The sequence below is a fragment of the Salinimicrobium sp. WS361 genome (genome assembly GCF_050750585.1).
Classification (GTDB): domain Bacteria; phylum Bacteroidota; class Bacteroidia; order Flavobacteriales; family Flavobacteriaceae; genus Salinimicrobium.
This window is the reverse complement of record NZ_JBOJLM010000005.1, coordinates 57672-113804: the sequence shown is the minus strand read 5'-3', so window position 1 is coordinate 113804 and position 56133 is coordinate 57672. Positions and strand designations below refer to the sequence as shown.

The window sequence follows — 56133 nt, the reverse complement described above, 5'->3', positions numbered from 1 at the left end:
CCCGCCGGCATCATGTGTAGAGAGGGAAATTTCGAGTTCGTTGTAGACGTTTGTCCACTGTGGGTGATGTTGTTGGGCTTCGGCTTCAAAAGCGATTCTCACCATTACCGAAAATGCTTCTTTAAAGTTCTCGAACTGAAAAGTGGTGTGAATAGCATCATCTTTATATTCCCAGCCTTCAAGTTCTTCAAGCTTTGATTTGATCTCTTTTTCATCTAAAATCTGCATATCTCCGAAGTTTTATTTTTTTAAAGTTAAGCAACCTCGTAGCGCAGAAAGATGAATTAGTAGAATATTAACACTAGGATACCAGTGTGCTGGCCACCACCTGCTGAATAGAAATTTGTAAATTCTTTGGAAGCAGATTGTCCTTGGGAATGACGGCTAGAAAACGATCAAAGTTTGAATCGTAGACGTTTTTTAAAAGCGGCTTTTTCTCTCCAAGGGTTTCGCAAATCTCTGCTACCAGGTCATTGTGGTGAATGAGGTCGTTGCTGCCAAGGTGAAATACTCCCTGCCTGTTCCTGTTAATGATGTAATGCAGTTGCTGGGTCATTTTTGCTTCGTAGGTAGCATTTACCACCACATTCGAAAAAACTTCAATGGCTTCCTGTTCTTGCAGCTGCCTTTTTATTTCGGTAACACGCGGTGAATTTGCTCCAAAGACCATGGGCAACCGGGCGATGACATACTTGTTGTTGGGCAATCGCAAGAGCGCATTTTCGATCTTTATTTTAAACCTTCCGTAGACACTTTGAGACAGCGTTTTGTCATATTCGTATGACGGATAGTTGGTAAAAGCATCAAAGACATTGGCAGAAGACAGAAAAATGAGCTTTGAATTCTTGTTTTTCAACAGGTAATCTATAATCTCAAAGTGGGTGTGTACCTGTGCCAAAAAGTTTCCGCGCAGGGCAGACACAATGACATTGGGTTGCAGGTTCTCCAGCAAAATGCTAATGCTTTCCCGCTCCAGGTCAAACTGGTGGAACTTCTGGTTCTTTTCGAAAAACGCATTGTCGGTATGGTAGGTGGCGTGCGTATCAAAATAGGGGTAAAGCTCTTTATACAGGGCATTCCCGATAAAGCCGCTTCCCCCTAAAATCAAAATTCTCTTCAAAAACTATCCTTTATAAAATGGCATTTTTACCACTGTGGCAGGAAGAGCTTTTTTGCGTATCTGAATATTTATTTTGCTTCCCGGTGTGGCTAACTCTACAGGAACATATCCCATTCCAATTCCCTTTTCGAGCGATGGAGACATGGTTCCTGAAGTTACATTGCCAATAACCTTGCCACTATCATCTACAATCTCGTAACCCTGACGCGGAATTCCGCGCTCATCAATTTCAAAACCTACAAGCTTGCGCTTTGGCCCATTTTCTTTCTGTTCCTTAAGAGCTTCAGAATTAACGAAATCTTTGGTGAACTTAGTGATCCAACCAAGACCTGCTTCGATTGGGGAAGTGGTATCGTCAATATCATTTCCGTAGAGACAGAAGCCCATCTCCAGGCGCAGGGTATCTCTTGCTGCAAGACCAATTGGTTTGATGCCATAATCTGCACCTGCTTCAAAAACACGGTCCCACACACGCTGTGCATCATCATTTTTCACATAGATCTCAAAACCGCCACTGCCGGTGTACCCGGTGGCCGAAATAATCACGTTTTCGGCTCCTGCAAAAGGTGCCACCTGAAAAGTGTAGAATTTTATTGTTGAAAGATCTACATCGGTAAGAGACTGCATAGCTTCGGCAGCTTTTGGCCCCTGGATGGCGAGCAGCGAATATTCATCTGATAGATCGCGAATGGTAGCATCCATAGTATTGTACTGGGAGATCCAGTTCCAGTCTTTCTCAATGTTTGATGCGTTAACTACAAGAAGATATTTCTCCTCATTGAAACGGTAGATAATTAGATCATCTACAACTCCGCCATCGGCATTTGGTATGCAGCTGTATTGCGCCTTTCCGTCGGTAAGTTTTGAGGCGTCGTTAGAGCTTATTTTCTGGATCAAAGCCAGGGCATTCTCTCCTGTGATAAGGAACTCTCCCATGTGGGAAACGTCAAATACACCTACCGCTTTTCTCACGGTCTCGTGTTCAATGTTTACACCTTCATAGGAAACGGGCATGTTGTAGCCTGCAAAAGGAACCATTTTAGCTCCAAGTTCTATATGAGTAGAGGTAAGTGCTGTATTCTTCATTTAAAAATTATTTTCCGCAAATTTATTAAATTCCGAAAGGAATGGGCGGTTAATACAGAAATTTTCAATAGAAATAGATAAGGCAAAGGCTGGGCACAAAGGAAATTTTATATTTGTATAACTTTTCAAAATAAATGAATTCATGAAGATCCTTAGTGCCAAACAAATAAAGCAGGCTGATAAACTGACTATTGAAAAGCAGGGGATTTCTTCCACCGAATTAATGGAGAGAGCTGCCACGCTGGTTTTTGATGAAATTCATAAGCGCCTGCAAGGGGCACCGATTCCTGTAAAGATCTTCTGCGGAATTGGGAACAATGGCGGGGATGGCCTTGTAGTGGGGCGGCAGTTGATAGAAGCGGGCTATGATGTCACCATATGTATAGTAAACTACAGCGATCAACGGTCGCCGGATTTTCTGGTGAATTACGATCGGGTAAAGAACCTCTCAAAAAACTGGCCTGTACTTCTTAAAGCCGAAGACGACCTTCCCGAAATAAAGTATGGCGATTTTGTAGTTGATGCCATCTTTGGAGTAGGCCTAAACCGGCCGCTACCTGGCTGGGTCGCTGAGTTGGTACAGCACATCAATGCCTCGGGAGCCTTTGTTCTGGCTATAGATATACCTTCGGGCCTTATGGCCGATGCTGCGGTAGCAGATATGGAATCTATTATTAAAGCGAGCTATACAATCAGTTTCCAGGTGCCAAAAATGGCATTTTACCTGCCCGATACTGCGCCTTTTGTTGGCGACCTGCAAATCCTCGACATTGGGCTCGATCCCGGATTCCTCAAAGATGCCCCTGCAGCAGCCGAATTGATTGGCAAAGCCGAAGCAAGGGCCCTTTACACCCCACGCCAAAGATTTACCCATAAAGGAACTTATGGCCATGCCCTGATCATTGGAGGGAGCTACGGTAAAATAGGCAGTGTGTGTCTCAGCGCTACTGCTGCTTTGCGTGCAGGTGCTGGTTTGGTGACGATTTATGCGCCAAAATGCGGATATGATATCCTGCAAACGGCACTTCCCGAAGCTATGGTAATTACCGATCCGCATAAAGAGATACTTACCAATATAGACTTTGACCTTGATCCCGATGTGATAGCATTCGGAGTAGGAGTGGGCACTAAAGAAGAAACTATTGAAGCTTTTGAACAACTGCTGAAGAAAAATAAAAAGCCGATGGTCATAGATGCCGATGGACTTAATATACTTTCCAAAAAAAACGATTTACTCGGGCTTTTACCCGAAGGCAGTATCCTAACGCCTCATCCCAAAGAACTGGAAAGGCTGATAGGTTCATGGGAAGATGATTATGAAAAACTGGAGAAGGCGAGGACTTTCACTAAAAAACATAAAGTTGTTCTGCTTATTAAAGGCACCTATACCTTTACAGTAACTCCAAACGATCTTTTTATTAACACCACCGGCAATCCCGGGATGGCCACAGCCGGCAGCGGAGATGTGTTGACCGGTGTGCTAGCTGCACTTGTTGGCCAGGGATACGAATCCCTTCGCGCCACCATCCTTGGAGTATACCTGCATGGTAAAGCCGGAGATATTGCAGCCGAAAGATTCAGTTATGAAGGAGTGGTTGCAGGAGATATTGCAAAGAACACAGGAGCCGCGATTTTTGACCTTTTTGAAACCGAAAAAACCAACATTTCCTAATGAGAGATTGTCATTATATAAGTTCTTCTGTCCTCGACATTGAAGAAATAAGGGAGATTATTCAGAATAATAAAAGCCTTGCCCTTAGTGAAGAGGCTGTTTACCAGATTGAGAAGGCGAGAAGGTATCTCGACCAAAAAATGAAGGAGAACAAGAGCCCCATTTACGGGATCAATACCGGTTTTGGCTCTTTGTGCAATGTGAAGATCTCAACAGAAAATCTTACCAAACTACAGGAAAACCTGGTAATGTCTCACGCCTGCGGAACAGGTGAAAAAGTATCAAAACCTATCATCAGGTTGATGTTACTGTTAAAAATACAATCCTTGAGCTACGGGCATTCCGGGGTTTCACTCGAAACTGTGAACAGGCTTATAGATTTCTTCAATGAAGATGTGCTGCCGGTGATTTATTCTCAGGGATCTTTGGGAGCTTCAGGAGATCTTGCACCCCTTGCTCACTTGTCACTTCCGTTGATTGGGAAAGGAGAGGTTTATCTTAATGGCGAAATTATTCCTTCGGAAGAAATGCTGAAGAAATTTGGGTGGAAGCCTATCACTTTGCAGTCTAAAGAAGGTCTTGCCCTGCTTAACGGAACCCAGTTTATGAGCGCCCATGGTGTATATGCGTTACTTCAGTCTAACCGGCTTTCTATTTGGGCCGATGTCATTGGAGCCTTATCTGTAGATGCTTTTGATTGTAACACTTCTCCTTTTGATGAGCTGGTACATCTGGTACGGCCACATCGCGGGCAGGTGAAAACAGCCGAGAGAATCAGGAAGATCCTTGCAGGAAGTGAAATAGCCAAACAGGTAAAGCAAAACGTACAGGATCCTTACTCCTTCAGGTGTATACCGCAGGTGCATGGTGCCAGCAAGGATACGCTCGATTTTGTGTACAAATGTTTTAAGACCGAAATAAATTCGGTTACCGATAATCCTAATATTTTTGCAGATGCCAATAAGATCATTTCGGGAGGGAATTTTCACGGGCAACCGTTAGCTTTGTCCTTAGATTACCTGGCTATTGCTATGGCCGAGCTGGGTAGTATTTCCGAAAGAAGGATCTATCAGCTGGTATCTGGTTTGCGTGGGCCTGCATTTTTGGTTGATGCACCGGGACTTAACAGCGGATTCATGATTCCGCAGTACACCGCCGCCAGTATTGTGAGTCAGAACAAGCAACTTTGCACCCCTGCGAGTATAGATTCTATTGTATCTTCAAACGGGCAGGAAGATCATGTGAGCATGGGGGCTAATGCCGCCACAAAAGCAGTAAAAGTTGTAGAAAATGTAAACAGCATTTTGGCCATAGAACTCTACAACGCGTCACAGGCATTGTCGTACAGAGGTGCTTATAAGACTTCTCCTGTTCTTCAGAAATTAATAGAAGAATTCAGGAAAGAAGTTCCTTTGGTAAAAGAGGATGTTGTTATGGCACCTTTTATTCAGAAGGCAAAAAAATTCCTTCAGAATTACCCTTTAAGCGATTTTACCTTTGAATAAGCATTTATTTGCTCCATCATCCAGACTTTAGCTTCCTCAAGGGAGCTAAAGATCTCAAAGGAATTTTTATTGGTGTAAAACTGCCGTTCTACACGGGCGGTTTGGCGGGTTAACGCATTTTCAGAAACCACGGCAATGGCTTTTAGGCGTGGGTGCTCGGCAGACTCGCGGTACACCATGGGATTCACTGCGTAAGAGTGTATTCTATGGGAAATATATCCGAAGTAATCGTGGCCAAAGCTCTCGCTGCCAATTTGCAGGATTTTTCTGTTCGTTTCTACATCAAGTAAAGCACCTTCGTTCATTTCATTGATCAGTATCCTGTCTTGGACCCAGATCACGCCGCAGTCCAACTCAACTTTTCTTGTCATTATATGTTTGGAATAGGCCGTGAAATTATCATTTTTATTTTGAAGTTAATGAAGCAGCCAGTGAGATTGGATGAAAAAAAATAAGGTCTTCAAAAATGGCATTTTTGAAGACCTTATTTTTTAAGGAGTTAGGTGATTATTTTAAACTGCCAACCATATCCTGGGGTCTTACCCATTCATCAAATTCCTCGGCAGTGACATACCCAAGGTTAACGGCCTCCTCTTTTAAGGTAGTGCCGTTTTTATGTGCGGTATTGGCAATTTCGGCTGCCTTGTAATATCCAATCTTAGTGTTAAGGGCCGTAACCAGCATCAAAGAGTTATTGAGTAGCTCCTGTATCCTTGGCTTGTTTGGTTCAATACCGGTCGCACAATGTTCGTCAAAAGAAGCGCAGGCATCACCTAGCAACTGTGCACTTTGAAGGATATTTGCTGCCATCACCGGTTTAAATACATTCAGTTCAAACTGTCCCTGCATGCCTCCCACGTTAATAGTAACGTCATTTCCAATCACCTGTGCACAAACCATGGTTAGGGCTTCTACCTGGGTTGGGTTTACTTTACCGGGCATAATAGAAGATCCTGGTTCATTGGCAGGAATAAGGATCTCACCAATTCCACTTCTTGGGCCAGAGGCCAGCATTCTTACATCATTGGCAATTTTATTAAGAGACACTGCCAGTGTTTTTAATGCACCACTTGTTTCTACAAAAGCATCGTGAGCTGCTAAGGCTTCAAACTTATTAGGAGCAGAGGTAAAAGGAAGCTCAGTGAATTTTGCAATAAACTCAGCTACGCGTTTTGAATAGCCTTTTGGGGTATTCAATCCGGTTCCTACTGCTGTTCCGCCCAGGGCGAGTTCAGAAAGGTGTGGCAGCGTGTTCTCAAGGGCGTTAAGGCCGTGGTCAAGTTGAGAAACATATCCGCTGAATTCCTGTCCTAAAGTAAGGGGAGTGGCATCCATAAAGTGGGTGCGGCCAATCTTTACCACATCCTTGAATTCTTCCGACTTCTTTTTAAGGGTGTTGCGGAGTTTCTTTACTCCGGGAATGGTTACTTCTACAATCTTCTTGTACACTGCGATGTGCATTCCTGTAGGGAAAGTGTCATTTGAAGATTGAGATTTGTTCACATCGTCGTTAGGAGATAGCACTTTTTCACCTTCTCCAACAGTTCTTCCGGCAATTTGCTGGGCACGATTGGCAATTACCTCGTTGAGGTTCATGTTGCTTTGCGTTCCGCTGCCTGTTTGCCAAATCACCAGGGGAAACTGGTCATCGTGTTTCCCTTCAAGTATCTCTTCACAAACTTTTGAGATGTAATCTCTTTTGTCTACTGAAAGAACCCCAAGTTCACAGTTAGTGAAGGCTGCAGCCTTCTTAAGATATGCGAAACCGTAAATGATCTCCAGGGGCATTGAGCCCGGAGCGCCGATTTTAAAGTTGTTCCTGGAGCGTTCGGTTTGTGCTCCCCAAAGTTTATCTGAAGGGACTTTTACTTCCCCCATGGTATCCTTTTCTATTCTGTATTCCATGATTTAATTGGTTTACTACAAATTTACATCTTCGATGAATTATAAGCACTTAAAACGAGACAAAATTAGGGTGGAAAGAGGAAAAAAATCGGCTGCTTTTTTAAACCCGAAATCAACATAAAAAATAAAATAAAAACTTTTGCGATAACTTCTTAGAGTTTCTATCTTTGGCAAAGATTCAATAAAATACTACGCATGTTTGAATTTGATCAATATTTAGGCTTTCTGGCTTTCCTTATTATACTACTCATCGGGTTTTGGGTAATGCTATTCTTAACCGCCATTATTCCTTATTGGATAGGAGGCGCAGTTAAAGAGATGCTCGACGAAAAGAAAGAAAAGAAACGCCTGGAAAGGGAAAAAGCTTAAAAAGGACTTCAAGTCCTTTTTTTTTTTGTGGCACTTTTTAGAGTCAGCACAGAATACAGAAAAGCCGTCAAATTTGACGGCTTTTCTGTATTCTGTGCTATTTTGTTACTCTAGAAGTCTCCTCCTTCATCGCCCATACCGCCATTCATGTCACGACCTTCTCTATTCTGTCTTTCCTGGTCGCGGCGCTGTTGGTTGAACCTGTAAGTGAACGAAAGAATGATACTGCGTTGCCTCCATTGAAACTCACTTTCTCTCTCAAATCTTTCAGTTACTGTAAATGACTCTCTTTTTCGGGAATTCAGTAGATCCTGGATGTTAAGGGTGAGCGAGGCTTTTTCGTTGAACAATTCTTTACTCAAAGCCATATCTACCATAAATAAACCGTCGGTTTCTGTTTGGGCTCCTTCCGAAGCACCTCTGTAAAAAGCATTTGTTTGCCAGTCTATCTTGGCAGGAAGTGAAACTTTAGAGCTAAACCTTCCATACCAGCTGGTGTTTTTAGCGCTGTAGTCAACCCCGTTATAATCTCCGTCGGTATCAAACTGGAAGAAGTTTACACTTCCATTCAGCCGCAGCCATCTCGTAGGATTGTATAACACTCCGGCTTCGGCACCAATTCGTGCTGTGGTAGCTAAGTTGATAGGAATAGTTCTTATAACCTGCGTGCTATCTGTGGCTGTAGAAATTTGTTCTACCCTTTCAAATGAATCGGTTTCATATTGGTAGTAAACCGAAGAGGTAAGGGTGAGCTTGTCCCATCTTTTAAGGTAACCAAGGTCGAACGCATCTGAATAAGCCGGTTCAAGGTTTGGATTTCCCTGAAAGATGTTTGTTCTACTGGCTCTTGAAGGGAAAGGATTAATAAACCAGCCACGGGGCCTGTTTATCCTTCTGTTGTATCCAAGCGTGATATTTTCCTGCTCGTTTAATTCATAAATAAGGTTCACAGTAGGGAATAGGCCCAGGTAATTGTTGTCAAAATCTGTATCAATAGGGATCTTAAATTCTTCTCTTAATTCTTCCTCGGTAAGATCGGAATCAATTTTCCCTTTCAGCTGAGTGTTTTCAAGGCGTAATCCCAAAAGGAAAGAGAAATCTCCAAACTTATTTCCGTATTGTGAATAAAGAGAGTTCACATTTTCGGTGTAAGTGAATACGTTGGTAAGCGGACTCAATTCTAATACCCCGTTCTCCCTATTTTCGAGCAGGAGTTGGTAATCGGTAACTTCTTCTTCAAAGCTTCCGCGGTATCCTGCCTCAAATTGAGCATTCTCTCCAATTGGCCTCACGTAATCGGCCTGCAGAAGGAATTCATTCTGTGTTTCTTCAGTGAAAGTTTGTTCCAGTGGATAAAAAGGATCAAGCTTAGTGGTATTTGAAACAATACTTTCGTTAATGTCTCCCGTTTGCGTTTCCTCATCCCGTTCGTATTGGATGTCGGCCGTTAACTGGTGCCCGCTGTCATTAAATTTATTGATGTAATTCAGGGCAAACTGGTAACTGTTGTCGTCTTCAATCTGGTTTTCTGTACGCAGCGTCTTTAATATCCCTTCTTCGGTATATTCGGTGCTGCGGTTGTTGGTAATATCCTCATCTTCGCCATACCTGTAGAATCCGGTTGCTGTAATCGATGACATATCGGTTATGTAATATTCCATCCCAAGGCTGGTGTAGAAATTTCGGTTGAGACGATCCATTCTTCGATCTTCAACAAGCCTTTCAGAAGTAGGATCTATAAGCTCTCCTTCTTCATTTGTGTACTCCAAATAACGAGTGTCTGAAAATGCTTTTCCGGGGGCATCAAAATATCTGAATCCGGTAGTGTTGAAAATATTAAATTTATCTTTTCTAAGGTTCACATTAGCTGAAAGTCCCACCTGATCGGGGTCTCCAACTCTTGCAGAAACTGATCCGTTAAGACCAAGTGTCTTTTCTTTTTTGAGGATAATATTCAGGATCCCTGCTGTACCTTCGGCATCATATCTTGCTGAAGGAGAAGTGATCACCTCCACGCGCTCAATAGCATCTGCCGGAAGTTGGGATAGCACATCGGTATTTCCAAATCCTGCCATGGCCGAAGGTTTGCCATTAATAAGGATACGCACATTCTCGTTTCCTCTAAGACTTATTCCGCCTTCAATATCTACTGAAACCGATGGTACATTATTAAGAGCATCGGCTACTGTACCGCCTGCAGTGGTAAGGTCTTTACCTATATTGTATATCTTTTTATCGAGCCGTACTTCTACCTGTGTGGTTTCAGCAGTTACCACGACCTCTTCCAGTTCCCCGGCTGCCATTCCAAGCTTTACAGCACCCATGTTGAGGTCTTTATTTACCTGGCGATTTTTAAAAGTTTTAGGTTCAAAAGAAATGAATTCTATAGTGATATTATAGGTTCCCTGGCGTACGTCAATATTGAAATTTCCCTGCCCATCTGTAATGCCTCCCGTAACGTTTGATGGGTCGCCGGTGCTTTGAAAAGAAATGGTGGCATACTCCAGCGGAGTACCCTGCTCATCGGTCACTTTTCCCGAAACTTCATACTGGGGTGCCTGTGCAAAGGCTGAAAGAGAAAGTAATAAAAAGAAAGAAAAAATTAAGGCACTGGTTCGGTGCCGGGTGATGCTCGTAATCATACTTGGTTTTATTTCTTTGACAGGTAAAAACCGAAATGGTTTAATTTTTTACTTAAAAAAGCAGTTTTTTATTATAAATGACTGGTTATTAGGTGAAAAATAAGCGCTAAAGAGAGAAAAAAGAAGTGGCGGCTCATTTATAAAAAGTTGTATTTGACTATTCTGAAAAACTGAATAAAGCGGTAATGCTTTTCATCTGAAGACAAATCTTCCCTTTTGGACGATGCTGTAAAAAACAAAACCGGAACGCAAGTCCCGGTGTGTCAAAAATGCCTTTTTAGAAGCCTCTTGTTTTATCCTATCAGCTCTTCAATATTGGAAGCCGGTCTTCCTATTACCGCTTGATGTTCTGTCTCAACAATAGGTCGCTGAATGAGTTTTGGGTTTTCAGCCATCACTCTAATGAGTTCTTTATCGCTTAAATCGCGGTCCCGATAATCTTCTTTCCAGATTTTTTCTTCTGTACGCACCAGTTCAATAGGCGCCATATTTAATTTCTGAAGTAGATCTGCAATTTCTTTTTCGCTCAGGGTGTCCTTCAAATATTCGCGCACTTCAAAATCTTTGCCCGATTCTTCCAGAACCTGTAATCCTTCGCGAGATTTTTTGCATCGGGTATTGTGGTAGATCTTTAGCATAGTTAAGAGTTAGTAGTCAATAGTTAATAGTAAGTAGTTAAGAGTTATGAATTCAATTTATTTGAGCTGGTTGCGAGTTGCAGGTTTCTTAATTTTAAACCTTAAACCTTAAACCTTAAACCTTAAACCTTAAACCTTAAACCTTATTCCGCCTTCTGTCCCATCATCATGAGAAAGGCTTTTAGGAACTGGTCAATATCTCCATCCATCACCGAGTCAACATTTCCTGTTTCTTCGCCGGTGCGAACGTCTTTTACAAGCTTGTAGGGGTGCATCACATAATTCCTTATTTGTGATCCCCATTCAATCTTCATTTTGGAATCTTCAATTTCCCTGCGCTGCGCCTGTTGCTTCTGAAGTTCAATTTCATAAAGCTGACTCTTCAGTAACTGCATGGCTTTGGTCTTGTTGTCAAGCTGGGAACGGGTTTCAGAATTCTCTATCACAATGCCCGAAGGTGCGTGGCGCAGCCTTACGGCAGTTTCCACCTTGTTCACATTTTGACCTCCTGCACCCGATGACCTCATGGTTTCCCACGAAATATCTGAAGGATTGATATCAATTTCAATAGTTTCATCGGCCAGAGGATAAACATAAATACTGGCAAACGAGGTATGCCTTTTCGCGTTACTGTCAAAAGGGGAGATTCTCACCAGGCGGTGCACTCCATTTTCTCCTTTTAGCCAGCCAAAGGCAAACTCACCTTCTATTTCTATGGTCACTGTTTTCACTCCTGCAACCTCGCCGGCCTGGTAGTTGAGTTCCCGTACAGAGTAGCCCCTGTCTTCGGCCCAGCGCAAATACATGCGCATCAACATTTCGGCCCAGTCACAACTTTCGGTACCACCGGCACCGGCAGTTACCTGCAGTACTGCACTTAAATTATCTCCCTCTTCAGAAAGCATATTTTTAAACTCCAGGTCTTCAATAAGACTTTTGGATTTTTCATGCCTTTCTTCAACATCTTCAGCTGTAGCTTCTCCTTCTTTGTAGAATTCATAGATCACTTCGAGATCGTCCACAAGAGTGACAGCCTCTTCGTAATCGTCTACCCATTTCTTTTGAGAATTGAGCTCTTTTACAAGAAGTTCCGCTTTTTTGGGATCATTCCAGAAATCGGGAGCCAGGGTTTTTTCCTGGAGATTGGATATTTCTATGTTTTTGGCATCAACGTCAAAGATACCTCCTTAACGCAACCAGGCGATCTTTGAGATCTTTTATTGTCTCTATTGTAAGCATACTTGAATTTTGAACAAAAATAGAATTAATGAGGTTTCCGGAAAACTATTTTACCAATATTTTATAGTTTTATACACCTTCAAAAATGTCATTTTTAAAGATCATTTCTGAAGGTCAAACGTTTAATATTTTATGATGAAAGAAATAGATCTTAGAAGTGATACGGTCACAAAACCTACCGAAGGTATGATGCAGGCTATTATTAACGCCGAAGTGGGAGATGATGTTTATAAGGAAGATCCCACGGTGAACAAACTCGAGAGGAAGCTCGCTGATATGTTTGGAATGGATGAAGCCCTGTTTTTTCCTACCGGAAGTATGGCCAACCAGGCAGCAATTAAATTACACACCCAGCCGGCCGATCAATTGATTTGCGACAAGTGGGCTCATGTGTACAACTACGAAGGCGGCGGAGCGTCCTTTAACAGCGGAGTGTCCTGTAAATTGGTTGATGGTGACCGCGGGATGATCACTGCAGCCCAGGTAGAGGAGAATATTAATCCGCCCGACTTTTATCACAGTCCACTTACCACACTTGTTTGTCTGGAAAACACCACTAACAAAGGGGGCGGAGCCTGTTACGACCTTGAAGAGATAAAAAAGATAAGAAAGGTGTGCGATGAACATAATCTCGGCCTGCACCTTGACGGCGCCCGACTCTTCAATGCCCTGGTAGCTAAAAATGAAGACCCGAAAGACTATGGGAAGATCTTTGATACTATTTCTGTATGTCTTTCTAAAGGTTTGGGTACGCCAATGGGCACTGTGCTTATAGGAAATAAGAAGGTGATGAAAAATGCCATGCGCCTGAGAAAAGTTCTGGGTGGCGGCATGCGCCAGGTAGGATTTATGGCCGCCGCGGGTATATATGCCCTCGATAACCAGGTGGAACGCCTGGCTGAAGACCATAGAAGAGCTTCAGAAATTGGTAAAACCTTAAACTCCCAAAGTTATGTTGGCGAAGTTGAGCCAGTAGAAACAAATATTGTGATCTTCTATCTCAAAAATGCTTCAGATGAAGCAGCTTTTATGAAATCCCTTCAGCAGGAGAACATCAGGATAAGTAATATGGGGCAGGGGAAGCTAAGGATCGTTACCCACCACGATTATTCCGAAGAAAAGCATCAAAGGTTTCTGAAAGTGCTGGAAAAAATAAAGCTGTAAAAAAAAGATACCCGTCAAAAATGCCATATTTGACGGGTATCTTTTTTTTAGTCGTTAGACTGTAGTGGGGAGACGGTAGAATTAAAGATTATCTCAAATCTCCCGTCTCATATCTCAAGTCTAATATCTCATATCTATTTGCCCAGCATATCATTCATTCCGGGAATATCGGGCATACCTTCTTTGGCAACGGCGGCAAGTTCGGCTTCGTTTACTTCGGTTGCACGGGCAACAGCTTTATTGATGGTAAGCACCAGGTAATCTTCCAGCTGTTCTTTGTCTTCAAGAAGTTCATCGGCAATTTCGATGTTTTTGATCTCGCGGCTTGCAGTAATAGTAACTTTTAAAAGTCCGTCGGCCGATTGTTCATCGAGCAAAACAGTTTTAAGCCTTTCTTTTGTTTCTTCAACTTTTTTTTGGGTCTCTTTGATTTTATTCATCATGCCCATCATATCTCCAAACATAGTTTCATTTTTTCTGTTAATACAAAATTACCTAAAAAGTCTAATAAGAGAACTAATAGACACAGTTTTAAGTTTTCTTTATTAGAAAGCTTAACTTTGCAGCCGGTAAAAATAAAATGGAAAGATGAAAGTGGTTGCTCAAGAAATTAAGACTCCGCGGGCGAAAAAGATTCCCGTACAACTTGAAAAACACGGAGATGTTCGTATAGATGATTACTTCTGGCTGCGAGAGCGCGAAAACCCTGAAGTACTTGATTACCTCACCCGAGAAAATGACTATAATGAGCAAATGACGGCTCATACAAAACAGCTGCAGGAAGACCTTTTTCAGGAGGTGAAGAAAAGGATCAAGGAAGATGATTCTTCTGTTCCTTATAAACTGAATGGTTACTGGTATGTTACCCGCTTTGAAAAAGGCAAGGATTATCCAATCTATTCCCGGAAAAAAGAAACGCTCGATGCGCCTGAAGAAATCCTTTTCGACGTGAACGAGATGGCTAAAGGACACGACTACTACAGGCTTAGCGGCTTAAGTGTGAGCCCAAACAATAAGCTTATTTCTTATGCGGTAGATACGGTGAGCCGTAGAAAATATACGCTCTACATTAAAAACCTGGAGACGGGCGAAGTATATCCTGAAAAGATCAAGAATACTACGGGTGGCGCTACCTGGGCAAATGATAATAAAACGCTTTTCTATGCCCGAAAGGACGAGGAAACCTTGCGTAGCAACAAGATTTTCAAGCATCGGCTGGGAACAAAGGCCAAAGAGGATGAGCTTGTTTTCTTTGAGGAAGACGAGACCTTTCATACTTATGTTTATAAATCTAAATCTCAGCGTTATATAATAATAGGATCAGACAGTACTTTAACTTCAGAATACAGGTTTATTGCCGCCGATGATCCTCATGGGGAATTACAAATTGTACAGCCCAGAATTAGGGGTGTGGAGTATGGAATTGCCCACTACCGTGACAGTTTTTATATCCTCACAAATAAAGACGGAGCTACCAATTTCAAGCTGATGAAAGCACCGGTACACAATCCGGGGATAGAAAACTGGGAAGAAGTAATTCCGCACCGCGAGCATGTGTTGCTTGAAGATATTGACTTATTTAGAGATTACCTGGTAGTAAGTGAAAGGAGTGACGGTCTTAATAAGATCCATATTCGCAGGTGGGACGGCACCGATTCTTATTTCTTGCCGTTCGACAATGAAACTTACACCGCTTTTACGGGTACCAACCCCGATTTTGATACCGAAATATTAAGGTATACATACAACTCCCTTACTACTCCAACCCAGGTGGTAGATTTCAACATGCGCACCAGGGAAAAGGATGTGAAAAAGGAACTGGAAGTACTGGGAGGGAAATTTCAGAAAGAAAATTATGTGTCTGATCGTATTTGGGCTACAGCGCGAGATGGTGCTAAAATCCCAATGACACTGGTACACCGGAAGGAGTTGAAGAGAGACGGGAAAAATCCGGTGCTGCAGTATGCTTACGGCTCGTACGGTTCAACCATAGATCCATATTTCTCCAATGTGCGGCTCAGCCTGCTTGACAGGGGTTTTATCTTTGTTATTGCACACGTAAGAGGAGGGGAGTACCTGGGGAGACAGTGGTATGAAGATGGAAAGCTGCTAAAAAAGAAAAATACTTTTACCGATTTTATTGACTGTACCAGGCACCTTATAAATGAAAATTATACTTCTGCGGAACATATGTACGCCAGTGGAGGTTCTGCAGGGGGATTACTTATGGGGGCAGTAGCCAACATGGCACCACAACTTTATAAAGGCATTATTGCCTCGGTGCCTTTTGTTGATGTAGTGACTACCATGCTAGATGAAAGTATTCCTTTGACCACGGGTGAGTATGATGAGTGGGGAAATCCTAATGATGCTGAATACTACACCTATATGAAATCATATTCCCCATACGACAATGTTACGGCACAAAATTACCCGAACATGCTCGTCACCACGGGTCTTCATGATTCACAGGTGCAGTATTGGGAGCCGGCGAAGTGGGTGGCAAAATTGAGAGAACTCAAAACTGACACCAACAAGTTGCTTTTCCATACAAACATGGAAGCCGGGCATGGAGGAGCATCAGGCCGATTTGAAGCCTTGCGGGAAGTCGCTGAAGAATACGCTTTTCTTCTCGATTTAGAGGGAATGGACCAATAATTAAAATATTTGACTTAAATTTGCTTCGTTTGTGATCGTTCTAAGGATACTAATTTCCAAAGACGATTATTGTAAATAACTTCAATTTATGAGAGAAGATTTACAGGTTTTCGATAATGTATTACAACTAGTAGGTAATACCCCTCTAATTCACTTAAACCGCGTTACCCAGGACCTTAAAGGTGACTTTTTTGCAAAAGTAGAAGCTTTTAACCCGGGCCACTCAACCAAGGATAGAATAGCATTACATATAATAGAAGAAGCCGAAAGAAAAGGTATCCTCAAACCGGGAGATACCATTATTGAGACTACTTCAGGGAATACCGGGTTTAGTATTGCCATGGTTAGTGTGATCAAAGGCTATGAATGTATACTGGCGGTAAGCTCGAAGTCTTCCAGAGATAAGATCGATATGCTGCGCTCTATGGGCGCTAAGGTATATGTTTGTCCGGCAAACGTAACTGCCGATGATCCGAGGTCTTATTATCAGGTGGCTAAGAGAATGCACGATGAGATAAAGGGTTCGGTGTATATTAACCAGTATTTCAATGAACTCAATATAGAAGCTCATTACCTCACTACCGGTCCCGAAATCTGGAAACAAACTGAAGGAAAGATCACCCATTTGGTGGCTTGTAGTGGTACAGGCGGAACGATCTCTGGAACAGCCAGGTTCCTGAAAGAACAAAATCCGGGCATCAGGATCATGGGAATTGATGCTTATGGTTCGGTGCTTAAAAAATATCACGAGACCAAAGAATTTGACTCTTCTGAAATCTATCCGTATCGCATCGAAGGATTGGGGAAAAACCTGATTCCTACAGCTACAGATTTTGAGATTATTGACAAATTCATGAAAGTAAGCGATGAAGACAGTGCCCATACCGCACGGGAACTTGCCCGTACCGAAGGGCTTTTCGTTGGTTATACCAGTGGTGCAGCCTTGCAGGGAGTGCGCCAGCTTGCCGAAGAAGGAGAGTTTGATGAGTCCAGTAAGGTCGTTATAATTTTTCCCGATCACGGTTCTCGCTATATGAGCAAAGTCTATAGCGACGACTGGATGAACGAACAGGGTTTCTTCGACAGCAAGAACGAAAAAGCTGAAAATCAGATAGAATTCATAAAATAACTACAGCATATTTTTGTTCTGTAGTATATATAACCTCTCTCTTATTTTTTAAATAGCGGCAGAAGGAGCAGGTGCTGCCGAAGAATTTGCGTTGTAAGGTGCATGTTTTTCAGTGCATTTGAGCGACTGAAATTCTGAAGTTGCTATTTATTTGTTACTTTTGCAGAAGTGAAAAATACACAAAATGGCAGATTTATTTAATAAAATATATAAGGATAAAGGACCTTTAGGAAAGTGGAGTGAAGTGGCCGAAGGTTACTTTGTTTTTCCAAAACTGGAAGGGCCTATATCCAACAGGATGAAATTCCAGGGGAAAGATGTGATTACCTGGAGTGTGAATGACTATCTGGGGCTTGCAAACCATCCCGAAGTGCGAAAGGTAGATGCAGAAGCGGCTGCCGAATGGGGTTCTGCGTATCCCATGGGAGCCAGGATGATGAGTGGTCACACGTCCTTACATGAAAAGTTGCAGGATGAACTGGCCTCTTTTGTAGATAAAGAAGCTGCATACCTGCTAAATTTTGGTTATCAGGGTATGGTTTCTACCATTGATGCCCTTGTTTCTAAAAAAGACGTTATTGTTTATGACGTTGATGCTCATGCCTGTATTATTGACGGGGTGCGCTTGCACCTGGGTCAGCGCTTTACTTATAAGCACAACGACCTGGAGAGCATTGAAAAGAACCTGCAACGTGCCGAAAAGATCACCGAACAAACTGGCGGCGGAATTCTTGTTATTTCTGAAGGTGTCTTCGGAATGAGAGGAGAGCAGGGGAAACTTAAGGAAATTATAGCCCTTAAAGAAAAATATAATTTCAGATTACTTGTTGATGATGCACATGGCTTCGGAACTCTTGGGAAGACAGGAGCAGGAGCAGGTGAAGAGCAGGGAGTACAGGATGGTATAGATGTATATTTTGCCACCTTTGCCAAGGCCCTTGCCAGTACAGGTGCTTTTATAGCAGCCGATCGTGAAATTATAGACTACCTGAAGTATAATCTTCGTTCTCAAATGTTTGCCAAATCCCTGCAAATGCAGTTGGTAATTGGTGCTCTTAAGCGTCTTGAAATGCTAAAGACCATGCCCGAACTAAAAGAAAAGCTTTGGGAGAACGTGAACGCTCTTCAAAATGGTTTAAAAAGCCGTGGATTTGACATAGGAACTACGCAAAGTTGTGTTACACCTGTGTATCTACAGGGGAGTATCCCCGAAGCAATGGCTTTGGTGAATGACCTTAGGGAAAACCATGGAATCTTCTGTTCTATTGTAGTGTACCCGGTAATTCCGAAAGGTCTTATCCTGCTAAGATTAATTCCTACAGCAGCGCACACTTTAGAAGATGTAGAAGCTACGCTTACCGCCTTCTCTGCAATTAGAGAACGTCTGGAAAATGGAACTTACAGAAGATTGTCGGCAGGTGTTGCTGCCACAATGGAAAAGTAATTTCTCCAAAATATCTTAAAAAGAATCCCCTCAAAAAGGGGATTTTTTTATGCCCTTATTTCAGTTTTATAATTTGTTTAGCAGATAGATCATGAATTTAGACTTATATTCTTCAGAAGTGATTTAAAAATTATAAAATAATAGAAGATTATGAAAGATATGAAGCTAGCCGTGATCTATTACAGTTCCACCGGAACGAATTATCAACTGGCAAAATGGGCAGAAGAAACCGCAAGAGAAGGTGGTGCCGAGGTAAGGCTAAGAAAAGTGAAGGAACTGGCCCCAAAAGAAGCTATTGAGGCCAATGAAGACTGGAAGAAGCACCTGGAGGCCACGCAAGATGTAAAGGAAGCTTCAATGGATGATTTGGAGTGGGCCGATTGCTACATTTTTAGTGCACCAACCCGTTATGGAAATCTTCCTTCCCAGCTAAAACAATTTCTTGATACTACCGGTGGATTGTGGTTTAATGGTAAACTCGCCAATAAAGTAGTGAGTGGTATGACCAGTGCAAGTAATGTGCACGGCGGGCAGGAGTCAACCTTGCTTTCTCTATATAAGACCATGTTTCACTGGGGCGCCATAGTGGCTGCACCCGGCTATACCGATGAAGCCATCTTTAATGCCGGCGGTAATCCTTATGGAGTGAGTATCACAGCAGGGAAAGAGGAGCTGGGAGAAAAAGTGAAAAAAGCCGTAGCGCACCAGGTAAAGAGAACGATGACCATGGGGCAGTGGGTTAAAAAAGGAAGCCAATAAATGCCTTTTTTGGAAGCCCTGTAAATTAACTCCCTCACAAAATTAAAGTACGAGTTCGGCGAAGAGGCGCTGCAGGGTTAGATCGAGATCAGAAGACAAGCCGGGATGTGGCCGGGAAGTCTGGATTACCGAACTCCGCACTGCGGTGAGCCATCTAAAGCGCGAGGGAATGTCCATCACGGCTATAGGCCCGCCATTCTTTGAACCTTCACATATCAGTCCAAATGACTTTAGGTTCTTCTCAAGCTGTTCAAGGTCAAGGTCTGGGCACAGGCAAAGCAATTTTGTACTGTCCAGCTTATACCTCACCTGCAGGTATTTTTGATTTTTGCAAAACACCACGACCCCCACATTGAGAAACTCTTCGCGTTCTACCCGTGGTACTACCCGTAAAGTGGCATATTCATACAAGTGCTTGTCTGGCATTTTGTGCTTCTTTTATAAATGTATCTGAATTCTGGAGGCGAATCTCCAGAAAGTTTATGTAGGCTTCTCTCAGCTCTTCAGCAGAAAGTTCGCTGTCTCTCCATTCCAGCCAATCCTGTGGTAATCCTTCAACTATTTCCTTGATTTTTTCTTTGGTGAGCAGTTGTTTTATCTGTTGGTCAGCTTCCCAAAGCTGGGTTGCCTGTGGTAGTAATACGTGATCTTTAATTAAACTGAAGGGGCTTAGGGCATGCTTCTCAAGGTTATTCCAGGAATGGTGAAAGTAAAAGGAGGCACCATGATCAATAAGCCAAAGCTCCCGGTGCCAAATGAGCATATTCGTATTTCGGAAGGTGCGATCTACATTGGTGATAAAAGCATCCAGCCATACAATTTTGGAGGCCATAGCTTCATCTACAGTAGTTACTGCAGGATCAAAATTTATAGCGCCCGAGAGAAAATGTAGGGCGAGGTTAAGGCCCTGGCTGCCCCGCAATAGATCCTGTATTTCTTCATCTCCTTCGGTTCGTCCAAAGGCTTCATCGAGATTGGCGAAGACCAGCTCGGGTACTTTTAAACCTATTGTTCGGGCAATCTCACCTCCTAAAAATTCAGAAATTAGTGCTTTCACACCGTGACCGGCCCCTCTAAATTTTAGAACGTACTTAAAATCGTCATCTGCCTCGGCCAATGCAGGGAGGGAGCCACCTTCCCGCAGCGGAGCAATGTAACGGCAAACAGTTACAGTACGTATATCTTTTATGTCTCCCATAGAAGTTTCAAAAATAGCATTTCTGAAGCAAACTTATGCTTCCTGCATGTAGCTCCCGCATATTTCTAAAAATTTGACCTGATTTTGCCATTTTTGACACTTCAGGTTGAACTTCAGCATAGAGATAAAAACTTCAGAAGATAACATCTTCAGGCTATAATTTTTGCTGAAGGTTTTAACGTTAGGTACTAAATAATATGGATGATGTGAAGAATCATCAACAGGCATACCACAATTTCCGAAGTAATTTAGATGAGCCGGAAATAATTGCTACCTCTATAAAAAAGGAAAGTCTGCACCAGATGGTGATGCAGACTTATAAGATTTTTCAGCGGTTATGACCAGAGATTAGGCCAGTAACCTTTTTTGTTTTTGTTGCTTAATAGCTTTGCCTACAACTTCAAAAATATCCCGTTTAAGCCGTTTGTACTGTCTTGAATAATGAATAAAATCATTGAGGATCTCCTTGTGCTCTTTGCGGTATTCCCGTCCTTCTCTTTGTTCATCGAGATTTTCAAGAAGTTCTCGCAACTTATTTATGTGCTGGGCAACCCGGTTTTCCAGCAGTTTTAAGTCTTTTCTGGAGAGGTTTAACTGTTCAATGAGCTCTTTTACGCGAGAAAACAGCTGAGATTCAAGAATGGGTAAAGTGTATTCTTTAAGCATATCTTCAAAAAAACGGTGTTCATCTTTAATGAAGTTTAGTTCAGATTTCCACTGTAGGGAGGAGAAATGCATTTCATCGGGTGTTTTCCACTCAATGTACCGGTAGTTGTGTGTCTTTTTTTCCATGTCAAAAAGATTTAGACTTATTAAGGCTCGTTACTTGTGCGTCTTAGCAGAGGGCCGGTGTAGGAGTAAATTTCGGACTTAAATTTTCTGAATTTTTTAGCAAAATCCAGTACTTTCTGTTTCAATTTTAAATGCTCCTGGTGGTAGAAGACCTCACAGCTTATATCTTCACATTCCAGAATTCCTTCAATATCATAGCGATGATTATGAACTTCGGTGGTGAGATCCAGACATTCCAGTTTGAAGTTTTGCAGGTCATCGTAGAATAGTTGAAGCCTTTCGTACAGGTTGGGTACATCTTTTTGAAAAATCTCTGCACTAAGATAGAGGTTCAAAAATGTTATTTCCCCTTTAAAAAAAGTGAGTCTTTCTTTCCACCTCCTGTTTTCTTTGAGCAGGCGTTCTATTTCTTTTTCGTTGGCAGAGAAAGTTTTGGATGTGTTCCGGTTCATAATCTGCTGTATTTAAGTTATTAAGGTAAGCATAAAAACCATTGGTCAAGATGATATATGTCATATAAAATGAATTATGAAGAAGAAAATAGCGGCTGAAATCCCGGCAAAAAGCATCAAAAACTTTAACTAAAATATTTTTCCATCAGTATGTTTTGAGTGTCAAAAAATAATATACATTTGGCGCCTCAAACAATTAATAATTCATTTAAAATGAAAAAATCCTTTTTGACTTTTGCTGCTATCGCATTAGTATTCTCTTTTACTTCTTGTAAAGAAACAGCTACTGAAACTACTGAAGAAAGTGCAGTAGAAGTGATCGAAACTCCTGAGACTTCTGTTGAGGTTGAGGCTGTTGAGACTGAAGAAGTTGTTGATACTACCAGCACTGGCGGTGACGTAGTAGAAGACATTACAGATACTAACTCTGTAGAATAATTTATTATTTTTCAGATCCCGGCATTTTATTATGTCTAAACACAATCCGTGGCGAGAGCTACGGATTTTTTTTGTTCATACTTTTACTTTAATTACATCTCCCAGATGAGGGGTTTTGGCAAGCCATCTGTACTGGTCTTTTATTTTTACCCTTAGTACATCTGCAGCTTTTTTTTCTCCATGAACCAGGAATATTTGCTGTGGCATGTTTTGCAGTTCATTTAACCACTGAAGTAACCCAGGCTGGTCTGCATGTGCAGAGAGGCTGTTAATGGTTTTAATTTCTGCTTTGACGGGGTAGTATTTTCCAAAGATCTTTACATCGGGCACACCTTCCTGTAATTGCCTGCCTCTTGTGCCTTCTGCCTGAAAACCTACTAGTATAACAGTAGTTTCGGGTTTTTCGAGATAAAACCTTAAGTAGGTGAGCACTCTTCCGCCTGTCACCATTCCGCTACCGGCAATCACCACTTTGGGTTGAGGATCTTCAATGGTTTTCCAGGTATCTTTATACCGGGTAATGATTCTGAAGAACTTCTTCATTTTTTTGAATTCTTCAGTATTTAATTTGTGCCAGGACATATACCTGCCAAAGATCTTAAGTACCTCATTACCCATGGGGCTATCTATGTAAACCGGGATTCTGGGAATCTTATTCTCCTGGTAACACCTGTAAATTGCATACATAAGGGTTTGCAACCGCTCTACTGCAAAACTCGGAATAATAAGTGTACCCCTGTTTGTAATAGTTTTATTGATAGCTTTGGCAAGTATCTCGTTTACATCTTCTTGTGGATGGATCCTGTCACCATAAGTGCTTTCCAGGAATAAATAATCGGCATATTGAGGTTGTAATGGCTGTTCCAGAAGTAAATCGGACTTTCTTCCTACATCTCCGGAAAAGACAAAGATCTTACCATTAAGATTTAATTCTATAAAGGTAGATCCCAGAATATGTCCGTTTTTACGAAACCTGATCTTCACTTTTTCTGAAATTTCTATCCATTCCTCTGTTCTTACAGATTTGAACAATTTGATGGTTTGTGCAACATCCTCTTCATTATAAAGGGGTAGTGCGGGCTCATGTATAGAGTAATGCTCTTCGTTGGCCCTATCTGCGTCTTCTTGCTGAATTTTAGCGCTGTCGGTAAGAATAACTTCAGCAATAGCCAGGGTAGGAGAGGTTCCTAAAATGTCATTTTTGAAGCCTTCTTTTATCAGCTTTGGCAGGTAACCGGTATGATCTAAATGTCCATGGGTAAGCAGTATGAGGTCAATTTTTTCTGGGGGAAAGGGAAATGCTTTCCAGTTAAGCTCTCTCAATTCTTTAAGCCCCTGAAACAATCCGCAGTCTACAAGTATATTCATCCACGGAGTCTCCAGGAGAAATTTTGATCCTGTTACAGTGCCTGCAGCACCTAAAAAATGAATATTAACTAAGTTTTCCATGTTTTTTAGCAGATGCTATTAATTCCTGCATTTCTTTTAATATTCTTTTCTTTCTGTTCTTGCTTATTTGAAGTTGGTCCAGAAGAAAATCGTCCTTTAATAGTTGCCGGCACAATACGTTATCCCTGCTCAAAAGAAATTGCTTTTCCCTTGTAGATAATAAGGTAGACACGGTGATAGGATATAGTCCTAAATTATCTATTCTTTCTTTTAGACCTTCACCTTTTGGAAAATCCCAACCCAACAATTTTAGGCCTACACATTGCCCATAGGCAATAGCATCTTTTGTGAATCGTGTATTGGTTATTACCCATCCTTCATGCCTTACTTCTTCTTTATTATGGTTCTTTAGCTGAAAGCTTTCAAGGTCAACAAACCTTGAATTGATATAAAGAGGGATTTTTACATCGCATTTCTTACCTTGTTCACTATGAAATTTACATTCCATGAACATTTTTAAACCTTCAGTTTCAGCAATAACATCTACTTCATGGCTTACACAGGTTCCCTGGAGAATCTTTCCTACCTGTACATGATATCCGCTATTTTCGAACAGTGCTCCAATAAATTTTTCAAAAGGAAAACCTGTAGGGCCAAGTTCATAAATTGCTTTTTTTAGTTTATACCTTGAAGCTGTAAGTCCGTCCTGATGCTGTAGAAGATCAAAGGCGATTTTGTAAATTTTCTTTGTAGAAATATTGGGGTGAATATGAGCCCGAAGGTTGTGAAGAATATCAGCGATCACATGCTCCTGCGCGCCAGATCTTCTAAGAGAGGAAGCAATTTTTGCTTCTGAATATTCAGATATTTCTCCAGAAGCTGTGGTGATCTTCATCTTTTAATATTTAGTTCTAATTCTTTTCCGGCTGATGCAATACCAATACCGGAACTTTTGAAAAATGCGCCAGATTCTTATACACCGGGTTTAGGAGCAGGTTTTCTAAAAAACTGTGCTTTTTGTTGACAAAGGCTATCATACCACTACCACGGCTTTCTGTAAACGAATATATTCCCAGGGGTACACTTAAATATTCCAGGAAGTGGAACGAATGCTTCACATCAGAGAGGTAATCTTTCAGCTGTTTTCTATTTTGGTGCTGGGTTTTGTTGAGTCCGCCTTCTTCTGAAATATGTAAGATTCGTAAAGCCGCTTTAAATTTGTGCACAAGAGAGATTAGATAATCAAGATCCTGAGGAGTGAGTCCTACTTTAAAGCTGTTGGCCAGTACAATTTCATTAGGTACAATAAAATCTACATGTGCAGGTACGCTTAATACAGGGCAATTTTCAATTTCCTCAATAATATTCAGGGAGTTGCTACCGTACATCACTTCTTTGTTTTCGGTATGGCCCTGGCTTCCTATCACCACCACATCAGTTCTTCTTTTGCGCAGTTCTTTCTTTACTGCATCAGGTAGAGGGAGGTTATGGAGTTTGCATTCAAAAGTATGAGCTTTGCCTTTGTTGCTTTCCAGTTCCTGTCTTACTTCTTCTATTTTCTTTAGAGCTTCTTCCTTCGCATTTGCAATGGCCGCTTCACCGGGTTTTGCCACTAAGTGACTGTTTTCGTAATAATTGAAAACTTTGTAAGCGTGCAGTAAAACAAAATGTGCTTTTTCATTCCTGTACATATCAATTACATACCTACAGGCATTTTTTGCATTTGCCGAAAAATCTGTGGGTAAGAGTACAGTTTTCATTTTATTTTCTTTTTTTTGAAGGAATTACCAAAAATGGCACTTTCACATTAAAACCTATTTCGTTGACTACAGGGGTAAAGAGTAAATTTTCAAAGAATGAATGTTTGTTGTTAACCATAGTAAGCATATCTATTTCATTCTCTTCCTGAAAATCATATATGGCGCGGGTAACACTTTTGCCGTTAATATTGTAAAAGTGATGGGCAAGGTCCTTAAAGGTTATTGATAATGCCTTTTTCCTGCTGGCCTGGCTTGATGTAAGATCTACTCCAAAATACACATGGAGAATATGTATTGTAGAAGAATGAGCAGTTGCCAGCTCTTTCATAATATTAAGAAGTGCAGGTATTTCTCCCTCATAATCTGTAGGGAAAAGAATTTCTTTGGGTGGCTTATACTCATAATGTGCCGGAATGGCCAGCAGTGGGCAGCGTGCTCTCTTTATGGCGTGAACGGTATGGGTGCCAAAAAGAATTTCTTCAGCGCCCGTAGCACCTTTTGTACCCATAACAATGAGATCTATTTCTTTTTCGGCAACTATATCTTTCATTTCATCATTCAGGAGATTGAATGAAGAGATCTTCTCAAAATGATGTTTTTCATTTTTAAAATTTCGTTTTATTCGTCTTAGCACCCTTTCAAGCCCTTTTTTTGATTTATCCTGGTAAATTTCTGTGAGGGTAGGATAATTGGAGTTGTATACCAGATATTCATTATCGTAAAGTACAGGAGTGTAGGTGTTTAGCAGGAAAAAGGTGCATTCTTCACTACTAAATAGCTGCACAGCATATTTGGCAGCATTATATGCGTTTTCGGAAAAGTCGGTAGGTAGCAGGATATTTTTCATGAGTTAAGGGTTTTGACTTTTAATACCGGTTGAAATTCTGGAGTACCAAAAATGGTATTTTTGGATGTAGTCCTATTTTATCTATTGTTGAACTGTAAAGTATATTTTCCAGATAACTGTGACGCGAGTTGACCAGCACCAGTAGATCAATGTTGAGATCGTCTATCATCTTTTTGATTGCTTCGGTTTTTTCGAGCTCTTCTTCCTGGTGTTGCTGCACATTCACATCGTACAAATGTTCCAGGATAGCCTGTTTGTTGTCTTCCTGCCTCAAAGTTATTTCTGAAAATTTTGAAGCATACAACATGTGAATCTCTGAACAGAAGGAGCGGGCGATTCCTCCAACCAGTTTTAATTCGCGGCGTTGGTAAGGAAGCAGGTAGTTGGTAGGAAAAAGAATTCGTTTGGGATCTGAAAATTCGTAATCTTCAGGAATGCTCAACACCGGGCATTGCACGTATTTTATAATTTGAAGGGTGTTGCTTCCAAAAGTCAGTTGCCTGTCATTGGTAACACCCCGGGTGGAAGTAATAATAAGATCGGCGTTTTCTTTTTCGGCTAAATCATTCACCTCATCTATCAACAGTCCAAATGCTGAAATTGCATGGAATGTGTGTTTAGGATTAGCGTAAAGGTCTTTTATCTGCTTCAGGATAACTGCAAGTTCTCTATCACTTTTTTCTTTAATGTTCTGTTTATATTCTTCGAGAAGATTAGATGTTATTACGCCCTCAAAACTGTAAACTTCATCGGCATATGCGTGAAGCACGTAAAATTCACTTCTTTCATACTTGAAGAGTTCTGCGGAATACTTTAGTGCCTGGAACGCATTTTCCGAAAAATCTGTGGGAACAATAATCTTTCTCATTTTATTGCATTTTCATTAAAGTTAGAGAAAGTTTCAGTAAAAAAGTATGACTGCGATCATGCAGGAGAAGAGACTACCACTTATGCAGCGGGTGAATTTCAAATGTTCCAATCATTTTACTTCCCTGCCTGCAACTTTAGGAATAATCGCTTTGAATCGCAGGGCAGTCTCTTCTTAAAGGTCAGGAAACTTTAATGGTTTTTGGTTTTTTAGTTTCTATGCCTTCTTTCTTGTGTAATTTTAATTTTAGAACTCCATCTTCATATCGGGCCGAGACATCTTTGTCTTCATCAATAGATTCGGGAATACTTACAGATCTTGAGAAGGAATTATAACTAAATTCTCTACTCACAAAACCTTCTTTTTCATCTTCTTTCTTTTCTTCTTTTTCAGCAGAGATAGTGAGAAGACCATTGTCAAGAGTGATGGTGAAATCCTCTTTTTTGAGGCCGGGGACGGCGAGCTCAACTTCAAATTCTTTCTCTTTTTCTTTAATGTTCATTGCTGGATTAACATCACCGTCCCCATTAGGAGCGAAGAAATTTTTCATCAATCCGCGGCGGTCAAAAAAGTCTGAGAAGAAAGGATCACTCATAAAGGCATTGCTCAATACGGGAGCCCTGCGCTTTTTTGTTGTTGCTAATGACATAACCATGGAATTTAATGTTAGTAATTTTTTCTTCTAATTTACAGTACATTAACCCCGAAGAGCATGACAATTGTCATGTAGCGAAAGAAAGGTGTGCGAAAACTCCTAATGTATTTCCGTTAATTTTTCAAGCTGCAGTATCTTTATGTCACGGCCAATAATATCAATAATACCATCCTTTTTAAGACAGGAAAGACTTCTTATAAAACTTTCTGTAGAAATACCGGCAACACTGGCCATATCGCTGCGCGAAACCTTTAAAACGGGAGTATTATCGTCTTTTACCTTTTCAGCAAATTCCAGTAAGGTACTGGCTGTTTTTTTAAGGACCGATCCATATGCCATTTCTAACAGGTGAGTTCTAAGTACATCGAGGCTGTGTGTTATTTCTTCAGCAAATTCCAGCATCAAATCCCGGTTTTGTTCCAGCATTTGTAGAAATTCGTCATGAGATAACCTGTACAAAATACTTCTTTCCAGTGCCTGGGCACTTTCGGGATAATGATTGGATTTTTTATAGCTATAGAAGCCCAAAAAATCCCCTTTTTGAGGAATAGTCGTGATAAGTTCTTTCCCGTACTCGTCAAGTCTATAGGTCTTCACCATCCCGTGTTCAAGGAGGTAGACACTGCAGGCCATACGATTTTCCATAAAGATCTCTTCATTTTTTTCAGCCTCTATCTGTTCGCCATAAGTGCGCACGTACTCTTTAAACTCTTCGAGGTGAAACTGGTTTTTACGGCCGGGACTTTTTTCTCCCTCCAGCTGTGCCCGTTTAGTAAGACGCTTTTCAATGGTTAAAATAAGATCTTCTTCGCTAAAGGGTTTGGTGATATAATCATCGGCTCCCAGGTTCATTCCCCGGCGTACATCGGCAGGGTTTGATTTTGCTGAAAGAAAGATGAACGGAATATTCCTGGTATGACGATTTTGCTGCAGCGCTGTATACACCTCGTACCCGTCCAGCTCGGGCATCATGATATCTGATATAATAACATCGGGTAGTTCCTTGTATGCCTTTTTTAGTCCGGTTTTGCCTTCATGGGCTAGGAAAGTCCGGTAACCGGAAAGTTCGAGTAATTCCCGGGTGTTTTCTGCAAGAACAAGGTCATCTTCAATAAGGAGGACTGAGTTCTCCATGAGCTTGATATTTAAACTGATATATTGAAAAGTTACAAAAAACACTTCTCATTATCAGCGAATTAAAAATGTGAAATAAAGATACGTCAGAAAACCATATTTAGGAAATATTTAAGACCTGAAAGCCTTTTTTTTTCTCTTCTGTTTTTATCTTTAGATAAACCCTTTTTAGAACATCGGTTATTGTTCTGAAGATTAAGATGATATGCTATGAAGTCATTGACCTGTCAAAGCTGCGGATTGCCTTTTTCAAAAAAGTTTAGAGGCACCAACAAGGATCTTAGCAAGAACTCCGATTATTGTTTGAACTGTTTTAAAGATGGAACTTTCACTAACCACCAGCTCACCATTCAGGACATGGAGAAAAAATTGCTGGAGATGGCCCGGCACCACGATGGCCTCACACTTGAAGAAGCCCAGCAAACCATCAAAATATTACCCGATTTAAAGCGCTGGAAGATGACGCACATCCTTTAAAAAAGGGTAGAGGTTTATACTTTCCTTAACTTCAGATTTTAAGAAAACCTGTTATAATTCTTTACCTTTGAGCTAAGTTCAAAAGTTAAAAGAGCTATAATTTAAAACCTAAAACATGAAAAACTTAAGCAGATTTTTTGCAGTTTTTTTAGCTGCAGTTCTAATGAGCTGTGGAAATGAAAAAAAAGAACAGGAAACTATAACTATTGGAGATGGAGGAAATCTTGAAACAGTGGAGACCACCGAAGATGCAGCTGCTGATGATACAGCCCAGACCAATGATGCTATACAGCGGCAGGATGGTGTGGTACAGGTTAACCTTACCGGGAATGATCTAATGCAGTATAACCTCAATGAGATTAAGGTAAAAGCAGGTGACAAGGTAAAACTAACCCTTACCCATGTGGGAGAATTACCCGAAAATGCAATGGGCCACAACTTTGTACTGCTTAAGCAGGGAACAGATGTGGTTGATTTTGCCCAAAAAGCAGCTACTGCAACAGGTAATGAATACATCCCTGAAGGAACAGACGCTGTTATCGCCAAGACCGAAATGATAGGCGGTGGCGAGGAAACAACTATTGAGTTTACTGTTTCTGAAGCAGGAACTTACGATTTTATTTGTAGTTTCCCGGGGCATTACGTTCAAATGCGCGGAAAATTTATCGTAGAGTAAGCGCGTAATTTTTTATTCTGGCGGATAAAAAGGCTGTTTTAATTTTTAAAGCAGCCTTTTTCTATTCCTGCTCTTTATTTTTTTCCTCTTCTGCCTGTAATTTGGCCTGTCTTTTAAAGTAGCCCCTAAAGAGGATATTGTGCTGCAAAGCTTTCATGTTCTCGTCAAACTTTTTGGTAGCTTCTTCAATATTCTGTAGGGTAGCATCTAGTTTATCTACAGCACCGGCATCGTTCAGCAGATAATCCAGCGTGCCTTCCCCATTTTTTAGATCAAAAGAAACCTGCTGCAGGTTAGAAGTCATTACCCCAATTTCAAGAGCAGAAATTTCAAGATTTGAGATAATTCCTTCAATTTGCTTTGCCGCGGTAGTATCACTTAGTAAAACTCCCGCAACACTTTCTTTAAAGTTCACCTGAGTGGTTATTTTGTTGAGGTTATTGACCATAATTGAAACTTCTCCTGTGGCCTTTCTAAGGTCTTTAATACTCTCCTTAATATTAACTGCCATTTCCTCGTCTTTAATTAAAGCCCCCAGGGTGCCTTCCCCTTTATTAATGCTGTTGGTTATTTTCAGCAGGTCGGCGGTTAAAAGTGCAGCGTTCTCATTAGTTGTGTTAAGGGTGGTGAGCATATCGGCTGTGGCAATCTTGCTAATAGATTTAATAGTATCTCCCGAGCTCACTGGAACGGGTGCCACATCTGCCTTTTCTCCCGGAAGAAGGTTTATGATCATACTCCCTACCAGCCCGTCAGAACTTATTGTGGCGAGGGAGTTCTTCCTGATAAGATCCATAGTGCGCTGGTCAATTCTCATGTTTACGGCAATACTGGTGTCGTTCACTATGGTAATGCTTTGCACCGTCCCCACATTTACTCCGGCAAAGCGAACATTGTTTCCGCGCTGTAGACCATTAACATCTTTAAATACAGAAACAATGACGCTGTTATTCCCAAACAGATTTTGCCGGTTTCCTATGAAATAGACTGCGGTTATGAAAATTATAATTCCCACAATCACGAATATTCCTAATCTCAGGTTCTGTGAATTTGAATTTTTCATGTCTTTTATTTAAAGAAGGCCCTTATTCTGGGGTCTTCAGAAGTTGATAGTTCCTCAAAAGTTCCCTGTGCATAATTAGTACCGTCAAGTAACAGGATCATCCGGTGGGAGATCACTCTGGCACAGTCAACATCATGGGTAATGATCATTGAAGAAGTTTTATACCTTTTTTGAACGCTGGACATTAATTCAATGATCTCTTTGGCTGTAATGGGATCAAGGCCGGTAGTGGGCTCGTCATAAATAATTATCTTGGGTTTAAGAATGAGTGCCCGTGCAAGGGCTATCCTTCGCTGCATCCCGCCCGAAAGTTCATTGGGCATAAGATCAATGGTCCTGGCCAGCCCTACATTTTCAAGTGCTTCAAGTACAAGTTCATCGGTATCTTTGATGTTCATTCTTTTGGTGTGCCGCCTCAATGGAAACTCAAGATTTTCTCTCACCGTCATTGAATCGTAAAGAGCACTACCCTGAAACAGGAACCCAATCTCTGCTCTAAGTTCATCCATTTGAGTGCGGTCAAGTTTAGTGATGTCCTGACCTAATACTTCAATCGTCCCGCTATCCGGTTCCATGAGACCTACAAGACACTTGATCATTACCGACTTGCCCGAGCCCGATTTCCCCATGAGTACCAGATTTTCGTTCTCGTACATTTCCAGGTTAAAATCCTTCAACACCACCTGGTCTCCAAACTGCTTGTGCAGGTTTTGGATTCGTATCACCGGTTTCCCTTTTGGTGTGGAAGAAGATGTAGGTTCGGCCGTCATGCTATCCATATATTAATTGGGTTAGAAAAACTGCTATAAAATCTATAATGAAAAGCAACATGCTCGTATATACTACTGCGGAATTTGAAGCCCGACCCACACCGGCTGTTCCTTTACTGCTATTGTAACCCTTGAAACACCCCACCAGCCCAATAGCAAATCCGAAGAAAAAGGATTTTCCCGTAGCAGGCAGGAGGTCCCTGAAACCAAGGGCACTAAAAACCTGATTAAAGTACAGCATAAAAGAAACCTGCCCTTTAATGTTCTCTACCAGGGCCGAACCAATAAGTGCAACAAAGTCACCAAAGATTATAAGCAGCGGAAGCATAAGGCTCGCAGCAAGAATTCGGGTGACAACAAGATACTTGAAAGGGTTGGTGCCCGAGACTTCCATGGCGTCTATTTGTTCGGTCACTTTCATAGAACCCAGTTCGGCACCTATGCTTGATCCAATTCGTCCGGCACAAATAAGGGCGATGATCACCGGGCCAATTTCTCTGACTATAGAAATACTAATCATATTCGGGATCCACGATGAGGCACCAAACTCCTCTAAGGTTGGCCTGGATTGGAGTGTGAAGACCAGGCCAAGAATAAAACCTGTTACCCCTACGAGTAACAAAGATTTATTCCCCATTTGGTAACATTGCCGTAAAAACTCTTTGAATTCAAAAGGCCGGCTGAACAATTCTTTAAAAAATCGTGTGGCAAATCTTGACAGCCCTCCAATTTCAGCAAAAAAGGAGTACAGGTTTTTTTTCAATGGAAAACTTTCAGCCATTCCCTTCAGTTTCTAACTTAAAACTACTTTATAAATCTCGAAATAAGTATGATATCTCTCAGGTTTACGTCAGGCTTCAGAAAATATCAAAAGCTTTTTCAGAATTTAACATTGCAGTTTTAGGGTTAAAAAACTAATCTGTAAATTGGAGAGTAGACTAAATAAAAAAATATAGGCAATGATAATTACCTTAACTGCCAATCCTGCCCTGGATATTTATTCAAAAACCGAAAGGCTCGAACCCAATGAAAAATTGAGATGTGAGGCACCGCTTATTGATGCGGGAGGAGGGGGAGTAAATGTATCCCGGGTGATCAAAAGGCTGGGTGGCCAATCTACCGCCGTTTATGCTAAAGGTGGTCACACAGGAAAACTTTTCTATGATCTTCTGAAAAAGGAAGGGGTGACACAAAATCCTGTAGAGGTGGAAAATGATTTGCGGCAGAATTTTGCAGTTACCGAAACTGCCACTGGAAATCTCTACCGTTTCGGTTTTCCTGGGGCTCAATTGCAGGAATCGGAATATGTGGCTTTACTTGAAAAAGTAAGCAATTGTGAGAAAGGTGATTTTCTCGTGGCAAGCGGGAGCCTTCCCCCTGGTGCACCTTCCAATTTTTATGCCCGCGTAGCTGCAAAAGCAAAAACCTGCGGATTAAAATTTGTGCTTGATACTTCAGGAAAATCTTATCAGGGAGTACTGGAGGAAGGAGCTTATCTATTAAAACCGAATAAAAGGGAACTCAGCGATCTTACCGGGCAATCGGCAGAAAATCTGGAGGAGCAAAAAAGCGCTTTGCTGAAGGTGCTCAACAGGTATCCTGTAGAGATCATTGTACTTTCTTTGGGTGGCGAAGGTGCTTTACTGGCCACAAAAGGGGGAGTAGAACACTATCCTGCTCCGCAGGTGGAGCACGTTAGTTCAATAGGGGCAGGTGATAGCATGGTTGCCGGTCTGGTTCATGCCCTTTCTACCGGGCAACCTCTCAAAAATGCCATTTTATATGGCCTGGCCTGTGGTAGTGCGACTATAAAGTCTCCTGGGACTGAGCTGCTTAAAAAAGAAGATGTAGAGATGCTTTATGAACAGCTCCTTAACCAAACTTCGGGAGAGAATAGGATCCAGCATTAAGTTAGTGCCGGAAAGCTGATCCCCAGGATCAACAGGTTAAGAATAGTTCCATATTTCGCGTCCTGCCAGTTCAATGTGATAAGGAATTGCGAAAGTATCGCTCCAATAATGGCCAGGACCGGCCAGTAGTCGAGATTCATTAGAAAATATACATCTGCCATAAAAATAAGGGCTGCACTGGCTAACCACAGTACTCCCTCAAATTTATTGATGTTTCTTGAAAGTGTTGGTAAAAAATCATCATGAAAAGCTTTAACAAGCCCCATGAGATGTAAAATTGCATGTAAAAGCAGGAGGATAGAAATTAAAACTTTCATGGCGTAAAGAAGATGTTTTAATGGTTTTACGGATTCTTTTCAAGGGAGTTACATACTCGTTTTCCGGTTTCGGGATGATTAGAAACGGAATTTTAGGATTCGAAATTAAACTCAAAAAATCTAAGCTATCTGTTTTTCTTTTTAGACCCGGTACATTTTGGGGCAGCAATTGTAAATCTACTTTTTGTTCATCTTTTATATCTGAATTATAATATTCTTGCTGAGAGAACACCTTTACTATAGGATGATATATATGCAACAATTTTTTAAGCCTGAAGCTATCAATTTTTGCCTGTTGAACATTCACATCTCCTAAATAAAGCTTATGAATTTCAAGTGAAAAACTGAAGTTTCCGAAGATCTTTCTCACAGGGGCAAGAGTAGTAGATGAAACTGGAATTCCCGGTTCAGCTATAAGTAACAGCTTTTTGGGAAGCCTGGGCTTTGTGATGTCCGGGAGTGTCAAAAATGGTATTTTTAACTCTGCATATAATTTAACTAAAGCCCGTAAATTCTTTAAAGATCTATCTTTCGCATCCAGTATGGCCAATGAGAAGTGTGCTTTTCTTTTCTCAAGGTCTTCGGGAGAATTCAGGAGGTGCAGGTTATAATTTTCAGCCGGGAAAAAGCTCCTGATCTTTTTCTGAATGGCATCTAATTCCTGTTTGATGACGAACTCGAGACAACTTAACTGGGATTCATTGTAAGACGGCCCGCAAGCCAATCTTTGTTTCATAGAAAAGGTCTCGAAATAAAAATGAGTTTTTCGGCCTCTCATGAGATGAAGGGCGTAGAGCAAGCCACTTCGGGGAAGCGACGACACATCTGAAGAGATCAGAATATTGTTCATAGCCGAAAAAATTAGAACAATAATTTACTGAAAATTCCAGATAGTTTACATGATTTTTATCAGATTATTAATAGGTAAAATTCTTAACTTCAATAACTTCTCCCGAATTTAAGCTGTCAAGTTTCTCCTGGCCTATACGTACCCTTACCAGCCTAAGAGTGGGAAAACCGGCTGCTGCAGTCATTTTTTTTACCTGTCTAAACTTGCCTTCAGTGAGTGTAATTGAAATCCAGCTGGTAGGGCCGTGCCTTTCATCCCTAATTGGTTTTGCCCTGGGAGGAAAATCAGGAAGAGATTCCAGCATCCTGGCTTCGCAGGGTTTGGTAAGATATTTTTTTCCATTGATCCCTATCTCAACTCCGTTACTTAATTTTTCAATGTCCTTTTCTTTAATGAGGCCATCTACCTGCACGTAATATTCTTTTTCTACATTCCCTCCTGTAATCTCTGCACTCACCTTACCATTGGTGGTAAGCAAGAGCAGGCCTTCCGAATCTTCATCCAACCTGCCTATCGACATAGTGCCTTCGGGGAAATCCCATAGTTCTCCCAGCATTTTCTTCTTGCGGCGCGTGCGCTGGTTGCTCACGAACTGGCTTAAAAAGCCGTAGGGTTTATATACTTTAAAGTGTCTGTGCATAAAATAGTACCACAACAATATCTTTTTGTTGTTCGTAGGCAAAAATAAGACTTTGGTCTTTGAATTTTAACAGAAAAAGGGAGAAAATCCCCAAAAGTGGGTATTGGTGGAGGCGGTGTGAAATACTACTTTTATCACGTGAAATTGTACCGGATATTTCAGAAATGAGTCCGGTGCGACGGAGTGAAAAATCGGGGGTGTAGGGGCCCCGATTTTTTTTTGTGCTTAAATAAGATCGTAGGCCCGGGCGTATTCCGTAAATTCAAAACTGGTAGAAATATTCAGTTTCTTTTTTATATTCTTGCGGTGAGTGTGCACGGTGTCTATAGAAATGTGCAGTTCTTTTGCAATATCTGCCGAGCTCTTTCCCAGAGCCACCAGTTTTAAAACTTCCTTTGCCCTTTTTCCAAGGCTAAGAAATTTACTCAGGTTTTCTTTGAAGAACATATTTTCCTTTAAAAGCCGCTCTGCTTTATTTTCAATATGCTTCATGCGGTCAACGGGAAATGCGACAGTGACCAAATGAGTGGCTGAGCCATCATCAGCCTGATGAAAGATCCTTATAGACCCAATGTGCCATACCCATTCCTGGCGGTCTTTAAATTTCACCTGCTGAAAAAAAGTAAAGGTTTCTTCTGGATCCTTTTTTTGAAGCAGCTTTCGCAGTTTCACTATGAAATCTTCCATATCTTCATTATTGAAGAAACGGTCATGGTATTTAGGGCCCATTTTAGAAAGCTCCTCTAAAGAAACTCCCAGTTGATATAGCCCGCGGGAGCTCATGTAAACAGTCTTGAAGTCTTTTTCCCTTAATTCATGGACTATGACCACACCGGGCATAGCTTCTGCACATTCAGAGAAGATATTCAGTTTTTGTTCAAAGGTTGGCTGCAAGTTTCCGGGTGTTTGCTATTTAAAAGTAGCACAAAACACAGGTTCTTTAAAAAAAGCTTAAGGAAAATCGATAAAGGGAGCCCTTTTTTCGATATCTATCACAATAGGTCATATGCCCTGGCATATTCCAGGAGTTCAAATGAGTTGGAAACCTCCAGTTTTTTCCGAAGAGATTTTAGATGAGAATTCACCGTATCTGAAGAAATGTTTAATCGCTCTGCAATTACATTAGTTCTAATTCCCTTTCCTGCCAAACCAAGGGTTTCGACTTCCCGCGGACTCAACTTTACGTATTTTTCAAGGTTCTTCCGGGCAAAATCTGTTTCTTCCATTAAGCGCTCAGCCCTTTTTATCGTCCACTCATAATCTTTAAGCGGCACAGCGCAGGTGATAGTGTGAGTAGGTTGAAAATGAGCTTCGGTATGAAAAACTTTTATTGAAGCCGCATACCATTGAAAGCTTCCCTGAATTTTGACCTGGTGAAAGAAAGTATAGGTTTCATCAAGTCCTTCCAATTCAATCAACGACTCCAGCGATTCCAGGTAATCACTTATGTAGTTTGATTTAAAAAAGAGATTTTGGTAATTCTCCCTTGTGGCCACCAGTTCATCAAGAGTCAAACCCAGCAGTTCCAGGCCGTTTGAGGTCATAAAAAGAGGTTTGAAACCATCTATTTCATTAATCACGGTAATTCCCGGGAGCTTTTCAAATTCTTCTGAAAATGTAGAAATTTTTTCTTCTACTGTCATAAGTCATAATTTATCCTATTACCTCCAGTGAACTATAGCCCTGGCCATTTCTGCTAAGTCTTATCTGCGTGGCAATTCGTTCTTTTAACGAGTCTACGTGGCTAATAATTCCAATGGTCTTAGATGATTCTGCCTGCAGCTTTTCCAGCGTATCCAAAGTTTGGTCGAGAGTTTCAGGATCAAGGGTGCCAAAACCTTCATCGATGAACAAGGAGTTGATCTCAACATTTCTGGAAGCCAGGTCGCTTAAAGCAAGCGCCATAGAGAGGCTTAACAGAAAAGTTTCACCTCCCGAAAGTGTCTTTACCGAGCGTCTTTGGCCTCCCATATGCTCGTCTATGGCTACCAGGCTGTCATCTTCGTCTTCTAAAGGTTTATCTATCCTGTAACGGTCGCTTAGATCCTGAAGCCTGCGGTTTGCCAAAATGAGGAGCTGTGAGAGACTGAGATCCTGTGCAAAGTCGTTAAATTTCTTCCCCGTGGCGTCTCCCACGAGCTGGTTGAGCAGTTCCCAACGTTTTATTTTGCCCTTTACTTCTTTAAGATCTTCCTCAATAGCAGCAATTTGAGCTCGTCGCTCTTTGTCGTTTCGCAATTTGCGCCTCAATTCTTCACACTCCTCATTTAAAGAAGTTAGTCGTGTTTTTGTCTCCTGAAGCTGCTTTAAAAGATTTTCCTCGCTTTGTGGCACATCCTTTTGTTGTAGCTCTTCGAGTTGCGTTTTAAGCGTTTTTAACGAGGCTTCAATTTGCCCTTTTTGAGAGGTAAGTTCTTCCCGCTTTCTGTTGAGCTGTGAATATTCTGTTTCGGGTAGAAGTCTTTGAAGGGCTTCAGAAATATCTTTGCAACCGGCTTCAGAAATACTGGGGTGCAGAAGTTTTTCCAAAGTTTCTAGCTCGGCAGATTTATTAGTCAGTTTTTGGTTGAGGTCTTTTCCCTGGCTGGCAAGCGAATTTTGTTGGTGTTGCAGCGAAGTCCACGAATTTTGCAGCTCCAGGCAGTCGGTATCAATATCTTTCCCGCTGTACAGGTCGTCAAGCTCTCTTTTGATCTTTTTTCCCTCTACCAGTACGTTTTGAATTTCGGTAAGTATGGGGAGCCCGGTTTTAATAGCATTCAGTTTCCTGTTTTGTCTTTCAAATTCATCAAGCAGGCTAATCTTTTCTTCACTGCTGTTGCAGAATTCTTCCCAGCCTTTCCCTGCCGGATTGATCTTCAAAAATACCTCTTCAAAATGCCTTTTTTGAGCCTCCAGTTTGCTTCGGTTTCCCTGGATGAGCAGTTGAAGTTCGCCAATTCTCTTTTGATGGTGCGACAGGCTGGTCTCACGGCTGGTCACCTGCCTTTCCATTGCCGAAAGCTCTTTTTTCAGCTTTAAAAGTTCCTCCTGTAAAGTGTCATTTTTGGCAGGTAAGTGTGTCGCGTAAGGATGTTCGGTGCTGCCGCAAAGTGGGCAGGGTTCGCCGTTCTTCAGGTTATGCCTGTGTTCTTCCAGGCTCGCCTTGAGCATCTCATTTTCTTTTTTTAGTTGCAGATTCTCCACATCTTTTTGAAGGATTTGCATCTCTTTTTTTACTGAAGCCACCTCCTGCGGAAGATTTTCAACCTGCTTCAGCAGTTCTTTTTCCTCTTTTGTTGCCCTTTCAATTTCTGCGGAAAGATTTTCTATCGCCACCCATTCCTGTTGTGCTTTTCTTCCCTGCTGAAGGAGTTCCCTTAACCTGATTTTTTCGGTTTCTATTTTTTGCAAATCAATCTCTTTCAGCTGATCTTGAAGCTCCTGAAGCCTGTTTTCGCCCGCAGCTTTCATTTCTTGCAGCTTGAGTTCTTCGCTTTTAAGATCGCCATTCAGCTTAAACGGAACTTCTCTTAATTCGAGGTCAAAGCGATCCTGCAGGTTGCGATAATGGCTCAGTTTTTCATCCCGTTGCTGCTGAAGTTTTCTCACATTGCGGGAAAAAGCTTGCAGGCTGCTCTCAATCTCTTCTGTAGCAGGTTCATTTTTCAAAAAGCTGGAGATGTTCTCAAGGCACTGGCTAATGCCTTTCCTGTTTTTTTCTACGCCACCAGCATGCCTGGCAAGTTCTTCCTTTATTTCCCTGCAGCGGGCATCGAGATTTTGCCACTTGCGCAAATCTCCGGCAAAGCCTTGTACCTGCTCGTGTTGCTTTAGCTTTTCTCCCTTTTCTTTTTCAAAATTAATAAGGTTTTGGGTGGCATTGAGCTGTAGTTTCTCCTGTGCTGCAATTTGCTCCTGCTGTGAAGAAATATTCTTCTTGAGTTCTTTTAGTCTTTCCAGTTCGCGGGTTTCCTTCTCCAGCGGCTCACACATGCCCGATTTTTGAGTAAGAGCTTTAGTGAGCTTCTGCAAAACTTCCTTCTCTAAAAGGTCTTTTTGAAGCACATTTATTTCCCGCTGCCTGTCTTCAATTTCGGCATTAACTGTTTTAAATTTCTGGTAGACTTTGACGCCTACCTGCCTGTAAATTCCTGTCCCCGTGATCTTTTCAAGAAGCTCCCCGCGTTCATCTTTTTTTGCCTTTAAGAACTGGGCAAAATCTCCCTGTGCCAGCAGCACCGATTTTATGAACTGGTTGTAACTTAAGCCTATGAGCTCTTCGTTCTTTGAAGGAACATCAGACTTTTTATAGTCCAGCGGTTTGCCGGTAGCCAGATCGTACAGGAACATTTCATAATCGCGCAGGTTGTTGTTGCGATTGGTTGAAATGCTCCATTCTGAAGCGTAAATTCCTTTTTTTGCCTCGTAAGTAACCTTTGCAAAAGCCTCTTTTTGATTGCGGGTAAGCAGAGCACCTTTATTAATAATGTCGTTCTTACTAATCTTTCCCAGGCGCGGCACCATGTTGAAAAGGGCAAGGGAAATCACGTCAAGAATTGTGCTTTTTCCGCTACCGGTGGGCCCAGTAATTGCAAAGAGCGAACTTACCGTAAAAGGCACTTTGGTGAAGTCTATCTCATGCTTTCCCTTGAGGGAATTGATGTTCTCAAATTCTATTTTTAAGATCTTCATATTTCTGCATTTTCCTCCCGGTGCAACTCTTCAAGTATTTCGTCAAAAGCCGAAAGGATTTCCTGTTTTGTTTCGGTATCGTATTCGTGCTTTGCAATGAGCTCCAGGAAAACATCTTTGGGCTTCAAATCCTGTAATTGTTTATCGGCACTAAAAGCCTGGCCTGCACCTTTTAACTGATTTTTAAAACCTGCCCTGTGTTTTACAATCCGGTAACCTTCCTTTTGAAAACCCGAAACCAGTGCATCGAGGTCATAGATCTTTAAGGCATCATACTGCTCCTCTTTAAGCTCTACTTCGATGAGGCTCTCAAGATCTTTTTTCTCCTCTAACTGATCCAGTTTTAAGCTGATTTGTTCAAGGTCACCACTTATCTTTAAAAGTGCGCGAAACCCCGGAACAGGAACACTTTTTGGTTCCCAACCTTCTTCAGAATCAATGATAAGTACTCTTTTTTCATCCCGCCGTTCGCTGAAGGACAGGGGCAGGGGAGAACCGCTGTAAAATGCAGGTACAGCAGCGGCTACTCGTTGAGGTTTATGGATATGGCCCAGGGCAATGTAATTGAAATAGCTACCAAACCTGGAGGCTTCAAAAGCTGCGAGATTCCCTATCTGAATTTCTCTTTCACTTTCTGAAGTTTCAATACCTGCGGTGAAGAGGTGGCCCATGGCCAGTGCAGGTACAGCCGGAAACTGCCGTTCACAAATTTGTGCGGCTTCAAAAAAGGTATTCTGAATGCCATTTTTGAGAGCTTCAAGACGGTCTTCATGAGTTTCGGATTCTGCTGATTTCCGAAGATCGGCATCGCGCAGAAACGGAATGGCAGCAATTACCAGCTCTACATTTCCTTCCTTATTTTTGATGGGAATGATTAGTTCTTCCAGGTTTGAGGGCATTCCGCCAATAATTTCGATATCCAGCTCTTTAAGGATCTCTTTTGGCGCCTCGAGCATGGCAGGAGAATCGTGATTCCCGCCGGTAAGAATGATCTTGCAGTCAAACTGGTTCATCTTTACCAGCGCGCGGTAGTACTGGCGCCTTGCTTCGGAAGATGGATTGGCAAGATCAAAAATATCTCCCGAAACCAGCAGAACATCAATTTTTTCTTCTTCAATGGTCTTGCACAGCCAGTTGATAAAGAGGTCGAAATCTTCGGCCAGTTCAGATTTGTGAAGTTTTTTTCCAATATGCCAATCGGCCGTATGCAGGATCTTCATTGGGTTTAACTTTTAGCTTCCGAAGTTAAAGGAAAGCTTGGTGCCCTGCAAAGTTAATGACTTATACGACAAAATATGTCCTCTCAAAAATGTGCTTTTAAAATGCCATTTTTGAGAGGTATTTCATCAAACAGATCTAGTTGTTTTCTAACTTGTCACGTATTTTATCTATCGCGCTTTCAATAGATTCATCGGGTTCAATTATGTTATTCTCACCCCAGAAAGAAAGATCTGCAAAGCCCGAAATATCGTCATTCATGATCACCTTTCGGCTTAAAAAACTATTGTCTCTTTTAACTTTTTCGGTATTCACCTCCCAGTTGGTCACGGCGAGTTCGCTGTTTACCTTGTAACGGGAGTTGAAGAGTTTGCGTTTCCAGTTTACCACAAACTCCAGTTGGGTATTGCCATAGCCAAAATACCAGCGGCCGTCTTTTTGCCTGTAGGTAATGTCGTATTTCACTTCTACGGGATAGACCTTTGTTCCGCCAGGTTTTTTCTGAACAAACAGATCTGTCGCAGCCGAGCGGTTATCTACGTTAAGATTAAAAGAAGCTTTGATCAGGGAAAAAGTGTTGGCATCAATGAATAGTTTGCCATAATACCAGGGCATCCTCTTATCCAGTTCCTCAAAATTCACAACGTAGAGGTACTGTTCGTCAATTTTGGTAGGATTGTCAAAGCTGAATTTGAAATTAGAAAGATCCCGCTGGTTGAAGATATGGGTGGGATTTTTCATGAGGTCTATGCTCAAAGGATTGTAAGGCCCACCCCGCAGTTTAAGAGCAACCGTATCCAGCCGGTCATAATCGGCTGTTTTTCGTGCCTTCACCAGGGAAATATCGTCATCACTATTAGAATCATAAGGTTGTTTGTGAATTTTTACAACGGCTTCAGAAAGAGAGACATTTTTTCGGCCTCTTTTTATAGCTTCCCGGTAAAAGGCAGTCATGGTTGTACGGTCGGTAAAATAGTTGTTTCCGCGGGTTTCCAGCATATTGTGTACCAAAGCAGCGGGATCGGTATAGGTGAAGATACTGACCTCATTGAGCTCTTCCAGAGATTCTTGCAGTGGTATGACAACATTATCCTGCTGAAAAAATTGCAAAGGTATTGTGCGGCTTTGGAAACCCAAAAAGGAAACCTGCACATTTACATCTTCCAGGTTTTGAGGGATCTTTAGGGAGAATTCCCCGTCATTGTTGGTCACTGTAGAAATGTTGGTGTTTTGAACAGAAAGGTAGGCACCGGCCAACGCATTGTTGTTTTGACTGTTAACAACCTGTCCTTTATATTCTGTATACTCTTGTGAAGGTTGCTGAAAAGCAGTCACAGCTTCTGGAGACAAAACAAAAAATAAGAACAGGATAACAATGGGCCTTGCGAAAAGTGAAATCGGATTTCTCATGGCGTTAATATTATAGGGATACGCTTTACAAGATACTGAAATTTAACTGATTATTAATATTTTACTTCAGGATTTTAAGGGTGCGAGGAGGTGAAAATCTCTAGTGACCAGATTATTGCTTTTGTTCCTTGTGTTTTTCTTATCTTGCTGTATGTAAATAGATTACATTATTTCTTAAAGCTGTTAAGTAAGGAAGGGAGCAGGTAGAAGAATTGGTTTTAAATAGGGGAATAAGGCTGATACTTTGCCCTCTCTTCCAATTATTAATATTCCGGGATAATGCCGATTTTCTGGTTCTTAATTCTTCATCTTTACTTTAACAAATGCAGAAAAACTGCAAAATCATGACAATATCTGGCTGCTAAGCAGTTTTAATTCTACCCGGGCATAGTTACTTAACACATTGTTAACAGTAAAAATTGTTGTATAGAAGTAATTTCACGGCGAATAATTTTTCCAATACATGCTATTGAATTTCCTGCTTGAGATGATTTGTGGGTAACCTGCGATTTGTTTAAAATAGTAAGGATTCTTTGATGGCTCTTTTTTCGTTATGAGTAAGAAAATCAAGAATTCCCCGACTTTACAATCAGAAACAACCCCTTCTTCGTCCAACACCAGAATTGTGGCCGTAGGAGCCAGTGCTGGTGGCCTTGAAGCTCTTAAAGCTTTTTTTGAACATATTCCTCAAGCCACCAAAAGTGCTTACATCATCATTCAGCACTTATCTTCAGATTATAAAAGCATGATGGGAGAACTCCTGTCCCGCAGTACGGGCTTGCCCATAATGGAAGTAGAGGAGGGTATGGAAGTAAAACCGGGGCATATTTACCTTATACCGCCGGCCAATAACCTGGTTATCAAAAACAACAGGCTTAATCTTCTGGAGAAGCCTAAAAACCCTACTCTCAATTTACCTATAGATATGTTCTTTGAGTCGCTGGCAAGAGAACAGCGGGAAAAGGCTATAGGTGTTATTCTAAGCGGTACCGGTAGTGACGGGACCCGCGGCTCACGCGCCATTAAGGAGAGCGACGGAATGATCATGGTGCAGGAGCCCGAAGAAGCCCAGTTTGACGGTATGCCCCGCAGTGCGATAAATACCGGCCTGGTAGATTATGTTCTGCCTGTTAAACAGATGGGAAATGAACTGGACAACTATCTTACGGCACCTTCTATATTCCATTTCAAAGATGGAGATGTGGCCTATGACCAGACAGAGCTTATCAAGATCTTAAATTTCATAGATGAGAAAACAGGACTTGATTTTAGAGAGTACAAAAGATCTACTCTTGCCCGAAGGGTAGCCCGAAGAGTGAGTGTGTGCAAATGCAGATCTTTAGCCGAATATTGTACTTATCTCACCAATACCGAAGGAGAAGTTGATATCCTTTACAGGGAATTTCTTATTGGGGTCACCAAGTTCTTTAGAGACAGTAAAGTTTGGGACGTTCTACGCCAAAGGGTCATCCCCCAAATGGTGAGTTCAAAAGCTGATGGGGAAGTTTTAAAGATTTGGGATGTTGCCTGTAGTACGGGAGAAGAAGCTTATTCTTTTGCCATGTGCTTTATCGAAGAAATAGAAAACCAGGGTAAAAATATTGAGCTTAAGATCTTCGCAACCGATATTGCCGAAAAGCATCTTGAGATAGGCAGCAAAGGCTTATACCCCGAAAGTATAGCGGCCGATGTGCCAGCCGATTTTCTTGCTAAATACTTTAAAAGCAAGCCAAACAAATATGAGGTTGTTGATAAGTTGAGGCGGGCCGTAATCTTCTCACGCCATAACGTGATCAAGAATCCGCCGTTTAGTAATATGGATCTGGTTTCCTGCCGCAACCTCCTGATATATTTTCAGCCTGCAATACAAACCAAGGCCTTGAGTGTGCTGCATTACAGCCTTAAACAGGACGGGATACTCGTGTTGGGAACCAGTGAAAGCGTACATACAGAGCAAAAGAATTTTTCAGAAATTGATCGCAAATGGAAGATATTCAGGAATATACATCCCAATAACAGGCTCGAAGCAGGTCTTTCCCACACGCCAAATTCTACGGCTAAATTTATTAATAACAAGCCGTCAAATAATAGTGCCAGCTATAAGGCTCCTGCCAATTCAAACTTTAATAAGCTTACAAGTGATTTCAACGAGACCGTACTCGATCATTTTAAAGCGGCGAGTGTTTATGTAGATTTAGATTATAATATACTGGAGGCCATTGGAGAATTCAGGAAATATGCCAACCTTCCGGTGAGTGGTTTCTCTACCAATTTGCTGGACATGTTGGGAACAGATTTGAAATATTTGATCCAGAATAGCCTTAAAAGAGCTGAGAAACTTCAGCAAAAAGTTTATTATAAAGATGCCATTTTTGAGCACCACGGGGAGAAGAAAGCAGTAGATATTTTAGTAAAGCCTTTCCTGCGGAACCATGTAGATTCCGAAACCACCTTTATGATCACCTTCCTTGAGAAGGAGCTCAATCTTGACGGGGTAGAAAGTGTAGATAATATTACGCTTACCACCCGCACCAAAGAATATGTTTCCAATCTTGAAGAGGAGTTAAAGCAAACAAAAGAGGAGTTGCAGACTTCACTGGAAGAGATTGAGACCAGCAACGAAGAGTTGCAGGCGGCCAATGAAGAACTTTTGGCTTCAAACGAAGAGCTGCAAAGCACCAACGAAGAACTGCAAAGCGTAAACGAGGAGATCAACACCGTAAATGCCGAGAACATTCAGAAAATGGATGATCTTGCTGCACTTAATGCCGATATTAACAACCTGCTGGAAAGTACGCAAATTGGCACCATCTTTCTCGATGGCTCGCTGTGCATACGCAAATTCACCCCGGCCATAAAGGATCATTTCAGTTTTCTTAATTCTGATATGGGACGGCCAATAAGCCATTTTACCGGGAGTATTGGAAGGAGCAATTTGCTTCAGCGTTGTAAGAGGGTACTTAAAACCGGTAAGACTTTAGAGAAGGCCGTAGTTTCAAAAGACGGGCTGCATTACCTGCGAAGAATATCACCCTACGTAGATTCCAACGAGAAGATTGATGGGGTAGTGATCACTTTCATTGAAATTGAAAACCTGCAAAAGTCAAAAGAGAAGCTGCAGGCGAGTGAACGCAGGTTTAAGAGTTTCTATGAAGAGGACCCTGTAATGCACATAAGCGTTAACCCGCAAAACTATAAGATTGTGCATTGCAACAAAATGGCCATAAAGCAGCTGAAGTATGACTCGAAAGAAGAACTTATAGGGAAATCTATTTACGACCTGTACAACGAAGATTCTCAGGTTGAGGCTTTAAAATCCAATAAAGACTTTGCTGAAAATGGCGTGCTTGTTAATCTCGAGCAGAACATCCTCAGCAAGACCGGAGATATCTTGCCTGTAATTCTAAACGCCACTGCCGAGAGGGATGAAGAGGATAATATCCTCACCATACGCTACACCTTTGTAGAAATTGAAGCTTTAAAAAAGGCCGAAGATCAACTGCGGGAACAAAAAGCCGATCTTGAAAGGGCAAACCGTGACCTGGAGCAATTTGTTTCCATTTGTTCGCACGATTTACAGGAGCCGCTTTCTACGATCAAATTCGGGATAGATATCTTAGGCAAGATCTACGCTTCAAAGCTTGATGAAAAAGGGCAAAATTATGTTTCTTATATAAAACAGGCATCCACAAGACTTTCAGAACAAATAAGGGCCTTGCTGGAGCATTCGCGCATAGGTCGCGAAGGCGTTAAGAAACTCGTAAACACCCGCGAGCTGGTAGAAGTTGTAAAATATGATCTAGGTAAAAGGATAAAAGACACAAAGGCCAAGATCCATATTGGAGATTTACCGCGCCTGGAAGGCTATGAAGTAGAGCTAAGACTGCTTTTCCAGAACCTTATTAGTAATGCCATAAAATATACCCCGAAAGAACGAAATCCTGAGGTGCGTATTTCGGCATATAGAGAAGGCGATTTCTGGACCTTCACCGTTGTTGACAATGGCGTGGGGATTGCAAAAGAAGACCAGGATAAAATTTTTACAATATTCAACCGTGTCAAGAAACACGACAGCAATGATGGTACAGGTGTGGGGCTGGCACACGTAGAGAAGATAGTTCACTTACACAATGGTACCATTTGGGTAGACTCGCAAGAAGGGGTGGGAAGTACTTTCTACTTCAAGCTTCAGGCTTAATAATATGGATACATCGTCCCTAAAATACCCGGTTCAGGTTGATTTGGAGAACTGTGCCAAAGAACCAATCCACATCATTGGGAAATCTCAGGCGCATGGCGTGCTGGTGGTTTGTGATCGCACAAATTTGAACATCACCCAGGCCGGCGAAAATGCTTCGGAATACTTAGGAATTACTGTAGATGAGCTGCTGGGAAAACCGCTGTCTTACCTTCTGAAAAAGCCATTTTTGGCACCCGATTTTGATGAAGATAGTCTTCCGCAGGAAGTGGAAATAGACCGAAAGAAATTCCTTGTACTTGCTAATATTTCAGAAGAGAGCCTGGTGCTCGATTTTGAGCTACTCGCAGAGATGCAGGATCCATTTTTCTTTCAGAAGCAGTTAACGGGCATCCTGAATAAGTTCCAGGCAGCACGGTCTCTTGAGGAGCTTTCTTCGGAAGCTGCTCATCTTACCCGCAAAATGTTTGGCTATGACAGGGTGATGATCTACCGCTTTGATGAGGAGTGGAATGGCGAAGTGATTGCCGAAACAAAGAATGACGATATGGAATCGTGGCTGGGGCTGCGATATCCGGCTACCGATATTCCGCAGCAGTCCCGCAAAATGTTTCTCAAACACCGGGTAAGGGTCATTGCCAATGTACATTATACGCCGGTACCTCTAAAGCCCGAAATTTCACCCGTTACCGGGAAACCTCTTGATATTTCAAGATCTTCGCTTAGGGCCGTTTCTCCTATTCACATTGAATATTTGAAAAACATGGGCGTGGGGGCATCCCTTTCGGCAGCTATTGTGGTAAAGGGAAAATTATGGGGTCTTATTGCCTGCCATCACCAAACAGCGAAGCACCTGGATTTTTATCAGCGTGAGAGTTGTCGTTTTCTGGCTCAAATGCTCTCTACCGAAATTACGCTGCACGAAACCAGCAGCCTTTTAAATCATTCGGAACAAACCGAAAGTATCCGCCGCCAGCTGGTGGCTCAAATGAAATATCACAACAATTTTGCTGAGGCGCTAAGCAGGGATACCGTACAATTTGTAGAACTCTTAAATTGTGGGGGTGGTGCAATTTTTCACATTAATGAATGGGAACTAAATGGGCAAACGCCTGGGAAAGAACAACTGGACAGCCTGCTCAATGACTTTATAAAAAAGCAGTCAAAAAGCCTTTTTTGGACCCGTAACCTTTCAGCGCTATTTCCTGAAGCCGAAAGTTACAAGGAGAAAGCTTCGGGGCTTTTTAGTTTAAAAATATCTGATAACAAATATATCTTATGGTTTAAACCTGAAGTGGTGCAGGTGGTAACATGGGGAGGGAATCCGCAGAATAAGGTATTTTATAACGAAAAGGAACAAAGACTTAGTCCGCGTAAATCTTTTGAAAAGTGGAGTGAGAAACTCACCGGCTTTTCTGAACCATGGCATGAGCTGGACCGTAACACGGCCCGGGCTTTAAGGGAAAACATTAGCCACGTGCTGCTCACCCGCCAGCGCAGGGAAATTGAAGCCCTAAACGACAAGCTCATAGAAGCCAACCGGGAGCTGGAACTATTTAGTTACGGACTTTCACATGATCTACGGGCACCGGTAAGAGGTATGGAAGGCTTTCTTCAAATACTGCGGGAAGATTTTAGTGAGCCCCTTGGAAGTGAAGGAGTGAGTTACCTTGATATGAGCATGGGCCTCACCGAAAAAATGAATGATCTTATTGACGATATTCTGGAATATTCGAGGTTGGGGCACATAGAGAAAGTAGAGAAGCATGAGGTTGATACTACCGCAATGCTCAAAGAAATACTCGAGCTCTTTAATCTTTCTGCAAATTTCCCTAAGGCACGTATAGATATTCAGGAAGATCTTCCGGCTATGTGGGGTAACCGTAGAATGCTGTTCCAGTTGTGGTCTAACCTGCTTAACAATGCTTTAAAATATTCTTCAGAAAAAGAAGCACCAGTTATAGAAGTAGGTTCAACCCGCATAAATGGGCACGGTACATTTTATGTAAAAGATAATGGAATAGGGGTAGACCCGGTATTGAGCGAAAAGATATTTGAAACTTTTCAACGCGGCGTAGGCAGCAGGTTTAAAGGTACCGGCATAGGCCTTGCTATTGTGAAAAGAATTATAGAAAAACATGACGGCGAAATTTGGGTAGAAAGTGAACCCGGTGAAGGTTCTTTATTTTATTTTTATCTTGAACCCCAAAAGTAGGAGCATACGTAAATGATTAAGATCCCGTTGAGAATATTACTGGTGGAGGATAATGAAGCTGATGTCTTGATAACCCTGCGCACTATAAAAAAACTTGTAGAAGAACCGCATGTGGAGGTAGTTGAAGATCTTTCTTCCTGCAGGAACAAGCTTATCAATTTCATTCCTGATGTTGTAATTTCCGATTATAACCTTCCTACCTGCACGGGGCTGGAGGTACTGCAACTGGTACAGCAAAAAGATGCAAAACTGCCTTTTATCTTCCTTACCGGGACGGTGCATGATGAGGAACTGGCAGCCAACACTATTTTGGCCGGGGCTTCGGGGTTCATTTTGAAAAAGCATATGAACAACCTGGAAGAGAAGCTAAAACCTCTGCTTAAAAAAGTAGTGTTTCGAATGAGCGAGAATGAGGAAATTAGAGAGCGGCTTAGGGAGAACAAGGTTGCTATTAATCAAATCAATGATTATCTCGACAACCTCAAGTCCGATAACCGCGAACAGAAGGAGAACATCAGCAAGATCAAGAATGCCATCAAAGATTTTAAAGCCAGTAGGGATGAAGATAGTAGAGAAGCTTAAGGAGGAAACCCGCGAACTGCATGAACAAATAGAGGATAAGAACCTGGCCCGGAAAATTATGGACCACAGTATTGACCTCACCACCTATAAACTCCTGCTGCTACAGAATTACCTGGCGTATCGCGAAACTGAAACAGAAATACAGAAGTATTTGCCACACTATGAAGGCAAAAAACACCAGCAGTTAAAACAGGATTTGGAACAGCTGGGCGTTACAGGTGAAATACCTTCCAAAAATGGCATTTTTGAATGTCATTCTAAAGCCGAAGCCCTGGGAGCGGCCTACGTGGTTGAAGGATCGGCCTTGGGCGGAATGGTTTTGGCTAAAAACCTTCAGAAATGTGATGCTTTAGATGAAATTCAGCATCATTTCTTCTTTAATGGCGATAAAAATAACCTTCAGGACTGGAAAGCATTCAAAGAAGAGCTCGAAAAATACCCTTTTACCCCTTCCGAAGAAAAAATGGCTGTAGAAAAGGCTAAAGATACCTTCCGGTTCTTTGAAAGCATTTTTAGCAGGGATTTCAATTTGGATCTAGACACCACTTTCAAACACCAGGGATAACAGCCTTGGCACTTTAGACCTGTCATTATTATCAAAATGTTCGTTGAGGTCTAAGAGTTCAAACTTGTGCTCTTTGGCCATGTCAAGAAAATCTGAAAGATGATGAGTAAAGGCGGGAGGCATTTGGTAGCCGCTTTCGGTTTCAAATTTTGCTCTACTGCCTGCATATTGTCTTCCCGGATGAAGTTCACAAATATAGAACTTTCCGTTTCTTTTAAGGCTGCGGGCTCCTTCAGCAAAGATAAAGCTGAGATCCTGAATATGTTCGAGCACGAGGCTACAGGTGACAAGATTAGCCCAGCCCGGCTTTACAGGCCACTCTTTAGTAATATCAGCTTCGATAAAGCTAACATTTTCGGCCTGTGTTTTTTCCTGCGCTTTAGCCATCATTTTTGAAGAAATATCAATAGCGGTAACAAAATCGGCTTTTTGCGAGAGCCATTCGGTGTTTTTTCCTGTGCCGCAGCCCAGTTCCAGGATATTCCCGTAGTGTGGGTTCAAAAAGGTGTCCCTAAGCACCTGGGCTTCGAGGTCACGGGTTCTGTTCTCCATGGCATCGTAAGAGGCTGCCCATGCATTATAGGAGTCGCCGGTGTTCATATTTCTATCTTCTTGATCCAATTTTTAGCTTCGTCTTTTTCGGTTAAATCAAAATACTTGATCGTGGCTCCGGTAAAGGGTTTCATAAGTTGGGTGAGTTCTTTCTCCCAGTCCTTATTCCCCACCATGGCAATACGTTCCAGGTTTTCTTTATTTTTGAAGTCGAATTTGATATCGCGCCACATGGCACTTAAGTTCCAGCCTTCAAATTCTTTCATCTCAAAGTACCATCTTATGGTGCCAAAACTCCTTACTTTCTCCTGTAGCAGGGGGATAAGTCTGTCATAATCTTCATTGGTGAGTTTTTCTTCGGCGACGGTGTAAATAACGTTATGTTCAACCTGGATAGAAATCATAATGTAGTTTTGCTACAATTTCCAAAGAAAAGTGGATTTTGGCAACACGATCGCATGGGAGTAGAGTTAAGCTCTTGTTAATCTATACCTAAGGAATGTTAAGCACTTTTTTCTGAAAAACTAAGAGTTCAAGGCTTTCAGCATTCAAAAATTCCTGCCATCTTTGACTTTTTTAAGAGGTATGGAATCCCGTAAAAAGCAACGTATTGCTCTTAGCACTTTCTTCTTTATGTCGGGTTTTGCTTTTTCTACATGGGCATCCCGCATTCCCACTATCAAAACCCATTTTGATCTAAACGAGGCACAACTGGGAAATCTCCTGCTAGCCATGCCGGTGAGTTCTCTCATAGGATTGCCAATTTCGGGATGGCTGGTGTCAAAATTTGACAGTCGCAATCCTTTAATTGCGGCTTATTTCTTTTTTGCTGTAGGGCTGGTGCTTATAGGAAGTGCATCAAACATGGTGTTTTTGGTGGCAGGCATCAGTGTTTTTGCCTTTAGCATGCGAATACTCAATATCTCCATGAATACGCAGTCTCTCACGCTTCAAAAGTTATTTCCGCGGAAGATTTTGGGCTCCTTTCATGGCCTTTGGAGTACAGGCGGATTGGTAGGGGTGCTTTTTTCTACCTTACTTATTAAGCTGAATGTTTCCATGCAGATCCATTTTTGGATGGTTGCAAGTCTCGGAATTTTACTTGGATTATGTTCTTACTCCTTTTTACTGCGGAAAGATCGTGCCACGGGCGGTAATAAATTAAGGCTTGGTAAACCCGATAAATTCATTCTTTACCTTGGGTTACTCATCTTTTTTGCATCGCTGTGCGAAGGTGGTATGTTTGACTGGAGCGGAGTGTACTTTAGAGAAGTTGTTAAGGAAGAGGTATTCACACTAGGCTATCTTATTTTTATGACCTTTATGGCACTTTCAAGGTTCTTTTCTGACAGGCTTATCGAGAAATTAGGAATGGCCCGAATGTTTGTGGTGAGTTCTTCCCTAATTTCTTCGGGAGTACTTTTAATGGTCCTGTGGCCGAGTTTTTGGCCGGCACTAGCAGGCTTTAGCCTTGTTGGTATTGGGGTTGCGGCTATTATCCCCATGATCTTTAGCCTGGCAGGTACTTCTAAAAAATATTCGGCAGGAATGGCTATTTCGATCATCACTACTTATGGAATTGTTGGGATGCTATTAGGGCCGCCACTGGTTGGTTACATTGCCCATCTTTTTAACCTTAAAATCTCTTTTCTGCTGTTCCTTTTCGCCGGACTTCTATTCATTCCCGTGTCTCAGCTTTTCTTCAGGTTAAAACAGGAAGAGCAGGTGTGATAAAATATTGATTTTCAGAAGCGTTTCATTTATTTGCCATTTTTGAGAGGTGAGCGTTTTATGATTCTTTTAGAAAGACGTTATTCCTAGCTTTTGTATCTTATCTTGATTTCAGAAAATATTCACGCAAGCTTTTAAGATGAAGTATGGAACGGGACGAAGAATTGAATATATTTTATTCGGCTGTAGAAAAATAAGAAAAGATGGCAAACAATGAAGACTATAAAGTGCCTGCTTCAACCCGAATAGGCCACGTTCATCTCAAGGTTTCAGATCTTGAACGGTCTCTGTTATTTTATAACGGGCTGTTGGGATTTGAAGTGACACAACGTATGGGCGATGCAGCCGCATTTTTGTCGGCTGGCGGTTACCATCACCATATTGGCCTCAATACCTGGCACAGTAAAGCTGCACCCCAAGCCTCAAAAAGGGGAGTGGGCCTGTATCATACGGCTATAGTTTATGAGCATAGAAAAGAGCTGGCGCAGGTACTGCAAAGGCTTCTTGACGCCGATTATCCTTTAACGGGGGCGGCCGATCACGGCGTGTCTGAAGCTCTGTACCTCAATGATCCCGATGGTAACGGCGTTGAACTTTATTACGATCGCCCAAAGGAGCAGTGGCCGCATACAAAAGACGGCTCTCTAGAAATGTACACCAGGGCGTTGCACCTTGACCATTTGCTGGCTGAGCTTAAATAGTTAATTTCCTACCGGGTAGCCTTTGTCTATCCAGTCTACTTTAATATTCTCGCGCAGGTTGAGCAGTTGGTGATTGGTGAAATCCATTTCGTTGAGCAGTGCAAATGCAGGCCGAACGTTGGGACAAATATCAAAAGGGCAGCAACCACAGTAGATAAGGATATTGCTGTCTTTTTGTAATGTTTCCAGTTCCTGCCTCAGGTTGTTGAGGCTTTCTTTTTCTCCGGAAGGTCCTGTGTCTTTAGACCCGGGAATTATTCCACCGGCACCAAGGCTAAAAATGACCAGGCTATCTTCGGAATTTTCTAGGAGTTGCACGAGATCTGAAGGTTCCAGAAGTTGCTGCTGAGACCAGGGTTCCTGCTGAATTTCAGGTTTTGCTTCTTCAGCATGTTTTTCCACAACCTCATTATCTGCAACTGCAGATTCTTGATTTTCGTTTTTACAGGCTGAAGTAAATAAGGTAATCAGGCAAATGGCGAAATAGAAGTATTTGTTGATCATGTTTTTTTGTATCCGAAGAAAAATGATATCAGAATTTATAGAAAGTTTACTCGGGGCGTTTGGGTTTTGAGCGACAATGTTAGGCCTTTATTTTGAAAATGAAAATCTGCAGATGATTACCACAGGTTCTTTACTTCATTTTTGATGTAGGCCAGCCCTGTTTCGCTTGGTGGTTGTTGATCGATAAGTGAATTTACAACTTGCTGGCGCAGTTCATTTGCGGTGGTGATCTCTTCCCGGCCTGCAACTTTTCTGATGTTGTTTATCGTAGCATTTTTAGACGCTTTAATGACATTCCAGCATTCGTCAGAAATATAGATTTGTTGTGCCAGGTTATGCTCAAATTCCTGTTCAATAGCCCTTATAAGAAGGGTCAAATAATCTTCTTTGTCATCTCCTGAAGGTTTGATTCTTACAAGAAGATTGCCCGGGGCAATACGTTCCAGGAAAAGGGCCATCCTTTCGTAGGCCTGTAGCCGTAAAGGCAGCGCCTGTTTTTGTGCTTCTTTGTGAAGTAAAAACCGCCGCCGCCGCTCTTCATTGCGGGTGTGCAGGTTAAAAAAATAGAAGGCAATCACGCCCACAACCACTGCCGGTAAAATGTAGAACAGCAGTTCTAAAATGGAATCTTCTGTCATTGGTCAACTATTGATCGGCTACCGAGGTGTCTTCAGTTTCTACCTCTTTCACATCGGTTTCTTTACCTTTTCTGTACGAGCCGCCTAAGTTAGGACATCCTGCCAAAGTAGCAACAGAATCAAATGGAACTTTTGTCTTGTTGTACATGAAAGTTTCGGCTAAAGTTTTTGCGATAAACCTGTCTCCCAGGTTAATTTCCACATCATCCATAGTGAACTGGCAGGGGTGTTCATATCCGCAGGCATGGGTGATCTCCAGAAGTTCCTTCCTGAAATTGTTGAAATAATAATTCACCCTTTCCGATTTGTCTTTTACATTGATTCCTGCCTGTAACCAGCGGTTTTGCGTGGCCACACCTGTAGGGCAGGTGTTGGTATGGCAGGATTGGGCCTGTATGCAGCCCACGCTTAGCATCGCTTCGCGGGCAACATTAATACAATCTACGCCCATAGCAAAAGCCATGGCTGCTTTAGCAGGAAAACCAAGTTTACCACTGCCAATAAATATAATCTGGTTGGCGAGATCTCGTGCCTGGAAGATCTTATAAACATCGGTAAAACCGTAGATCCACGGCAGGGCCACATGATCGGCAAAACTTGGAGGGGCAGCTCCGGTTCCGCCCTCACCGCCATCAATGGAAATAAAGTCGGGTCCGCGGTTGGTTTCGGCCATGATACTCGCCAGCTCCCGCCATTCATCAAGTTTCCCAATGGCGGCTTTTATTCCCACCGGCAGGCCTGTTTCTTCCGCAATTTCTTCTATCCAGTCTACCAGCTCCTGCATGTTGCTAAAAGTGCTGTGAGCCGGCGGTGAGAGTACATCTTTGCCCATGGGCACGTGCCTAATTTCGGATATCTCCCTGGTAATTTTGGATGCGGGCAGCACTCCTCCTTTCCCGGGTTTGGCACCCTGGGAGAGTTTGATTTCTATAGCTCTTATACTGGGATATTCTTTAACAAGCTTTACCAGTTTTTCCATCGAAAAACCGCCGTCTTCATTTCTTATTCCAAAATATCCTGTTCCTACCTGGAAAACAATATCTGCCCCTTTTTTGTGGTAAGGAGACAAACCTCCTTCGCCGGTGTTGTGATAAGCGTAAGCTTTTTTGCATCCAAGATTCAAAGACTCTATTGCTTTGGCAGAAAGGGAGCCGAAACTCACTGCCGAGACATTAATGACCGAAGCAGGCCGAAAAGGTCGACGTCGTTTGTGAAATTCTCCCATTACTTTTGCACAGGCAACAAAATAAGGGTCTTCCCGGTTAATGTGCTTATGGGGCATGTAGTATGGAATTACGGCATTGTTGATAAAGATGTAATTCACTTCATTGATGTCCTGATCTGTCCCAAAACCTTCGTAATTATTGACATTTTTGGAAGATGCATAAACCCAGCCGCGCTCTATGCGGTTAAATGGGAGTTCTTCCCTGTTCCCCGCCACAATGTACTGCCGCAATTCGGGGCCAATGCTTTCGAGCATGTACCTGAAATGTCCTACCAATGGGAAATTGTGGAGAATGATATGCTTCTTATTTATGAAAACGTCATAAATTATTACCAGAACAATAAAAATGAGGAG

At 41.9% G+C, this 56133-nt stretch carries 55 protein-coding genes (2 of these 55 running past the window's edge); 19 read left to right on the top strand and 36 right to left on the bottom strand.

Features of this window, described 5'->3' with window-relative positions:
• The 3 genes from ACQ93I_RS06580 to gcvT form a co-directional block, all read right to left on the bottom strand.
• On the bottom strand, positions 1-228 hold the 5' portion of the coding sequence (locus ACQ93I_RS06580) for a 4a-hydroxytetrahydrobiopterin dehydratase (protein WP_431697761.1). It extends 63 nt beyond the left edge of the window; only the first 228 of its 291 coding nucleotides appear in the window; the start codon lies at positions 226-228; its stop codon lies beyond the left edge, outside the window.
• 73 nt (positions 229-301) lie between these two features.
• Positions 302-1120, bottom strand: a complete 819-nt coding sequence (locus ACQ93I_RS06575) for a sugar nucleotide-binding protein (protein ID WP_431697760.1) — start codon at positions 1118-1120, stop codon at positions 302-304.
• A 3-nt stretch (positions 1121-1123) separates the two neighbouring features.
• Positions 1124-2206, bottom strand: coding sequence for a glycine cleavage system aminomethyltransferase GcvT (gcvT, locus tag ACQ93I_RS06570; protein WP_431697759.1), 1083 nt, complete (start codon positions 2204-2206; stop codon positions 1124-1126).
• Between the two features lie 142 nt (positions 2207-2348).
• Between gcvT and ACQ93I_RS06565 the strand changes: the two genes are divergently transcribed.
• Positions 2349-3878, top strand: coding sequence for an NAD(P)H-hydrate dehydratase (locus ACQ93I_RS06565; protein WP_431697758.1), 1530 nt, complete (start codon positions 2349-2351; stop codon positions 3876-3878).
• On the top strand, positions 3878-5383 hold the full coding sequence (hutH, locus tag ACQ93I_RS06560) for a histidine ammonia-lyase (protein WP_423819441.1): 1506 nt from the start codon (positions 3878-3880) through the stop codon (positions 5381-5383). Before ACQ93I_RS06565 ends, hutH begins: the two co-directional genes overlap by 1 nt.
• On the opposite strand, the gene ACQ93I_RS06555 is transcribed toward hutH, so the two are convergent.
• Both ACQ93I_RS06555 and fumC read right to left on the bottom strand, forming a co-directional pair.
• Positions 5353-5754, bottom strand: coding sequence for a hypothetical protein (locus ACQ93I_RS06555; RefSeq protein WP_431697757.1), 402 nt, complete (start codon positions 5752-5754; stop codon positions 5353-5355). The genes hutH and ACQ93I_RS06555 overlap by 31 nt on opposite strands.
• 136 nt (positions 5755-5890) lie before the next feature.
• On the bottom strand, positions 5891-7288 hold the full coding sequence (gene fumC / locus ACQ93I_RS06550; RefSeq protein WP_431697756.1) for a class II fumarate hydratase: 1398 nt from the start codon (positions 7286-7288) through the stop codon (positions 5891-5893).
• A gap of 195 nt (positions 7289-7483) precedes the next feature.
• Here fumC and ACQ93I_RS06545 point away from each other — a divergent pair, with 195 nt between their 5' ends.
• Positions 7484-7657: a hypothetical protein gene (locus tag ACQ93I_RS06545; protein ID WP_265163022.1), complete on the top strand. Its 174-nt coding sequence runs from the start codon at positions 7484-7486 to the stop codon at positions 7655-7657.
• Between the two features lie 110 nt (positions 7658-7767).
• Here the strand turns inward: ACQ93I_RS06545 and ACQ93I_RS06540 are convergent, their stop codons facing one another.
• The 3 genes from ACQ93I_RS06540 to prfB form a co-directional block, all read right to left on the bottom strand.
• Entirely contained in the window at positions 7768-10299 is a 2532-nt protein-coding gene (locus ACQ93I_RS06540; protein ID WP_431697755.1) for a TonB-dependent receptor domain-containing protein, read from the bottom strand.
• Positions 10300-10592: 293 nt separating this feature from the next.
• Positions 10593-10937: an arsenate reductase (glutaredoxin) gene (gene arsC, locus ACQ93I_RS06535; protein ID WP_431697754.1), complete on the bottom strand. Its 345-nt coding sequence runs from the start codon at positions 10935-10937 to the stop codon at positions 10593-10595.
• 143 nt (positions 10938-11080) lie between these two features.
• A protein-coding gene (prfB, locus tag ACQ93I_RS06530; protein WP_431697753.1) for a peptide chain release factor 2 occupies positions 11081-12176 on the bottom strand; the annotation gives its coding sequence in 2 pieces (ribosomal slippage) (positions 11081-12112 and positions 12114-12176; 1095 coding nt in all).
• Between the two features lie 135 nt (positions 12177-12311).
• Here prfB and ACQ93I_RS06525 point away from each other — a divergent pair.
• Complete coding sequence (locus ACQ93I_RS06525; protein WP_431697877.1) at positions 12312-13340, top strand: threonine aldolase family protein; 1029 nt, start codon at positions 12312-12314, stop codon at positions 13338-13340.
• A gap of 134 nt (positions 13341-13474) precedes the next feature.
• Here the strand turns inward: ACQ93I_RS06525 and ACQ93I_RS06520 are convergent, their stop codons facing one another.
• On the bottom strand, positions 13475-13804 hold the full coding sequence (locus ACQ93I_RS06520) for a YbaB/EbfC family nucleoid-associated protein (protein WP_266071200.1): 330 nt from the start codon (positions 13802-13804) through the stop codon (positions 13475-13477).
• 124 nt (positions 13805-13928) lie between these two features.
• On the opposite strand from ACQ93I_RS06520, the gene ACQ93I_RS06515 reads away from it, so the two are divergent.
• The 4 genes from ACQ93I_RS06515 to wrbA all read left to right on the top strand — a co-directional run bounded on the left by ACQ93I_RS06515 (position 13929) and on the right by wrbA (position 19330).
• Positions 13929-15998 carry a S9 family peptidase gene (locus ACQ93I_RS06515; protein WP_431697752.1) on the top strand — a complete coding sequence of 690 codons (2070 nt, stop codon included), beginning with the start codon at positions 13929-13931 and terminating at the stop codon, positions 15996-15998.
• 88 nt (positions 15999-16086) lie between these two features.
• Positions 16087-17127, top strand: a complete 1041-nt coding sequence (locus tag ACQ93I_RS06510) for a PLP-dependent cysteine synthase family protein (protein ID WP_431697751.1) — start codon at positions 16087-16089, stop codon at positions 17125-17127.
• Between the two features lie 184 nt (positions 17128-17311).
• Entirely contained in the window at positions 17312-18571 is a 1260-nt protein-coding gene (locus ACQ93I_RS06505; protein ID WP_431697749.1) for an aminotransferase class I/II-fold pyridoxal phosphate-dependent enzyme, read from the top strand.
• 150 nt (positions 18572-18721) lie between these two features.
• Positions 18722-19330: an NAD(P)H:quinone oxidoreductase gene (gene wrbA / locus ACQ93I_RS06500; RefSeq protein ID WP_431697748.1), complete on the top strand. Its 609-nt coding sequence runs from the start codon at positions 18722-18724 to the stop codon at positions 19328-19330.
• A 42-nt stretch (positions 19331-19372) separates the two neighbouring features.
• Here the strand turns inward: wrbA and ACQ93I_RS06495 are convergent, their stop codons facing one another.
• From ACQ93I_RS06495 to ACQ93I_RS06480, 4 genes are all read right to left on the bottom strand, one after another.
• Complete coding sequence (locus ACQ93I_RS06495; protein WP_431697746.1) at positions 19373-19756, bottom strand: DUF3037 domain-containing protein; 384 nt, start codon at positions 19754-19756, stop codon at positions 19373-19375.
• On the bottom strand, positions 19734-20528 hold the full coding sequence (locus tag ACQ93I_RS06490) for a HipA family kinase (RefSeq protein ID WP_431697745.1): 795 nt from the start codon (positions 20526-20528) through the stop codon (positions 19734-19736). The genes ACQ93I_RS06495 and ACQ93I_RS06490 overlap by 23 nt, the downstream gene beginning before the upstream one ends.
• 348 nt (positions 20529-20876) lie before the next feature.
• A complete protein-coding gene (locus ACQ93I_RS06485; RefSeq protein WP_345598973.1) occupies positions 20877-21320 on the bottom strand; it encodes a hypothetical protein in 444 nt (147 codons plus the stop codon).
• 20 nt (positions 21321-21340) lie between these two features.
• A complete protein-coding gene (locus ACQ93I_RS06480) occupies positions 21341-21772 on the bottom strand; it encodes a hypothetical protein (protein ID WP_431697744.1) in 432 nt (143 codons plus the stop codon).
• Positions 21773-22000: 228 nt separating this feature from the next.
• Between ACQ93I_RS06480 and ACQ93I_RS06475 the strand changes: the two genes are divergently transcribed.
• Entirely contained in the window at positions 22001-22210 is a 210-nt protein-coding gene (locus ACQ93I_RS06475) for a hypothetical protein (protein ID WP_431697743.1), read from the top strand.
• A 75-nt stretch (positions 22211-22285) separates the two neighbouring features.
• Here ACQ93I_RS06475 and ACQ93I_RS06470 read toward each other — a convergent pair whose 3' ends face one another.
• Genes ACQ93I_RS06470 through ACQ93I_RS06450 form a run of 5 tightly spaced genes read right to left on the bottom strand, consistent with a single transcriptional unit; the run spans position 22286 to position 27074 of the window.
• Positions 22286-23659 (bottom strand): MBL fold metallo-hydrolase RNA specificity domain-containing protein, encoded by a 1374-nt coding sequence (locus ACQ93I_RS06470; RefSeq protein ID WP_431697742.1) that lies wholly within the window; start codon positions 23657-23659, stop codon positions 22286-22288.
• Complete coding sequence (locus tag ACQ93I_RS06465; protein ID WP_431697741.1) at positions 23643-24494, bottom strand: ATPase; 852 nt, start codon at positions 24492-24494, stop codon at positions 23643-23645. The genes ACQ93I_RS06470 and ACQ93I_RS06465 overlap by 17 nt, the downstream gene beginning before the upstream one ends.
• A gap of 16 nt (positions 24495-24510) precedes the next feature.
• Positions 24511-25359: a universal stress protein gene (locus ACQ93I_RS06460; RefSeq protein ID WP_431697740.1), complete on the bottom strand. Its 849-nt coding sequence runs from the start codon at positions 25357-25359 to the stop codon at positions 24511-24513.
• Position 25360: 1 nt separating this feature from the next.
• Positions 25361-26206, bottom strand: coding sequence for a universal stress protein (locus ACQ93I_RS06455; RefSeq protein WP_423819426.1), 846 nt, complete (start codon positions 26204-26206; stop codon positions 25361-25363).
• Positions 26207-26225: 19 nt separating this feature from the next.
• Entirely contained in the window at positions 26226-27074 is an 849-nt protein-coding gene (locus ACQ93I_RS06450; RefSeq protein WP_431697739.1) for a universal stress protein, read from the bottom strand.
• A gap of 46 nt (positions 27075-27120) precedes the next feature.
• Here ACQ93I_RS06450 and ACQ93I_RS06445 point away from each other — a divergent pair, with 46 nt between their 5' ends.
• The gene (locus tag ACQ93I_RS06445) at positions 27121-27252 is read left to right on the top strand and encodes a hypothetical protein (protein ID WP_431697738.1); all 132 of its coding nucleotides are present in this window, start codon (positions 27121-27123) and stop codon (positions 27250-27252) included.
• 3 nt (positions 27253-27255) lie between these two features.
• Here ACQ93I_RS06445 and ACQ93I_RS06440 read toward each other — a convergent pair whose 3' ends face one another.
• Together ACQ93I_RS06440 and ACQ93I_RS06435 are read right to left on the bottom strand one after the other, a co-directional pair.
• A complete protein-coding gene (locus tag ACQ93I_RS06440; protein ID WP_431697737.1) occupies positions 27256-27723 on the bottom strand; it encodes an Hsp20/alpha crystallin family protein in 468 nt (155 codons plus the stop codon).
• A gap of 105 nt (positions 27724-27828) precedes the next feature.
• Positions 27829-28863 carry a response regulator gene (locus tag ACQ93I_RS06435; RefSeq protein ID WP_266071176.1) on the bottom strand — a complete coding sequence of 345 codons (1035 nt, stop codon included), beginning with the start codon at positions 28861-28863 and terminating at the stop codon, positions 27829-27831.
• A gap of 210 nt (positions 28864-29073) precedes the next feature.
• Between ACQ93I_RS06435 and ACQ93I_RS06430 the strand changes: the two genes are divergently transcribed.
• Positions 29074-29340 carry a zinc ribbon domain-containing protein gene (locus tag ACQ93I_RS06430; protein ID WP_431697736.1) on the top strand — a complete coding sequence of 89 codons (267 nt, stop codon included), beginning with the start codon at positions 29074-29076 and terminating at the stop codon, positions 29338-29340.
• Between the two features lie 115 nt (positions 29341-29455).
• A complete protein-coding gene (gene azu / locus ACQ93I_RS06425) occupies positions 29456-30016 on the top strand; it encodes an azurin (RefSeq protein WP_431697735.1) in 561 nt (186 codons plus the stop codon).
• 61 nt (positions 30017-30077) lie between these two features.
• Here azu and ACQ93I_RS06420 read toward each other — a convergent pair whose 3' ends face one another.
• The 3 genes from ACQ93I_RS06420 to ACQ93I_RS06410 are packed head-to-tail and all read right to left on the bottom strand — an operon-like array spanning position 30078 to position 32630.
• Positions 30078-31079, bottom strand: coding sequence for an MlaD family protein (locus ACQ93I_RS06420; protein WP_431697734.1), 1002 nt, complete (start codon positions 31077-31079; stop codon positions 30078-30080).
• Positions 31080-31084: 5 nt separating this feature from the next.
• Positions 31085-31849 (bottom strand): ABC transporter ATP-binding protein, encoded by a 765-nt coding sequence (locus ACQ93I_RS06415; RefSeq protein WP_431697876.1) that lies wholly within the window; start codon positions 31847-31849, stop codon positions 31085-31087.
• 1 nt (position 31850) lies between these two features.
• Positions 31851-32630, bottom strand: coding sequence for an MlaE family ABC transporter permease (locus ACQ93I_RS06410; protein ID WP_431697733.1), 780 nt, complete (start codon positions 32628-32630; stop codon positions 31851-31853).
• Between the two features lie 178 nt (positions 32631-32808).
• Here ACQ93I_RS06410 and ACQ93I_RS06405 point away from each other — a divergent pair, with 178 nt between their 5' ends.
• Positions 32809-33759, top strand: a complete 951-nt coding sequence (locus ACQ93I_RS06405; RefSeq protein ID WP_431697732.1) for a 1-phosphofructokinase family hexose kinase — start codon at positions 32809-32811, stop codon at positions 33757-33759.
• Here ACQ93I_RS06405 and ACQ93I_RS06400 read toward each other — a convergent pair.
• The 8 genes from ACQ93I_RS06400 to ACQ93I_RS06365 form a co-directional block, all read right to left on the bottom strand.
• Positions 33756-34025 carry a hypothetical protein gene (locus tag ACQ93I_RS06400; RefSeq protein ID WP_431697731.1) on the bottom strand — a complete coding sequence of 90 codons (270 nt, stop codon included), beginning with the start codon at positions 34023-34025 and terminating at the stop codon, positions 33756-33758. The two genes, ACQ93I_RS06405 and ACQ93I_RS06400, sit on opposite strands and share 4 nt — an antisense overlap.
• Positions 34012-34926 carry a hypothetical protein gene (locus ACQ93I_RS06395; RefSeq protein WP_431697730.1) on the bottom strand — a complete coding sequence of 305 codons (915 nt, stop codon included), beginning with the start codon at positions 34924-34926 and terminating at the stop codon, positions 34012-34014. The genes ACQ93I_RS06400 and ACQ93I_RS06395 overlap by 14 nt, the downstream gene beginning before the upstream one ends.
• Before the next feature lie 67 nt (positions 34927-34993).
• Positions 34994-35566 carry a pseudouridine synthase gene (locus ACQ93I_RS06390; RefSeq protein ID WP_431697729.1) on the bottom strand — a complete coding sequence of 191 codons (573 nt, stop codon included), beginning with the start codon at positions 35564-35566 and terminating at the stop codon, positions 34994-34996.
• 225 nt (positions 35567-35791) lie between these two features.
• Positions 35792-36460: a helix-turn-helix transcriptional regulator gene (locus ACQ93I_RS06385; RefSeq protein ID WP_431697728.1), complete on the bottom strand. Its 669-nt coding sequence runs from the start codon at positions 36458-36460 to the stop codon at positions 35792-35794.
• Positions 36461-36558: 98 nt separating this feature from the next.
• Positions 36559-37209 carry a helix-turn-helix transcriptional regulator gene (locus tag ACQ93I_RS06380; RefSeq protein ID WP_431697726.1) on the bottom strand — a complete coding sequence of 217 codons (651 nt, stop codon included), beginning with the start codon at positions 37207-37209 and terminating at the stop codon, positions 36559-36561.
• Positions 37210-37219: 10 nt separating this feature from the next.
• Positions 37220-40240 (bottom strand): AAA family ATPase, encoded by a 3021-nt coding sequence (locus ACQ93I_RS06375; RefSeq protein WP_431697725.1) that lies wholly within the window; start codon positions 40238-40240, stop codon positions 37220-37222.
• The gene (locus ACQ93I_RS06370; protein WP_431697723.1) at positions 40237-41460 is read right to left on the bottom strand and encodes an exonuclease SbcCD subunit D C-terminal domain-containing protein; all 1224 of its coding nucleotides are present in this window, start codon (positions 41458-41460) and stop codon (positions 40237-40239) included. Before ACQ93I_RS06370 ends, ACQ93I_RS06375 begins: the two co-directional genes overlap by 4 nt.
• A 136-nt stretch (positions 41461-41596) precedes the next feature.
• Complete coding sequence (locus ACQ93I_RS06365) at positions 41597-42868, bottom strand: carboxypeptidase-like regulatory domain-containing protein (RefSeq protein WP_431697722.1); 1272 nt, start codon at positions 42866-42868, stop codon at positions 41597-41599.
• A 553-nt stretch (positions 42869-43421) separates the two neighbouring features.
• Between ACQ93I_RS06365 and ACQ93I_RS06360 the strand changes: the two genes are divergently transcribed.
• The 4 genes from ACQ93I_RS06360 to ACQ93I_RS06345 are packed head-to-tail and all read left to right on the top strand — an operon-like array spanning position 43422 to position 50428.
• Entirely contained in the window at positions 43422-47066 is a 3645-nt protein-coding gene (locus ACQ93I_RS06360) for a chemotaxis protein CheB (protein WP_431697721.1), read from the top strand.
• 4 nt (positions 47067-47070) lie between these two features.
• Positions 47071-49281: an ATP-binding protein gene (locus ACQ93I_RS06355; protein ID WP_431697720.1), complete on the top strand. Its 2211-nt coding sequence runs from the start codon at positions 47071-47073 to the stop codon at positions 49279-49281.
• Positions 49282-49293: 12 nt separating this feature from the next.
• A complete protein-coding gene (locus tag ACQ93I_RS06350; RefSeq protein ID WP_431697719.1) occupies positions 49294-49863 on the top strand; it encodes a response regulator in 570 nt (189 codons plus the stop codon).
• On the top strand, positions 49841-50428 hold the full coding sequence (locus tag ACQ93I_RS06345) for a biliverdin-producing heme oxygenase (RefSeq protein WP_431697718.1): 588 nt from the start codon (positions 49841-49843) through the stop codon (positions 50426-50428). Before ACQ93I_RS06350 ends, ACQ93I_RS06345 begins: the two co-directional genes overlap by 23 nt.
• Here ACQ93I_RS06345 and ACQ93I_RS06340 read toward each other — a convergent pair.
• Both ACQ93I_RS06340 and ACQ93I_RS06335 read right to left on the bottom strand, forming a co-directional pair.
• Positions 50399-51049, bottom strand: coding sequence for a class I SAM-dependent DNA methyltransferase (locus ACQ93I_RS06340; RefSeq protein ID WP_431697716.1), 651 nt, complete (start codon positions 51047-51049; stop codon positions 50399-50401). The genes ACQ93I_RS06345 and ACQ93I_RS06340 overlap by 30 nt on opposite strands.
• Complete coding sequence (locus ACQ93I_RS06335) at positions 51025-51384, bottom strand: STAS/SEC14 domain-containing protein (RefSeq protein ID WP_431697715.1); 360 nt, start codon at positions 51382-51384, stop codon at positions 51025-51027. The genes ACQ93I_RS06340 and ACQ93I_RS06335 overlap by 25 nt, the downstream gene beginning before the upstream one ends.
• A 163-nt stretch (positions 51385-51547) precedes the next feature.
• Between ACQ93I_RS06335 and ACQ93I_RS06330 the strand changes: the two genes are divergently transcribed.
• Both ACQ93I_RS06330 and ACQ93I_RS06325 read left to right on the top strand, forming a co-directional pair.
• Positions 51548-52711, top strand: coding sequence for an MFS transporter (locus tag ACQ93I_RS06330; protein ID WP_431697714.1), 1164 nt, complete (start codon positions 51548-51550; stop codon positions 52709-52711).
• Positions 52712-52914: 203 nt separating this feature from the next.
• Positions 52915-53412: a VOC family protein gene (locus ACQ93I_RS06325; RefSeq protein ID WP_431697713.1), complete on the top strand. Its 498-nt coding sequence runs from the start codon at positions 52915-52917 to the stop codon at positions 53410-53412.
• Here ACQ93I_RS06325 and ACQ93I_RS06320 read toward each other — a convergent pair whose 3' ends face one another.
• The 3 genes from ACQ93I_RS06320 to ACQ93I_RS06310 all read right to left on the bottom strand — a co-directional run.
• Entirely contained in the window at positions 53413-53916 is a 504-nt protein-coding gene (locus ACQ93I_RS06320) for a rhodanese-like domain-containing protein (RefSeq protein WP_431697711.1), read from the bottom strand. It lies immediately after the preceding gene.
• A 116-nt stretch (positions 53917-54032) separates the two neighbouring features.
• Positions 54033-54554, bottom strand: coding sequence for a hypothetical protein (locus tag ACQ93I_RS06315; protein ID WP_431697710.1), 522 nt, complete (start codon positions 54552-54554; stop codon positions 54033-54035).
• 7 nt (positions 54555-54561) lie between these two features.
• A protein-coding gene (locus ACQ93I_RS06310; protein WP_431697709.1) for an FMN-binding glutamate synthase family protein crosses the window boundary here: on the bottom strand, positions 54562-56133 show its 3' portion. The gene runs 48 nt beyond the window's last position; the window shows 1572 of its 1620 coding nt (coding positions 49-1620); its start codon lies beyond the right edge, outside the window; the stop codon is at positions 54562-54564.

What these genes read in the sequence shown, in the direction of transcription:
- ACQ93I_RS06405 (WP_431697732.1), top strand. Translation starts at nt 32,809, where the DNA reads ATGATAATTACCTTAACTGCCAATCCTGCCCTGGATATTTATTCAAAA.
- ACQ93I_RS06540 (WP_431697755.1), bottom strand. Translation starts at nt 10,299, where the DNA reads ATGATTACGAGCATCACCCGGCACCGAACCAGTGCCTTAATTTTTTCT.
- ACQ93I_RS06545 (WP_265163022.1), top strand. Translation starts at nt 7,484, where the DNA reads ATGTTTGAATTTGATCAATATTTAGGCTTTCTGGCTTTCCTTATTATA.
- ACQ93I_RS06440 (WP_431697737.1), bottom strand. Translation starts at nt 27,723, where the DNA reads ATGTCATTAGCAACAACAAAAAAGCGCAGGGCTCCCGTATTGAGCAAT.
- ACQ93I_RS06360 (WP_431697721.1), top strand. Translation starts at nt 43,422, where the DNA reads ATGAGTAAGAAAATCAAGAATTCCCCGACTTTACAATCAGAAACAACC.
- ACQ93I_RS06505 (WP_431697749.1), top strand. Translation starts at nt 17,312, where the DNA reads ATGGCAGATTTATTTAATAAAATATATAAGGATAAAGGACCTTTAGGA.
- ACQ93I_RS06450 (WP_431697739.1), bottom strand. Translation starts at nt 27,074, where the DNA reads ATGAGAAAGATTATTGTTCCCACAGATTTTTCGGAAAATGCGTTCCAG.
- ACQ93I_RS06355 (WP_431697720.1), top strand. Translation starts at nt 47,071, where the DNA reads ATGGATACATCGTCCCTAAAATACCCGGTTCAGGTTGATTTGGAGAAC.
- hutH (WP_423819441.1), top strand. Translation starts at nt 3,878, where the DNA reads ATGAGAGATTGTCATTATATAAGTTCTTCTGTCCTCGACATTGAAGAA.
- ACQ93I_RS06520 (WP_266071200.1), bottom strand. Translation starts at nt 13,804, where the DNA reads ATGTTTGGAGATATGATGGGCATGATGAATAAAATCAAAGAGACCCAA.
- ACQ93I_RS06510 (WP_431697751.1), top strand. Translation starts at nt 16,087, where the DNA reads ATGAGAGAAGATTTACAGGTTTTCGATAATGTATTACAACTAGTAGGT.
- ACQ93I_RS06350 (WP_431697719.1), top strand. Translation starts at nt 49,294, where the DNA reads ATGATTAAGATCCCGTTGAGAATATTACTGGTGGAGGATAATGAAGCT.
- gcvT (WP_431697759.1), bottom strand. Translation starts at nt 2,206, where the DNA reads ATGAAGAATACAGCACTTACCTCTACTCATATAGAACTTGGAGCTAAA.
- ACQ93I_RS06335 (WP_431697715.1), bottom strand. Translation starts at nt 51,384, where the DNA reads ATGATTTCTATCCAGGTTGAACATAACGTTATTTACACCGTCGCCGAA.
- ACQ93I_RS06460 (WP_431697740.1), bottom strand. Translation starts at nt 25,359, where the DNA reads ATGAAAACTGTACTCTTACCCACAGATTTTTCGGCAAATGCAAAAAAT.
- ACQ93I_RS06555 (WP_431697757.1), bottom strand. Translation starts at nt 5,754, where the DNA reads ATGACAAGAAAAGTTGAGTTGGACTGCGGCGTGATCTGGGTCCAAGAC.
- ACQ93I_RS06430 (WP_431697736.1), top strand. Translation starts at nt 29,074, where the DNA reads ATGAAGTCATTGACCTGTCAAAGCTGCGGATTGCCTTTTTCAAAAAAG.
- ACQ93I_RS06480 (WP_431697744.1), bottom strand. Translation starts at nt 21,772, where the DNA reads ATGAACCGGAACACATCCAAAACTTTCTCTGCCAACGAAAAAGAAATA.
- ACQ93I_RS06325 (WP_431697713.1), top strand. Translation starts at nt 52,915, where the DNA reads ATGGCAAACAATGAAGACTATAAAGTGCCTGCTTCAACCCGAATAGGC.
- ACQ93I_RS06395 (WP_431697730.1), bottom strand. Translation starts at nt 34,926, where the DNA reads ATGAACAATATTCTGATCTCTTCAGATGTGTCGTCGCTTCCCCGAAGT.
- ACQ93I_RS06455 (WP_423819426.1), bottom strand. Translation starts at nt 26,206, where the DNA reads ATGAAAAATATCCTGCTACCTACCGACTTTTCCGAAAACGCATATAAT.
- ACQ93I_RS06345 (WP_431697718.1), top strand. Translation starts at nt 49,841, where the DNA reads ATGAAGATAGTAGAGAAGCTTAAGGAGGAAACCCGCGAACTGCATGAA.
- ACQ93I_RS06375 (WP_431697725.1), bottom strand. Translation starts at nt 40,240, where the DNA reads ATGAAGATCTTAAAAATAGAATTTGAGAACATCAATTCCCTCAAGGGA.
- ACQ93I_RS06485 (WP_345598973.1), bottom strand. Translation starts at nt 21,320, where the DNA reads ATGGAAAAAAAGACACACAACTACCGGTACATTGAGTGGAAAACACCC.
- ACQ93I_RS06525 (WP_431697877.1), top strand. Translation starts at nt 12,312, where the DNA reads ATGAAAGAAATAGATCTTAGAAGTGATACGGTCACAAAACCTACCGAA.
- ACQ93I_RS06400 (WP_431697731.1), bottom strand. Translation starts at nt 34,025, where the DNA reads ATGGGGCTTGTTAAAGCTTTTCATGATGATTTTTTACCAACACTTTCA.
- ACQ93I_RS06435 (WP_266071176.1), bottom strand. Translation starts at nt 28,863, where the DNA reads ATGGAGAACTCAGTCCTCCTTATTGAAGATGACCTTGTTCTTGCAGAA.
- ACQ93I_RS06470 (WP_431697742.1), bottom strand. Translation starts at nt 23,659, where the DNA reads ATGGAAAACTTAGTTAATATTCATTTTTTAGGTGCTGCAGGCACTGTA.
- wrbA (WP_431697748.1), top strand. Translation starts at nt 18,722, where the DNA reads ATGAAAGATATGAAGCTAGCCGTGATCTATTACAGTTCCACCGGAACG.
- ACQ93I_RS06495 (WP_431697746.1), bottom strand. Translation starts at nt 19,756, where the DNA reads ATGCCAGACAAGCACTTGTATGAATATGCCACTTTACGGGTAGTACCA.
- ACQ93I_RS06490 (WP_431697745.1), bottom strand. Translation starts at nt 20,528, where the DNA reads ATGGGAGACATAAAAGATATACGTACTGTAACTGTTTGCCGTTACATT.
- ACQ93I_RS06390 (WP_431697729.1), bottom strand. Translation starts at nt 35,566, where the DNA reads ATGCACAGACACTTTAAAGTATATAAACCCTACGGCTTTTTAAGCCAG.
- ACQ93I_RS06320 (WP_431697711.1), bottom strand. Translation starts at nt 53,916, where the DNA reads ATGATCAACAAATACTTCTATTTCGCCATTTGCCTGATTACCTTATTT.
- ACQ93I_RS06365 (WP_431697722.1), bottom strand. Translation starts at nt 42,868, where the DNA reads ATGAGAAATCCGATTTCACTTTTCGCAAGGCCCATTGTTATCCTGTTC.
- ACQ93I_RS06315 (WP_431697710.1), bottom strand. Translation starts at nt 54,554, where the DNA reads ATGACAGAAGATTCCATTTTAGAACTGCTGTTCTACATTTTACCGGCA.
- ACQ93I_RS06565 (WP_431697758.1), top strand. Translation starts at nt 2,349, where the DNA reads ATGAAGATCCTTAGTGCCAAACAAATAAAGCAGGCTGATAAACTGACT.
- ACQ93I_RS06445 (WP_431697738.1), top strand. Translation starts at nt 27,121, where the DNA reads ATGACTGCGATCATGCAGGAGAAGAGACTACCACTTATGCAGCGGGTG.
- ACQ93I_RS06420 (WP_431697734.1), bottom strand. Translation starts at nt 31,079, where the DNA reads ATGAAAAATTCAAATTCACAGAACCTGAGATTAGGAATATTCGTGATT.
- ACQ93I_RS06380 (WP_431697726.1), bottom strand. Translation starts at nt 37,209, where the DNA reads ATGACAGTAGAAGAAAAAATTTCTACATTTTCAGAAGAATTTGAAAAG.
- azu (WP_431697735.1), top strand. Translation starts at nt 29,456, where the DNA reads ATGAAAAACTTAAGCAGATTTTTTGCAGTTTTTTTAGCTGCAGTTCTA.
- ACQ93I_RS06415 (WP_431697876.1), bottom strand. Translation starts at nt 31,849, where the DNA reads ATGACGGCCGAACCTACATCTTCTTCCACACCAAAAGGGAAACCGGTG.
- ACQ93I_RS06465 (WP_431697741.1), bottom strand. Translation starts at nt 24,494, where the DNA reads ATGAAGATCACCACAGCTTCTGGAGAAATATCTGAATATTCAGAAGCA.
- ACQ93I_RS06370 (WP_431697723.1), bottom strand. Translation starts at nt 41,460, where the DNA reads ATGAAGATCCTGCATACGGCCGATTGGCATATTGGAAAAAAACTTCAC.
- ACQ93I_RS06410 (WP_431697733.1), bottom strand. Translation starts at nt 32,630, where the DNA reads ATGGCTGAAAGTTTTCCATTGAAAAAAAACCTGTACTCCTTTTTTGCT.
- fumC (WP_431697756.1), bottom strand. Translation starts at nt 7,288, where the DNA reads ATGGAATACAGAATAGAAAAGGATACCATGGGGGAAGTAAAAGTCCCT.
- arsC (WP_431697754.1), bottom strand. Translation starts at nt 10,937, where the DNA reads ATGCTAAAGATCTACCACAATACCCGATGCAAAAAATCTCGCGAAGGA.
- ACQ93I_RS06515 (WP_431697752.1), top strand. Translation starts at nt 13,929, where the DNA reads ATGAAAGTGGTTGCTCAAGAAATTAAGACTCCGCGGGCGAAAAAGATT.